General features: G+C 65.0%; 50 protein-coding genes and 1 tRNA gene (1 of these 51 running past the window's edge). 35 read left to right on the top strand and 16 right to left on the bottom strand.

The window, feature by feature from the left end:
• On the bottom strand, positions 1–711 hold the 5' portion of the coding sequence (locus ABJO18_RS03110) for an Mrp/NBP35 family ATP-binding protein (RefSeq protein ID WP_348509054.1). It extends 381 nt beyond the left edge of the window; only the first 711 of its 1,092 coding nucleotides appear in the window; its start codon is at positions 709–711; the stop codon falls past the left edge of the window.
• Between the two features lie 121 nt (positions 712–832).
• Positions 833–907: transfer RNA gene (locus tag ABJO18_RS03105), tRNA-Val, on the bottom strand.
• A gap of 301 nt (positions 908–1,208) precedes the next feature.
• Between ABJO18_RS03105 and ABJO18_RS03100 the strand changes: the two genes are divergently transcribed.
• Positions 1,209–4,352: a TonB-dependent receptor gene (locus ABJO18_RS03100; RefSeq protein WP_348509055.1), complete on the top strand. Its 3,144-nt coding sequence runs from the start codon at positions 1,209–1,211 to the stop codon at positions 4,350–4,352.
• Positions 4,353–4,498: 146 nt separating this feature from the next.
• On the opposite strand, the gene ABJO18_RS03095 is transcribed toward ABJO18_RS03100, so the two are convergent.
• Positions 4,499–4,864, bottom strand: a complete 366-nt coding sequence (locus ABJO18_RS03095; RefSeq protein WP_075188630.1) for a response regulator — start codon at positions 4,862–4,864, stop codon at positions 4,499–4,501.
• A gap of 148 nt (positions 4,865–5,012) precedes the next feature.
• Here ABJO18_RS03095 and ABJO18_RS03090 point away from each other — a divergent pair, with 148 nt between their 5' ends.
• The 3 genes from ABJO18_RS03090 (at position 5,013) to hisN (ending at position 7,264) form a co-directional block, all read left to right on the top strand.
• A complete protein-coding gene (locus tag ABJO18_RS03090) occupies positions 5,013–5,876 on the top strand; it encodes an N-formylglutamate amidohydrolase (RefSeq protein ID WP_348509056.1) in 864 nt (287 codons plus the stop codon).
• 120 nt (positions 5,877–5,996) lie between these two features.
• Entirely contained in the window at positions 5,997–6,383 is a 387-nt protein-coding gene (locus ABJO18_RS03085) for a helix-turn-helix transcriptional regulator (RefSeq protein ID WP_348509057.1), read from the top strand.
• Positions 6,384–6,451: 68 nt separating this feature from the next.
• Entirely contained in the window at positions 6,452–7,264 is an 813-nt protein-coding gene (gene hisN / locus ABJO18_RS03080; protein ID WP_348509058.1) for a histidinol-phosphatase, read from the top strand.
• A gap of 146 nt (positions 7,265–7,410) precedes the next feature.
• On the opposite strand, the gene ABJO18_RS03075 is transcribed toward hisN, so the two are convergent.
• Positions 7,411–8,091: a hypothetical protein gene (locus tag ABJO18_RS03075; RefSeq protein WP_348507290.1), complete on the bottom strand. Its 681-nt coding sequence runs from the start codon at positions 8,089–8,091 to the stop codon at positions 7,411–7,413.
• Entirely contained in the window at positions 8,088–9,032 is a 945-nt protein-coding gene (locus ABJO18_RS03070) for a methyltransferase domain-containing protein (RefSeq protein ID WP_348507289.1), read from the bottom strand. The genes ABJO18_RS03075 and ABJO18_RS03070 overlap by 4 nt, the downstream gene beginning before the upstream one ends.
• 222 nt (positions 9,033–9,254) lie before the next feature.
• Here ABJO18_RS03070 and ABJO18_RS03065 point away from each other — a divergent pair, with 222 nt between their 5' ends.
• Positions 9,255–9,731: an Hsp20 family protein gene (locus tag ABJO18_RS03065; RefSeq protein ID WP_348507288.1), complete on the top strand. Its 477-nt coding sequence runs from the start codon at positions 9,255–9,257 to the stop codon at positions 9,729–9,731.
• A 95-nt stretch (positions 9,732–9,826) separates the two neighbouring features.
• Here ABJO18_RS03065 and ABJO18_RS03060 read toward each other — a convergent pair whose 3' ends face one another.
• From ABJO18_RS03060 to gpmA, 3 genes are read right to left on the bottom strand one after another with little or no spacing between them, the layout of a single operon-like run.
• Positions 9,827–11,128 (bottom strand): pentapeptide repeat-containing protein, encoded by a 1,302-nt coding sequence (locus tag ABJO18_RS03060; protein ID WP_348507287.1) that lies wholly within the window; start codon positions 11,126–11,128, stop codon positions 9,827–9,829.
• Between the two features lie 51 nt (positions 11,129–11,179).
• Positions 11,180–11,833, bottom strand: coding sequence for a bifunctional diaminohydroxyphosphoribosylaminopyrimidine deaminase/5-amino-6-(5-phosphoribosylamino)uracil reductase RibD (gene ribD, locus ABJO18_RS03055; RefSeq protein WP_348507286.1), 654 nt, complete (start codon positions 11,831–11,833; stop codon positions 11,180–11,182).
• 2 nt (positions 11,834–11,835) lie between these two features.
• The gene (gene gpmA / locus ABJO18_RS03050) at positions 11,836–12,561 is read right to left on the bottom strand and encodes a 2,3-diphosphoglycerate-dependent phosphoglycerate mutase (protein WP_348507285.1); all 726 of its coding nucleotides are present in this window, start codon (positions 12,559–12,561) and stop codon (positions 11,836–11,838) included.
• A 403-nt stretch (positions 12,562–12,964) separates the two neighbouring features.
• Between gpmA and ABJO18_RS03045 the strand changes: the two genes are divergently transcribed.
• Together ABJO18_RS03045 and ABJO18_RS03040 are read left to right on the top strand one after the other, a co-directional pair.
• Entirely contained in the window at positions 12,965–13,933 is a 969-nt protein-coding gene (locus ABJO18_RS03045) for a KpsF/GutQ family sugar-phosphate isomerase (protein WP_348507284.1), read from the top strand.
• 87 nt (positions 13,934–14,020) lie between these two features.
• Positions 14,021–14,995, top strand: coding sequence for an NAD-dependent epimerase/dehydratase family protein (locus ABJO18_RS03040; protein ID WP_348507283.1), 975 nt, complete (start codon positions 14,021–14,023; stop codon positions 14,993–14,995).
• A gap of 10 nt (positions 14,996–15,005) precedes the next feature.
• Here ABJO18_RS03040 and galU read toward each other — a convergent pair whose 3' ends face one another.
• The gene (gene galU, locus ABJO18_RS03035; RefSeq protein ID WP_348507282.1) at positions 15,006–15,866 is read right to left on the bottom strand and encodes a UTP--glucose-1-phosphate uridylyltransferase GalU; all 861 of its coding nucleotides are present in this window, start codon (positions 15,864–15,866) and stop codon (positions 15,006–15,008) included.
• 139 nt (positions 15,867–16,005) lie between these two features.
• On the opposite strand from galU, the gene glmM reads away from it, so the two are divergent.
• The 3 genes from glmM (at position 16,006) to ABJO18_RS03020 (ending at position 20,304) form a co-directional block, all read left to right on the top strand.
• Entirely contained in the window at positions 16,006–17,352 is a 1,347-nt protein-coding gene (gene glmM / locus ABJO18_RS03030; RefSeq protein WP_348507281.1) for a phosphoglucosamine mutase, read from the top strand.
• A 91-nt stretch (positions 17,353–17,443) separates the two neighbouring features.
• Positions 17,444–18,754, top strand: coding sequence for a UDP-glucose/GDP-mannose dehydrogenase family protein (locus ABJO18_RS03025; RefSeq protein WP_348507280.1), 1,311 nt, complete (start codon positions 17,444–17,446; stop codon positions 18,752–18,754).
• 29 nt (positions 18,755–18,783) lie between these two features.
• Positions 18,784–20,304 carry a phosphomannomutase/phosphoglucomutase gene (locus tag ABJO18_RS03020; protein ID WP_348507279.1) on the top strand — a complete coding sequence of 507 codons (1,521 nt, stop codon included), beginning with the start codon at positions 18,784–18,786 and terminating at the stop codon, positions 20,302–20,304.
• Here ABJO18_RS03020 and rfbD read toward each other — a convergent pair.
• Genes rfbD through ABJO18_RS03000 form a run of 4 tightly spaced genes read right to left on the bottom strand, consistent with a single transcriptional unit; the run spans position 20,301 to position 25,061 of the window.
• Complete coding sequence (gene rfbD / locus ABJO18_RS03015; protein ID WP_348515726.1) at positions 20,301–21,182, bottom strand: dTDP-4-dehydrorhamnose reductase; 882 nt, start codon at positions 21,180–21,182, stop codon at positions 20,301–20,303. The two genes, ABJO18_RS03020 and rfbD, sit on opposite strands and share 4 nt — an antisense overlap.
• On the bottom strand, positions 21,179–22,231 hold the full coding sequence (gene rfbB, locus ABJO18_RS03010; RefSeq protein WP_348507277.1) for a dTDP-glucose 4,6-dehydratase: 1,053 nt from the start codon (positions 22,229–22,231) through the stop codon (positions 21,179–21,181). Before rfbB ends, rfbD begins: the two co-directional genes overlap by 4 nt.
• Positions 22,228–22,809, bottom strand: coding sequence for a dTDP-4-dehydrorhamnose 3,5-epimerase (gene rfbC / locus ABJO18_RS03005; RefSeq protein ID WP_348507276.1), 582 nt, complete (start codon positions 22,807–22,809; stop codon positions 22,228–22,230). Before rfbC ends, rfbB begins: the two co-directional genes overlap by 4 nt.
• 23 nt (positions 22,810–22,832) lie before the next feature.
• Positions 22,833–25,061, bottom strand: coding sequence for a sulfotransferase (locus ABJO18_RS03000; protein ID WP_348507275.1), 2,229 nt, complete (start codon positions 25,059–25,061; stop codon positions 22,833–22,835).
• A 440-nt stretch (positions 25,062–25,501) separates the two neighbouring features.
• On the opposite strand from ABJO18_RS03000, the gene ABJO18_RS02995 reads away from it, so the two are divergent.
• The 6 genes from ABJO18_RS02995 (at position 25,502) to ABJO18_RS02970 (ending at position 32,507) form a co-directional block, all read left to right on the top strand.
• Entirely contained in the window at positions 25,502–26,917 is a 1,416-nt protein-coding gene (locus tag ABJO18_RS02995) for a hypothetical protein (protein WP_348507274.1), read from the top strand.
• 195 nt (positions 26,918–27,112) lie between these two features.
• Positions 27,113–28,957 (top strand): ATPase, T2SS/T4P/T4SS family, encoded by a 1,845-nt coding sequence (locus ABJO18_RS02990; protein ID WP_348507273.1) that lies wholly within the window; start codon positions 27,113–27,115, stop codon positions 28,955–28,957.
• Complete coding sequence (locus ABJO18_RS02985) at positions 28,950–29,678, top strand: sulfotransferase (RefSeq protein ID WP_348507272.1); 729 nt, start codon at positions 28,950–28,952, stop codon at positions 29,676–29,678. The genes ABJO18_RS02990 and ABJO18_RS02985 overlap by 8 nt, the downstream gene beginning before the upstream one ends.
• Positions 29,668–30,597, top strand: a complete 930-nt coding sequence (locus tag ABJO18_RS02980) for a glycosyltransferase (protein WP_348507271.1) — start codon at positions 29,668–29,670, stop codon at positions 30,595–30,597. The genes ABJO18_RS02985 and ABJO18_RS02980 overlap by 11 nt, the downstream gene beginning before the upstream one ends.
• Complete coding sequence (locus ABJO18_RS02975; protein WP_348507270.1) at positions 30,594–31,286, top strand: class I SAM-dependent methyltransferase; 693 nt, start codon at positions 30,594–30,596, stop codon at positions 31,284–31,286. Before ABJO18_RS02980 ends, ABJO18_RS02975 begins: the two co-directional genes overlap by 4 nt.
• A 21-nt stretch (positions 31,287–31,307) precedes the next feature.
• On the top strand, positions 31,308–32,507 hold the full coding sequence (locus tag ABJO18_RS02970; protein WP_348507269.1) for a type II secretion system F family protein: 1,200 nt from the start codon (positions 31,308–31,310) through the stop codon (positions 32,505–32,507).
• A gap of 9 nt (positions 32,508–32,516) precedes the next feature.
• On the opposite strand, the gene ABJO18_RS02965 is transcribed toward ABJO18_RS02970, so the two are convergent.
• A complete protein-coding gene (locus ABJO18_RS02965) occupies positions 32,517–33,233 on the bottom strand; it encodes a class I SAM-dependent methyltransferase (RefSeq protein ID WP_348507268.1) in 717 nt (238 codons plus the stop codon).
• Positions 33,234–33,301: 68 nt separating this feature from the next.
• Here ABJO18_RS02965 and gspG point away from each other — a divergent pair, with 68 nt between their 5' ends.
• The 11 genes from gspG to ABJO18_RS02910 all read left to right on the top strand — a co-directional run bounded on the left by gspG (position 33,302) and on the right by ABJO18_RS02910 (position 42,287).
• Positions 33,302–33,757: a type II secretion system major pseudopilin GspG gene (gene gspG / locus ABJO18_RS02960; RefSeq protein ID WP_348507267.1), complete on the top strand. Its 456-nt coding sequence runs from the start codon at positions 33,302–33,304 to the stop codon at positions 33,755–33,757.
• Positions 33,758–33,769: 12 nt separating this feature from the next.
• On the top strand, positions 33,770–34,162 hold the full coding sequence (locus tag ABJO18_RS02955) for a prepilin-type N-terminal cleavage/methylation domain-containing protein (protein WP_348507266.1): 393 nt from the start codon (positions 33,770–33,772) through the stop codon (positions 34,160–34,162).
• A 133-nt stretch (positions 34,163–34,295) separates the two neighbouring features.
• Positions 34,296–35,240, top strand: coding sequence for a sulfotransferase (locus ABJO18_RS02950; protein WP_348507265.1), 945 nt, complete (start codon positions 34,296–34,298; stop codon positions 35,238–35,240).
• A 64-nt stretch (positions 35,241–35,304) separates the two neighbouring features.
• On the top strand, positions 35,305–35,892 hold the full coding sequence (locus ABJO18_RS02945) for a hypothetical protein (RefSeq protein ID WP_348507264.1): 588 nt from the start codon (positions 35,305–35,307) through the stop codon (positions 35,890–35,892).
• 50 nt (positions 35,893–35,942) lie between these two features.
• Positions 35,943–36,932: a hypothetical protein gene (locus tag ABJO18_RS02940; protein WP_348507263.1), complete on the top strand. Its 990-nt coding sequence runs from the start codon at positions 35,943–35,945 to the stop codon at positions 36,930–36,932.
• A complete protein-coding gene (locus tag ABJO18_RS02935; protein ID WP_348507262.1) occupies positions 36,895–37,938 on the top strand; it encodes a hypothetical protein in 1,044 nt (347 codons plus the stop codon). The genes ABJO18_RS02940 and ABJO18_RS02935 overlap by 38 nt, the downstream gene beginning before the upstream one ends.
• A complete protein-coding gene (locus ABJO18_RS02930; RefSeq protein WP_348507261.1) occupies positions 37,938–38,522 on the top strand; it encodes a hypothetical protein in 585 nt (194 codons plus the stop codon). Before ABJO18_RS02935 ends, ABJO18_RS02930 begins: the two co-directional genes overlap by 1 nt.
• Positions 38,519–39,004: a hypothetical protein gene (locus ABJO18_RS02925; RefSeq protein WP_348507260.1), complete on the top strand. Its 486-nt coding sequence runs from the start codon at positions 38,519–38,521 to the stop codon at positions 39,002–39,004. The genes ABJO18_RS02930 and ABJO18_RS02925 overlap by 4 nt, the downstream gene beginning before the upstream one ends.
• 1 nt (position 39,005) lies before the next feature.
• Positions 39,006–41,204, top strand: coding sequence for a hypothetical protein (locus ABJO18_RS02920; RefSeq protein ID WP_348507259.1), 2,199 nt, complete (start codon positions 39,006–39,008; stop codon positions 41,202–41,204).
• A gap of 7 nt (positions 41,205–41,211) precedes the next feature.
• On the top strand, positions 41,212–41,829 hold the full coding sequence (locus ABJO18_RS02915) for a prepilin peptidase (protein ID WP_348507258.1): 618 nt from the start codon (positions 41,212–41,214) through the stop codon (positions 41,827–41,829).
• Complete coding sequence (locus ABJO18_RS02910; RefSeq protein WP_348507257.1) at positions 41,826–42,287, top strand: prepilin-type N-terminal cleavage/methylation domain-containing protein; 462 nt, start codon at positions 41,826–41,828, stop codon at positions 42,285–42,287. Before ABJO18_RS02915 ends, ABJO18_RS02910 begins: the two co-directional genes overlap by 4 nt.
• Here ABJO18_RS02910 and ABJO18_RS02905 read toward each other — a convergent pair.
• On the bottom strand, positions 42,244–43,437 hold the full coding sequence (locus tag ABJO18_RS02905) for a glycosyltransferase (RefSeq protein WP_348507256.1): 1,194 nt from the start codon (positions 43,435–43,437) through the stop codon (positions 42,244–42,246). The genes ABJO18_RS02910 and ABJO18_RS02905 overlap by 44 nt on opposite strands.
• 81 nt (positions 43,438–43,518) lie before the next feature.
• Between ABJO18_RS02905 and ABJO18_RS02900 the strand changes: the two genes are divergently transcribed.
• The 8 genes from ABJO18_RS02900 to cysN all read left to right on the top strand — a co-directional run bounded on the left by ABJO18_RS02900 (position 43,519) and on the right by cysN (position 56,591).
• Positions 43,519–45,027 (top strand): glycosyltransferase, encoded by a 1,509-nt coding sequence (locus tag ABJO18_RS02900; protein ID WP_348515725.1) that lies wholly within the window; start codon positions 43,519–43,521, stop codon positions 45,025–45,027.
• A gap of 153 nt (positions 45,028–45,180) precedes the next feature.
• Entirely contained in the window at positions 45,181–45,975 is a 795-nt protein-coding gene (locus tag ABJO18_RS02895; protein ID WP_348507254.1) for an ABC transporter permease, read from the top strand.
• Positions 45,976–45,987: 12 nt separating this feature from the next.
• Positions 45,988–46,671, top strand: a complete 684-nt coding sequence (locus tag ABJO18_RS02890; RefSeq protein WP_348507253.1) for an ATP-binding cassette domain-containing protein — start codon at positions 45,988–45,990, stop codon at positions 46,669–46,671.
• 66 nt (positions 46,672–46,737) lie between these two features.
• Positions 46,738–50,463: a glycosyltransferase gene (locus ABJO18_RS02885; protein WP_348507252.1), complete on the top strand. Its 3,726-nt coding sequence runs from the start codon at positions 46,738–46,740 to the stop codon at positions 50,461–50,463.
• A 63-nt stretch (positions 50,464–50,526) separates the two neighbouring features.
• Complete coding sequence (gene glmS, locus ABJO18_RS02880) at positions 50,527–52,350, top strand: glutamine--fructose-6-phosphate transaminase (isomerizing) (protein ID WP_348507251.1); 1,824 nt, start codon at positions 50,527–50,529, stop codon at positions 52,348–52,350.
• Between the two features lie 102 nt (positions 52,351–52,452).
• The gene (locus ABJO18_RS02875; RefSeq protein ID WP_348515724.1) at positions 52,453–53,580 is read left to right on the top strand and encodes a DegT/DnrJ/EryC1/StrS family aminotransferase; all 1,128 of its coding nucleotides are present in this window, start codon (positions 52,453–52,455) and stop codon (positions 53,578–53,580) included.
• Positions 53,581–53,727: 147 nt separating this feature from the next.
• Positions 53,728–54,696: a sulfate adenylyltransferase subunit CysD gene (gene cysD / locus ABJO18_RS02870; RefSeq protein ID WP_348508585.1), complete on the top strand. Its 969-nt coding sequence runs from the start codon at positions 53,728–53,730 to the stop codon at positions 54,694–54,696.
• Positions 54,696–56,591 (top strand): sulfate adenylyltransferase subunit CysN, encoded by a 1,896-nt coding sequence (cysN, locus tag ABJO18_RS02865; protein WP_348508584.1) that lies wholly within the window; start codon positions 54,696–54,698, stop codon positions 56,589–56,591. The genes cysD and cysN overlap by 1 nt, the downstream gene beginning before the upstream one ends.
• Before the next feature lie 84 nt (positions 56,592–56,675).
• On the opposite strand, the gene ABJO18_RS02860 is transcribed toward cysN, so the two are convergent.
• On the bottom strand, positions 56,676–57,071 hold the full coding sequence (locus tag ABJO18_RS02860) for a hypothetical protein (protein ID WP_348508583.1): 396 nt from the start codon (positions 57,069–57,071) through the stop codon (positions 56,676–56,678).
• Between the last annotated feature and the right edge of the window lie 252 nt (positions 57,072–57,323).

Below are 57,323 nucleotides of genomic sequence, written 5' to 3'. Positions count from 1 at the left end.
AATGTCCTGGGCGATGGCGAGCTGGGCATCGCCGGTACCCGGCGGCATGTCGAGGATCAGCACATCGGGCTGGCCCCAATCGGTGTCGGCGAGAAATTGCCGGATGGCGCCCTGGACCATTGGTCCGCGCCAGACGACGGCGGCGCCGGGTTTCACGACAAAGCCCATCGACACGATCTTCACGCCGTGGGCCATGAGGGGCTGGACACCGGCATCGGTCTTTTGGAGTCCCGGCACATCCGTGAGCCCAAAAAGGCGCGGCGCGGACGGGCCGTAGATGTCGGCGTCCAGCAGGCCGACCTTGAGGCCTTCCCGGGCCAGGGCCACGGCCAGATTGGCGGCGATGGTGGATTTGCCCACACCGCCCTTGCCGGAGGCGACGGCGATGATGCGTTTTGCGGGTTTGGGGGCGGAGGCGGTCCGGTCCTGCTGACGCTTTTTCGGCTTTTGACGGCCCTGGGCGCCGGCATTGTCGCGATGCGCCGTCATTACGGTGCGCACGCGCCCGATCCCCTCAAGCGCGGAAACGGCCTGTTCGATTTCGGGGCGCAGGCGATCCAGATCCGGTTCGCCGGCGACGGGCGGCGACAGGATGATCGTGGCCGTATCGCCCATGATCGAAGCGGCCTCGACGCGGCCCGCATCCACGAGGTTCCGGCCCGACTGGCGTTCGGTCACCGATTGAAGGGCTGTGCGAAGGCGGTCGTCCATGATGCTGTCCTGCTGCGCAATGATCGAGGCCCTGACTTAGGCGCTTCGCGGCAGAACGCAAAGACATGGCAGCTGCGACCGATTCAGCCGCGCGGCATGTTCAGGGAAATTGTGAGGTGGATGGTGGGCGATACTGGGATTGAACCAGTGACCCCTTCGATGTCAACGAAGTGCTCTCCCGCTGAGCTAATCGCCCATCCGACGCGAGGAGCCGGGTTTCTAGCGTCAGCTCGCCGCAAGCGCAAGCCAGATGTGTGCAGGAAATCACAGCTCTTTGCAGCTTGCTGCCGGGATGTTCGGATTTCCGTCACAGCTTCATCAAGACTGTATGACTTTTCTGCAACAACTGCGGCACGAAACGCCGCGATGTTGTGACTGGCGCTTTCAAGCGCTTGCGAGTTTCGACATAGTGCCCGGCAGGTAGGGGTGACCCTCCATGCGTGTTTCACAAGCCCATAAAGGGCAAGCGCGCAACTCGACTAACAAGGGGTACAATCGTGAGCAATATTTGGGATCGGGAGCGCTTGCTGCGCTCCACAATTCTTGCTGGCCTTGCCGCTGCGGGACTTTCCGTTTCGCCGGTTTACGCCCAGCAGGTCGCTCAGGTCGAAGAGCCTGAAGAAGAAGAGGAAGTGGCTGCGGAAGACCGCATCGTCGTCACAGGTTCGCGCATCCGTCGTGACGCCTTCACGTCGACGTCGCCGCTTCAGGTGATCGACAACGAAACCATTGCCGAAGCCGGCTTGGTCGATGTTGGCGATATCCTTCGCAATACAACCGTCGTGCAGGGGCTCCAGCTGGACTCCACTGTGAACGCGACGAGCGTTACATCTGCTGGCCCGGGCGGCCAAACGGTGTCGCTGCGCGGTCTTTCCGACGCTCGTACACTGGTGATGGTCAACAGCCGTCGTCTGGCTCCGGCCGGTGTGGAAGGCGCTCCGACCTCGCCGGACATCTCGCTGATTCCGTCCACCATGATCCAGCGCGTCGACATCCTGCTCGACGGTGCATCGTCGGTGTACGGTGCTGACGCCGTCGCTGGCGTGGTCAACGTGATCTTGCGCGACAGCTATGAAGGCTTCCAGGTTGATGCGTTCCGCACCTTCACCGACGGTGGTGGTGAGCAGAGCCAGGTTGGCTTCCTGATGGGGTCCAGCACGGACCGGGCCGAGTTCATCTTCGGTGTCGAATACAGCCAGACCGAAGAAATGCTCGGCAATAGCCGTGACTGGATGTACACCGGGACCCGCTACGGCCCGATCGACATCATCGAAGACGAGAATCAGCCGGGTACGAACATTCCGGTTCGTACGGAAGGCAACAGCCACGGTTGGCAGGCCTTCGGTGCGTGGGTTGGCGTCTCGTGCGGTGGTTGTGCGTTCGTCGCCGACCCGAACGGCGGCGGTTCCTACTCCTTCCCGGGTACGCCCGGTGTGTCGCTGCCGGGCTTCATTGCTTGGGACTTCACGACGGATCCGCTTTACGTCACCTCGCTTAACCTGAATCAGGATGCTTGGCTGACGCCGTCGCGTGAATCGACCACGGCCTATTTCCGCGGCACCTACGACATCGGCGATACGCTTCCGGGTACGCAGGCATTCATGGAATTCAACCTGGCCAATCGCCAGACGTTCATGCTGCGCGACACGACGACGATGGATGTCACGATGCCGGCGGACAACGCCTACAATCCGTGGAACTCCAGCTTCGTCGGCACGCCGTACGAAGGTGCGTTCGTCGGTACGCCGTGGGAAGGCGACGCCTTCACCACCCGTCCGACCCAGCCGTGGCGCGATATTCTTGATGTCGACCTGACGCAGTACCGTTTCATCGGCGGCCTGGAAGGCGATCTCGGCTTCCTCGGCCTGAACTCGTGGGACTACGAAACGTTCGTTGCCTACACCCGTTCGCAGGGTCATTCCCGCCGTACGGGCGTGCGCGAGAACGCACTGTGGCAGTCGATCCACCACGATATCGACCCGGTTTCGGGTGAAGTCATCTGTGCCCAAGGCATCGACTTCGACCAGCAGGGCGATTTCCAGGGCACGCCGTCTCCGGAAGCTTGTATTCCGTTCAACCCGCTCGACACGGGTCTGTGGCGTACCGATGGTGGTGCCCCGACCTACTCGACGGGCGGCTACACCACCGAAGACATCACCAACTATCTGCGTGGTGTTCGCGATGTGACCACGTTTGTCGACGAGCGGATGCTCGGCGGCTTCGTGACCGGTCCGGTGTTCGAACTGCCGGCTGGTGAAGTCCGTGCGGTGCTGGGTATGGAATGGCGCGAAACCGCCATCGAAACCAAGGCTGACGATACCGCTGCCCGCGGTCTGCTTGACGGCTTCTTCGCCGACCAGCCGACCGTCGGTTCCGTGGAATCCTGGGATGCCTACGGCGAAGTCTCCATCCCGCTGGTCAGCGGCGCTGCCCTGGCGGAAGAGATTTCCGTCGACCTCGCGGCACGCTTCGTGAACAACGAGTTCTACGGCGAAAACTCCGTGTACTCGGCGAAGTTCCGCTATATGCCGACGGATTGGCTGACGCTGCGTGCGACGGCGGGTACCTCTTTCCGCGCTCCGAACCTGCGAGAGCTGTTCCTGGCCGGTCAGACCTTCTTCGCTGGCGACCCTGATCCGTGCCGCGTGCCGGCCCTGGCCCAGAACGACCTGGATGGTGACCAGCAGTTCGACTACGATCCGTCGGGTGAGACCCGTTCCGCGACCGTTCTGGCGAACTGTCAGGCCGAAGGCATTGATCCGTTCAGCTTCTCGCTGGGTGTGTTCGGTGGCTCGATCGAAGGTGCCAACCGCGGCAACACCGGTCTCGATCCGGAAACCTCCACGTCCTACACGGCTGGTTTCGTGGTCGAGCAGCCCTGGTTCGACAGCTTCGACGCCACGTTCGGCATGTCCTACTACGAAATCACGATCGAGGACGCTGTTGAGAATCCGACCACCGGTCAGATTGTCAGCTCGTGCTATTCGTCGAGCAACTTCCCGAACGACCCGTACTGCGCTCGTATCGGCCCGCGTGATCCGCTGACCAACTTCCTGGTCAATGTTGACGTGACGCCGTTCAACATCGCAGAGCAGGTCTCCTCGGGTGTCGACATCAATGCCCGCTTCGGCAAGGATTTCGACGCGTTCAGCCGCTCCTTCCGTGCTGAACTGGATGTGGTGTCCACCTGGACCGACGAAGTCTCCCAGACGACGTCTGTCGCAGGCAATACCTCGGTTGAAACCTACGATACCGAGATCGGCTATCCGGAGTGGCGTGCCACCGGTACCTTCCGTCTGATGACGGGTAACTGGACCGGCTTCTGGCAGACCCGCTACATCGGTGAGCAGACGGCTGATACCGATACGGTTCCGACCAACTGCCTGAGCGCTGATGGTACGCTGAACGTTGTCCGTTGCTACACGGCCGGCGAGACGCTCTACCACGACGCTTCGGTCAGCTATGAAGCGGATACCTGGACCGTCCGCGTCGGTGTGAACAACGTGTTCGACACCGCTCCGGTTCAGATCGATGAAGACGTTTCGAGCCGTTACGGTCTCGATGCCCGCTCCGTCCCGCGGGGTGCTGGTTACGACCTGGTCGGTCGTCGCGCCTTCATTCGCGTCAGCAAGGCTTTCTAAGAGAGCTTCGCCGAACCGAAAAGTTGGGGCCCGCTCGCAAGAGCGGGCCCTTTCTTTTTGTGTTTCAGCAAGCGAACGCCAAAAAAAAGACCGCGCCCCGGAGAGGGCGCGGCCTTCGCTTTGCGTGTTGTCCGGGTTGCCTGCTGTCAGGCAGCCATCACCCGGGCGACCTCGTCGACCAGTTCACGCAGGTGGAAGGGCTTGGAGAGCACCTTGGCGTTGGTCGGGGCGCCGGAGCCGGGGTTCAGGGCCACGGCGGCGAAGCCGGTAATGAACATGATCTTGAGCGCCGGATCGATCTCTGCGGCACGCCGTGCCAGCTCGATCCCGTCGACACCGGGCATCACGATGTCGGTCAGCAGAAGGTCGAACTGCGCCGGCTGTTCGCCGATCGCATCCAGTCCTTCCTCCCCGTCGGAACACACGAGAACCTCGTGCCCGGCCCGTTTCAGGGCCTTGGCGAGGAAGTCCCGCATCGAATCATCGTCTTCTGCCAGAAGTATCTTTGCCATCTCAGGTCCCACCCTTGCGAAAACTCGAATTGACGGCAACCTACACGCGCTTGGTAAAAACCCGCTGAACGCGCTGTAGCGCTTGACCGGCGGAGTGCAGCTGCCCACTCTTTGACCCATGGACGCTGCAAACCCATCATCGCTCGCCTTGGATGTTTCGGCAAATCCAAATGCGTCTACCGATGCGGTCCGGGTCGCGCGGCCGTCCGGCCCGGCCCGGCCGGTCGTGTTCGCCTCGCCGCATTCGGGGCGGCACTACACCTCGGAAATGCAGTCGCTGACCTGCCTGACCCTCGACCAGCTGCGCCGGTCCGAGGATGCCTATGTGGACACGCTGATTGCTTCCGCGCCGGAGTTCGGCGCCCATCTCGTGACGGCGCAGTTTCCGCGCGTTTTCGTGGATCCGAACCGGGGGCCGTGGGAACTCGATCCGGGGATGTTCTCGGACCGCCTGCCGGATCAGACGGCACCCGTCTCCCGGCGTGCCGCATCCGGGCTGGGCGTGGTCCCGCGAATCGGTTTCGAGGGCCGCGCCCTCTATCGCCGCCGCCTGCGCTATGCCGAAGCGCGCAGCCGGATCGAGCGCTTCTACGAGCCCTATCACGCGACCCTTGAGGGGCTGCTGTCGGATCTGCGGGACACGCACGGCTTCGTGCTGGCGATCGACATGCACTCCATGCCGGACGCCAGTGCGCGCGGTGTCGATTTTGTCCTGGGTGACCGGTTCGGCTCCTCCTGCGACCCGCGTATCACGGACCGGGTCGAGGCCGTGCTGCGCGATCGCGGCTACGTCACAGTTCGGAACATTCCCTATGCCGGCGGCTATACGACGGAACACTATGGGCGGCCTGCCGACGGGGTGCATGTGATCCAGATCGAGATCAATCGCAGCCTCTATCTCGACGAGGAAAGGGTCGTCATGGCACCGGGCTTCGCCGGCTTCGAAGCCGAAATGCGCAAGATTGTCAGGGAATTGACCTACACCGACTGGTCCGGCTGTGTGCCGGCCTGACAATACCCATCCTACGCGAAATCACTGATCCGCCCTCGCCCGGCACGCGCTTTGCTCCCCTGTGAGGTGTGCGTCCCAATGCGGCGCATTTCGAGACGCGAAGAACAGGCGGCGAGTAGTATGACGAACGATATCGACCTTCATGTGGGCAAGCGCCTGCGCCGCCGGCGCCGGCTCCTGGGGCTGACACAGCAGCAGCTGGCGGAATCCGTCGGTATCCGCTTCCAGCAGATCCAGAAGTATGAGTGCGGTGCCAATCGCGTAAGCGCCAGCCGGCTGTTCGAGCTGGCCGAGTCGCTCGATGTGCCGGTGCAGTATTTCTATGAGGGCCTGTCCCAGCGCGATCAGGTCGACAGCGACACGCGCCTGTCGGCGGACATTCTCTCGCAGAAAGAGACGATGGATCTGATCCGCGCCTATTACCGGCTGGGCGAGCGTCCGCGCAAACGCCTGCTGGAACTGGCCAAGTCGCTTGAGCCGGGCGAGCCGGCAAACGACGCCGCCTGATACGAGGTCCGGGGGGACAACGACAAGGCGTCTGGCGTGGCGGCGAGGGCCATGCTAGGCGCCTTTTCATGTCTGGCTACGACCCGTCATACGACTTGGAGACCGCACACCGGATGGCCGATGCCGCCCGGGCGGCGATCCGGCCCTATTTCCGCTCCGGGCTGGCCGTGGAAAACAAGCTGACGGCGGGTTTCGACCCGGTGACGGCGGCAGACCGGGCCTCCGAAGAAGCCATGCGCGCTGTTCTGGCGGAGCGGGCGCCCGATGACGGCATTCTCGGAGAGGAATTCGGCGAAACGGTGCGCGATGGCGCACGGCGCTGGATCCTCGATCCGATCGACGGGACACGGGCCTTTATCGCCGGGCTTCCGACCTGGACCGTGCTGATCGCGCTCGAACAGGGCGGACGGCCCGAAGTCGGTGTCATCGACCAGCCTCATATCGGTGAACGGTTTGCAGGCTGGCCCGGCGGTGCAGCGCTGTGGCATGACGGCGCGAAGCGGGAATTGCGCACCAGCGGGCGGACGAGCCTCGACGAGGCGATCCTCGCGACAACCGATGCTTATCTGTTCAGCGGCGATGAAGCGGCGGCGTTCGAACAGGTGCGCCGGACAGCCCGGCTGTGCCGTTTCGGGTATGACGCCTATGCCTATGCCATGCTTGCAGCTGGCGGCGTCGACCTGGTGATCGAGAGCGGGCTTCAGATCTATGATGTCCAGGCATTCATGCCGGTCGTCCAGGGTGCGGGCGGGGTCGTGACCGACTGGCGCGGCGGCGATCCCAGCGGCGGCGGCCAGGTGGTGGCGGCGGCTTCGGAGGCTCTGCTTGAAAGCGTCCTGCCGCTGCTCGCCGCCGCGGCACGCCAGAGCGTGATCAGGTGAAGTGGGCACCGGTTCACCGGTTCGATCACGCGACCGCTCAGGATTCTGAAGCGTGATCAGGTGAAGTGGAAACCGGTTCACCGGTTCGATCACGCGATCACCCAGGATTCTGAAGCAGGGGCGGTTCCGCAGGAAACGATCCTGATCTAGCTGTCGAGCAGGATTCTCACCGGTTCGCGGCCGAACTCGATGCACTCGATCGAGCGGCTGCGCCGGTCTGCCGGTCTGAAGAATGCCCGGTTCTCCTGAACCGTCAGCGGTGAACGCTCTCCGTCCTGGTCGACGGCCCAGGCCTCGGGGGCAGCGCCGTCGAAAACAAAGACAACGGATTCCATCCGCGGGGCAAACAGTGCGGCGACGCCCGCAGCCGACCGGATCGCCCGGTTGGCCTGTTCCACACTCATGGCAAGCGCGTCGCGGGAAAACTCAGTCGCGCCGGGGCCGGAATACTCGAACTGCATCGACAGGGAGAACCCGCCGCCGGCCGGCTGGTTGATCCACACATCCGGTTCGGCATCCAGCGCGGGCAGGCCGGGAAGCCGGGTAATGCGGCCCGTGGCATCCAGTGCGAACTGATGCGTCTCGCCGTCATGATCGTACCACATCCGGATATCCTCGGGCGGGATGCCGTCGGCCGAGCTCACCACATAGGCCATCCGGAAATGGCTGCGTTCGGCGTCCGGAATGTCGAGATAGCTTTCCAGATGTGGGAAGAAACGCGGCAAGGGGCCAGCGATGCGTTCAACTTCGCTGGCGGTATCGTCCGCCATGGCTGGCGCCACGCTCAGGAGCGCGGCGCCAGCCATGGCAAGGATGCTGCGTATCATTCCCCGCTGCCTTCCGAGCCGGCAACCGGCTTGCGGAACAGAAGGGTCATGCGATCGCTTTCACCGATCGCGTCAAAATGGTCGCGATCGAAATCCTCGTAGCCTTCATCGCCTTCCTGGGGTGAGCGGCGCACCGGCGGCAGGGTCCAGACACCCAGCGGGTGATCGGCCGTGTCGGCGGGGTTGGCGTTGATCTCCGAGGTGTCGACCAGTTCGAACCCGGCTTCCTCGGCCATGGCGATGACATAGGCCTGCTGCACATAGCCGTTGGCCGACATCGGATCCTGTTCGCGCGAGGAGGGCAGGCGGTGTTCCACAACACCCAGCACGCCGCCCGGGCGAAGGGCATCGTAGAATTCCGCAAAAGCGCGTTCGGCAAAGCCGTTATTCATCCAGTTATGGACATTGCGGAAGGTCAGCACGGCGTCGGCGCTGCCGTCTTCCATGTCCAGACCGCCATCGGCACTGAAGTCCACCAGCTGCGGCTCGCCGTACAGGGCGTTGTTCTCGATGCGCGTTTCGAACGCGGCGCGCGAACGCTGCTGGTAGTTGCTCGCGGCATCTGCCGGGAAGTGTGCGGCGACATAGGTGCCGCCATTGGCCGCGATCCAGGGGCCCAGAACATCGCTGTACCAGCCGCCGCCCGGCCAGATCTCGACGATGGTGGAGCCGGGGTCGATCTGGAAGAATTCCAGCGTTTCGCGCGGGTGCCGCCATTCGTCGCGTTCGGCCGCCTCGCCCCGCCAGTCACCGGCGAGGACGGTCTCGATGTCGGAATAATCCGGGGCCGGTGCGGTTTCCGCTTCCGGGGCGGCAGCCGTTTCGGCGGCGGTCTCCGGTGCAGCCGCTTCCGTATCCGTGTCCGTATCGGTCTGCGAATTTCCGCAGGATGCCAGCAACATCGAGCCGCCAAGAAGGGCGGCGAGGGCCTTGGTGCGCATATGGAAGTCTCCCTGTCTCCGTTGTCCTGTCCTAGCCAAGCCCGGGCGGCGGCGCAATTGCTTCGCTCGGGGCTTGCGAAATCGTGATCGCCTCCCCAACTAGTTCGCGCAGGTTGCCGCAACGGGACCTGCGGACCGGCCACGGCCAGTGTGCGTGGCGGTCCCCGTCAACCGTCCGGCCCGTCCGGACCTGTTTATCGCTCTGAAGGAGGATGGACTGTTATGCGTACTGTCGATTTTACCCCGCTCTACCGTTCGATCGTCGGTTTTGACCGCCTGGCCGACATGATGGACTCGGCCACCAAGATCGAATCCCAGGGCTACCCCCCCTACAACATCCAGCACGTTGCCGATGACGAGTATCTGATCGAGCTCGCCGTCGCCGGTTTCGGTGAGGAAGACCTCACCGTGGAAGTCCAGGAAAACGTGCTGACCGTGTCCGGCCGGATTGCCGAGAAGACCGACGCCGACGAACGCCGCTTCGTGCATCGTGGTATCGCCGAGCGCGCCTTCGAGCGCCGCTTCCATCTGGCTGACCATGTCGAAGTGACCGATGCCGGGCTGAAGAACGGCCTGCTGACGATCCGTCTGGTCCGCGAAATCCCCGAGGCCGCAAAGCCGAAGCGGATCGAGATCAAGGCCGGGTCCGGCAAGACCAAGGCGAAGCTGATCGAGGGCGGCAAGACGAAAGCTGCCTGATCGCTTCTGCACTCACGATTATCCCCCCCAATGACTGGGCGGCGGACATCTGTCCGCCGCCCTTTTTATTGTCGGGATGGAATGGCGCGGGAAGGTCAGGCCGCGTTGAGATCGACGGCACCCTCGATCGAGGCCACCTGCTCCAGGAAACGTTCGTCGAACGATGTTCCGGTGAAACAGGATCCGCCGAACAGGGCGCGGCGCACATCGGATCCGTCCAGATGCGCGTAGGAGAAGTCGGCACCGGTGGCTTTCACCTGCCGCAGGTCGGCGCCGCGAAAATCGGTATAGCGTGCCCGGGTGCCCGCCAGGGAAGCCGGCAGGATGCGGTTGCCTTCCAGCAGCAGCGGTCCCAGCTGGCAATCGCGCAGGTCGGCATTGGAGAGGTTTGCGCCGGTCAGGTCGGCGCCGCGCAGGTCGGCGCCGCGCAGCGAGACCATGCGCAGGTCGGCCTTTTCAAGCCGTGCGCCCTGCAGCTGCGCGCCTTCCAGATCGAGCCCGTACAGCGTCGCGCCCCGGGCGTGGAAGGCGGTCAGTGTCTTGCCGGCCAGCGAGGTCAGGCCGCGCAGATCGGTGCCGTCGAACAGGGAGGGCTTGCCCTCGCGCCCGTTCGTCTCGCACCACTTCATGTGTTCGGCGATCTGGTTGGCGACCGGGTTGTCGAGCGTGTTCGCATCGATACCGACCGGCGCCTCGGTCAGCGCACCATCCGTGCGCATCCGGTCCTTCTTGGCCATGACGGTCTTGGTGCCGATCAGGACGGCATTGGTGAAATCGGTATCTGTCAGGTCTGCACCGGACAGGTCGGCGCCTTCCAGGTTTGCGCCCTGGAAAGACGAACCGCGCAGATTGGCGCGGATCATCCGCGTGCCCAGCAGCATCGCGTCGGTGAAGTCGGATTTCTGTGCCGTGATGCCGGCCATTTTCGAACGGGACAGGTTTGCGCCCGTGAAGTTGGCCTTGTCGGAATCATTGCCCTGGGTCTTGTGGGTGAGAACCGCGAGACCCTTTTCCTTGTCGATCTGGGCGATCGCACCTTCGCGCAGGTCGGCCTCGGTGAGGTCGGCACCGGTCAGGTTCGCACCGCGCATGATCGCGCCGCGCAGATCGGCCCGGCGCAGGCAGGCGCCTTCCAGGCTGGCGCGACGCAGGTCTGCGGCAAAGAAGATCGCGCTGTTCAGCGTGGCGCCGGAGAGATTTGCACCCCGCAACACGGCGCCGGAGAAATCGGCATCGGACAGGTCGCGGTTCGACAGGTCGAGATTCTCGACGATGCTGTAGGCAAAGCTTGCACGGGCGCCGCCGGCCTTGCCGGACCACAGACGCTCATGCCGTTCGCAGATCATGTCGACCTGCGCCTGGTTCAGCATCTTGAATTCGATTTTCCGCCCTTGCATTCGCAGGTCCTGTCGGTGGAGACACCAGAGAACCACGCTAGCGCGGGAGAGTTAATACACGGTGTCGCGGCTGTGTTCGGCCTGGCGTGCAAGCCCCCGGGCGACCAGGTCACGGGCGAATTTTGTATCCGGTGCGATCCGGACCCGGGAAAAGCCCTGCTCTCCCAGTTGCTTGAGCGTGGTATCGCGTTCGGAGACCGGGACCGGATCCAGCGCGGTTTCATAACCGGCGGTCCGGCTGTCGGCGAAGAGCAGGGGGGTGCCGGTCTCCAGGCGGTGGAAAAAGGCCTCGTAGAGCGCTTGCGCGTCCGCCTCGCCCAGGCCGGTGACGACCTCGATGCCGGCGGCTTCCAGCATGGCGATGCCGCGCCCGGCGACTTCGTGATAGCGATCGAGGCAGGCGATGACGACGCGGGCGATACCGGCCTCGATCAGGCCGAGGGCGCACGGGGGTGTGCGGCCGTAATGCGCGCAGGGCTCGAGCGTGACATAGGCGGTACAGCCGCGCGCCATGGCTTCCGCATGGGTCAGCGCGACGCGCTCCGCATGGGGGCGTCCGCCATCGGCCGTGGCACCGTTCGCGACGATCTGGCCGTCCTTCACCAGGACACAGCCGACCGCCGGGTTCGGCGCGGTGCGTCCCAGCTGACCGCGGGCCAGTGCCAGGGCCAGGCCCATGAATCGGCGGTCGGCGACGCTGGCCATGATCAGGGCAGGGGCGGCAGGGGCTGGGCGCGGCTCTCGTCGAGATAGCGCGCGCCGAGAATGGTGGTGCCGTCCTCATCAAGATCGATCAGCAGCGGATTTCCGGTCGGGATCTCGACCTCCATGATCTCGGCATCGCCCACCTGGAACAGGAGTTTCACCAGGGCGCGCAGGCTGTTGCCGTGCGCGGCGACGGCCAGGGTCTCGCCCTTCTTCAGGTGCGGCAGGATTTCCGAGGTCCAGTAGGGCTCGACGCGGTCGAGGGTCAGCTTGAGGCTCTCCGCGGCCGGCAGGAGTTCGCGCGGCACGTCGGCATAGCGTTCGTCATTGGCCGGGTGGAATTCGTGATCCTCGGCAACCGGCGGCGGCGGTGTGTCGAAGGAGCGGCGCCAGATCTTCACCTGCTCGGCACCGTGTTTCGCGCGCGTCTCGTCCTTGTCGAGACCGGCGAGAGCGCCATAGTGCCGCTCGTTGAGACGCCAGGATTTCTCGACGGGAATCCACAGCCGGTCGAGGCCTTCCAGGGTGAGGTTCAGCGTCTTGATCGCCCGTTTGAGCACCGAGACATAGGCGCGTTGCGGCTTGAAGCCCGCCTTCGCCAGAAGCTCGCCGGAGCGGCGGGCCTGGGCGACGCCTTCATCGGTGAGATCGACATCGACCCATCCGGTGAAGCGGTTCTGCAGATTCCATTCGCTCTGGCCGTGCCGGATGAGGGCGAGTTGCGGCATGTCAGTCTCCTCTTGCAGCGTCTGCGGGCGGTGCCGGCGCAGCGATAGCCCGCCTGCCGCGCCCGGGCAAGGCGCGGCGCCCGCGGCAGGCGTCATGGACAAAGTCGGGCATGGGCAAGCCCTGCGCCTTGTGGTATAAAGCTTCCAGTAGTTCCGGGTTTGCGTTTCAGGGATCGTCCCTGCCGGGCCGTTTCCTGTCATTGCAGTCCTGCAGAGCCCCGTCTTGGAGCCCTGCCGACCCGGCGGATATCGCGGCGTCACGAATGCCTGGTCCCTCTCCGTCCCCCTTATGGACCACGCGACAACGCCGCTCTGGCCGCGCACGTCTCTTCCCCGGACGTGCGCGGTTCTGGTATGGGAGCGCTCCTGTCCTGTCTGCCCAGCGCTCGCCCGAGGAAATCCCATGCCCGAGTTCGACCCCGCCGTATCGGCCCGCCGTGTCATCGAAACCGAGCGGGACGGGCTGGACCTGCTGGCCGGATCGATCGGCGAGACCTTCGTCGCGACGGTAAACCGGATCGCCGAGATGAAGGGGCGGGTTATCTGCGCCGGGGTGGGCAAGTCAGGCCACGTCGCGCGCAAGATCGCGGCGACAATGGCGTCCACCGGCACGCCCGCCTACTACGTCCACCCCACCGAGGCGAGCCATGGTGATCTCGGCATGATCGGCGAGCAGGATGCCGTGCTGGCGCTGTCGAAATCGGGCGAGACGAAAGAGCTGGGCGATCTGATCGCCTATTGCCGCCGCTTCGGTGTGCCGCTGGTCGCCATGACCACGAAGGCCGACAGCACGCTGGGCCGGGCGGCGGATTATCTGCTGGCGGTTCCCGACGCGCCGGAAGCGTGTGGCGAGACCCGCGCGCCGACCACCTCGACGACGCTGATGATGGCGCTGGGCGATGCCCTGGCCGTTGCCTTGCTCGAAACGCGTGGCTTCACGGCTGCCGACTTCCGGACCTTCCATCCCGGCGGTGCGCTGGGCGCGGCCCTCGCATCGGTCGCCGATGTCATGCATGCCGGCGATGCCGTGCCGCTGGCATCCCAGTTGGCACCGATGAGCGAAGTGCTGATCGAGATGACGGCAAAGAGTTTCGGCTGTGTCGGCCTGCTGGACGATACGGGCCGCCTGGCCGGCATCATCACCGATGGCGACCTGCGCCGTCACATGGGTAATGACCTGGTCGACCGCCCCGCCTGCGAAGTCATGACGCGCAATCCGAAAACCGGGCGCAGCGAGGCGCTGGCCGCCGACGCGCTGCGGGAGATGACGGCCGGTTCGCTGAAAATCACCCAGCTCTTCATTGTCGACGACGCCCACAAGCCGGTCGGCATCCTGCACCTGCACGACCTGCTGCGTGTCGGCCTGAGCTGACACGGCATCGGGCAGCAAGCCCAACAGGACTGTTTCTGTTCGCGAATTGCGCTAGCACTGTCGCCGGACAGGCAGGGGAGAGGTTCATTGACAATCCTGGTGACCGGCGCGGCCGGCTTCATTGGATATCATGCCAGCGAGGCCTTGCTGGCCGCCGGCGAGCGGGTGGTCGGTCTCGACAATCTGAACGCCTATTACGACCCGGCTCTCAAGCAGGCGCGTCTTGCACGCCTTGAAAGGCATGAGGGATTCCGCTTCGAACGGCTCGATCTTGCCGACAACGCGGCCGTGATGGCGCTGGTCGAGCGCGAACAGCCTGACCGTATCCTGCATCTCGCGGCCCAGGCCGGGGTTCGCTACTCGCTGGAAAACCCCTTCGCCTATGCCCGCTCCAACCTGCTCGGCCATCTGGCAATCCTGGAGGCGGCGCGGCGGCTGGGCGATGATCTGACCCATCTTGTCTATGCCTCGTCCAGCTCGGTCTATGGCGAGCGCTCGGCCGTGCCCTTCGCCGAGACCGACGCGTCGGAGACACCGGCCTCGCTCTACGCCGCCACCAAGCGCGCCGACGAGCTGATGAGCGCATCCTATTGTTCGCTCTACGATATTCCGGCGACCGGATTGCGTTTCTTCACGGTCTACGGGCCCTGGGGGCGGCCGGACATGGCCTACTGGCTGTTCGCCGATGCCATGTTGTCGGGCCGTCCGATCAAGGTCTTCAATAATGGCGATATGGAGCGGGACTTCACCTATATCGACGATATCGTCGAGCCGCTCTGCCGCATCCTGGCCGATGCTCCGGCGCGTGGCCGTCATGCCGTCTACAATATCGGCGGTTCGTCGCCGGTGCGGCTGATGGACATGATCGAGACGCTGGAACGCGCGCTGGGGATGACGGCCGAGAAGATCATGCTGCCCATGCAGCCCGGCGACGTCACGCGCACCTTTGCGGACACGAGAAAGCTGGAAGCCGACTATGGCTACAAGGCGACGACCCGTCTGGAAGACGGTCTGCCACGCTTTGCCGACTGGTACCGGAACTGGCGCGAGGGGATAGCCTGAGCGGGTGGGTCTAGCCGAAATCTTTCAGCATGGCGCGGGCGGCTTCGCCATGCTCCGGATCGGATGTGGCGTAAGCAAGGTTGGCGCGGAAATAGCCCAGCTTGCTGCCGCAGTCATAGGACGTGCCGTCATATTCCAGGGCGTGGAAGTCCTGGCTGTCCATCAGGCGCACCATGGCATCGGTCAGCTGGATCTCGCCACCGGCCCCGGCCGCTTGGTCGTCGAGCAGCGGGAAGATTTCCGGCTGCAAGATATAGCGGCCGGTGATGAAGAGGTTCGACGGCGCGCTCTCGCGCGGCGGTTTCTCGACCATGCCCTTCATCTTCATCAGCGGACCGGACCGGTCGACCGGATCGATAACGCCATAGGATGACGGGTCTTCGCAGGGCTCGACGGCGATCACATTCCCGCCAACCCTGTTGTAAGCCTCGACCATCTGCGCCAGACAGCTTTTGGCGGATTTGACCAGCATGTCGGGCAGCAGGATCGCGAAGGGCTCCTGGCCGATGATGTCGCGGGCACAGGCGATGGCGTGGCCCAGGCCCAGCGGGGCCTGCTGGCGCACAAAGCTCATCGAGCCCGGCGCCGGCCGGATGCGCTCGAGTTCCTGCAGGATGGCGGTCTTGTTCTTTTCGCGCAGCGTGTCCTCGAGCTCGTAGGCGCTGTCGAAATAATCCTCGATGGCCGACTTGTTCCGGCCCGTCACGAAGACGAAATGCTCGATCCCGGCGGCGCGCGCTTCATCGACCACATACTGGATCGCCGGCCGGTCGAAGACGGGCAGCATTTCCTTGGGGATGGACTTGGTCGCCGGCAGGACCCGCGTTCCCAGCCCGGCCACGGGCAGAACGGCTTTGCGAATTGGCGACATGTCTTCCCCCGAACGCTGTCAGAACCCTGAGCGAGTTCCAACGCCTAGCCCATGGAAGCTGGACCGTCCAGCGCACCGATTCACTTCGCGTAAGGCACAACCTCCTATATAGGAGGCGGGGCACAGAGAGGGCAGCCTGATGGGCAAGAAGTATTTCGGCACGGATGGCGTCCGCGGCCTGACGAACACATTCCCGATGACGGCGGAAACGGCCCTGCGCCTGGGCATGGCAGCGGGCAAGCATTTCGTGCGCCATTCCGGGCGCCATTCGGTGGTGATTGGCAAGGATACCCGCCTGTCCGGCTACATGATCGAGTCGGCGCTGGTCGCCGGTTTCACCTCGGTCGGGATGGATGTCTTCCTGTTCGGCCCGCTGCCGACGCCGGCCGTGGCGCTGATGACGCGCTCGCTGCGGGCCGATCTCGGCGTGATGATCACCGCATCGCACAACCCCTATCATGACAACGGCATCAAGCTGTTCGGTCCGGACGGCAACAAGCTGGACGACAAGGCCGAGCTGAAGATCGAAAAGCGCATGGATGGCAGCCTGACCGACGATCTGGCCAAGCCGGCGGACCTGGGCCGGGCCAAGCGGATCGATGATGCCCAGGCGCGCTATATCGAGATCGTCAAATCGACCTTCCCGCGGGCCCAGCGCCTGTCCGGCCTTCGCCTGGTGCTCGATTGCGCCAATGGGGCTGCCTACAAGGTGGCACCGGACGTGCTGTGGGAGCTGGGTGCCGACATCATTCCGATCGGGGTCGAGCCGAACGGCTTCAATGTGAACGAGGAATGCGGCTCCACCGCGCCTGCGCGCCTGTCCAAGGAAGTCGTGAAATACCGCGCCGATCTGGGTATCGCACTGGACGGCGATGGCGACCGGCTGATCCTGTGTGACGAGAAGGGCCGTGTGATCGACGGCGACCAGATCCTCGGCCTGCTGGCACGCCACTGGAAAGAACAGGGTGAGCTGAGCCAGGATGCGATCGTCGCCACGGTCATGTCCAATCTGGGTCTGGAACAATACCTGTCCGGGATCGGGCTTTCGCTGGAGCGCACCAAGGTCGGTGACCGCTATGTCACCGAGCGCATGAAGCAAACCGGCATCAATCTGGGCGGCGAGGCGTCCGGCCATATCGTGATGCCCGACCATGCGCCGACCGGTGACGGCCTGATTGCGGCGCTGCAAGTCCTGCGTGTCGTCAACGAGAGCAAGAAACGCGCGAGCGAGCTCCTCAAGGTGTTCGATCCCGCGCCGCAATTGCTCGAGAATGTCCGCGTCAAGAAGGGCATCGCTCCGTTGGAAACAGAGGCGGTCAAAAAGGCGATCGAGGCGGGTGAAAAGCGTCTGGGCAAGGATGGTCGTGTCCTGGTGCGCGCCTCCGGTACCGAGCCGGTTATCCGGGTCATGGCCGAGGGCGATGAAGCGAAGATCCAGCAGGTTGTTGGCGATATTCGCGCCGCGATCGAGGACGCCGTGAACTGACGATCGGAAAATGCTGTACCTCGTCGGCCTTGGGCCTTGCGCCGCCGGATAGGCTCGGCGATACCGGGGCCGACCAGAATAGGAGTGGCGCATGCGCGTGGCGATGATCGGAACGGGCTATGTCGGACTGGTGTCGGGGGCCTGTTTCGCCGACTTCGGACATGAGGTCGTATGTGTCGACAAGGATGCGTCCAAGGTCGAGATGCTCAAATCCGGCGGGATCCCGATCTACGAGCCGGGTCTGGACCTTCTGGTCGAGCGCAATGTGCGCGAAGGACGCCTGAGCTTCACCCAGGATCTCACCGACGCCGTGCGCACGGCCGATGCGGTTTTCATCGCGGTGGGCACACCGTCGCGCCGCGGCGACGGATATGCCGATCTCAGCTATGTCTACGCGGCCGCCAAGGAAGTGGCCGAGGTGATGGACGGCTATACGGTCGTGGTCACCAAATCGACGGTGCCGGTGGGCACCGGTGACGAGGTTGAACGGATCATCCGTGAAACCCGTCCGGATGCCGATTTTGCCGTCGTCTCCAATCCGGAATTCCTGCGCGAAGGTGCGGCGATCGATGATTTCAAACGGCCGGACCGTGTTGTCGTCGGCACGGATGACGACCGCGCCCGCACCTTGATGCGCGAGCTGTACCGTCCGCTCTTCCTCAACGAGACGCCGATCGTGTTTACCGCACGGCGTACGTCGGAACTGATCAAGTATGCCGCCAACGCCTTCCTGGCGATGAAGATCACCTTCATCAACGAGATCGCGGACCTGTGCGAGCATGTGGGCGCCAATGTCCAGGAAGTCGCCAAGGGCGTGGGTCTGGACAACCGGATCGGCGGCAAATTCCTGCATGCCGGTCCCGGTTATGGCGGGTCCTGTTTCCCGAAAGATACGCTGGCCCTGACCCGCACGGCCCAGGATGCCGGCTCGCCGCTGCGCCTGATCGAGACGGTGGTCGAGGTCAATGATGCGCGCAAGCGGGCGATGGCCGACAAGGTGATCGCGGCCTGCGGTGGCGATGTGAAAGGCAAGACGATCGCCGTGCTGGGCGTGACCTTCAAGCCGAATACCGACGATATGCGCGAGGCGCCCAGCCTGGAGATCATCCCGGCCCTGCAGAAGGCCGGCGCGACGATCCGCGCCTTCGATCCGGCCGGAACGGTCGAGGCAGAAAAACTCCTGTCGAATGTCGAGTTCGTCTCCGGCCCCTATTTCTGCGCAGAGGGTGCCGATGCGCTGGTGATCATCACCGAATGGAACGAGTTCCGCGCACTGGACCTGCCGCGGCTGAAGGCGACCATGAAGGCGCCGGTCCTGGTCGATCTGCGCAATATCTACACGCATGACCAGGCCGGGAATGCGGGCTTCGAATACACCAGCGTGGGCCGGCCGCACGGCTAGCCGCCTCAAACCTGTTCCGGGGAGATATCATGACCGCCAAGCCGCACGCCGCGCTGACGCCCAATAGCTGGGCGTTCGAGAATGAAGCCCTGATCAAGCCGACGGGCTTTCGCGAATATGATGCGCGCTGGTGGTTCGGTCATCCCGGTTCCGACCAGGCGCCGGATCTCAACCTCTATGGCGTGCAGGCGCTGGGGATGGGGCTGGGCACGCTGATCCACGAGCTGGGCGTGGAGCCGAAGATCGTTGTCGGCCATGATTTCCGCTCCTATTCGCTGAGCGTGAAGCAGGCGCTGGAAGTCGGCCTGATGGCGGCCGGGATCGAGGTGCACGATATCGGCCTGGCGCTGTCGCCGGTGGCCTATTTCGCCCAGTTCGACCTGGACATTCCGTGCGTCGCAATGGTCACGGCAAGCCATAATTCCAACGGCTGGACCGGTGTGAAGATGGGCGCCCAGCGTCCGCTGACCTTCGGGCCGGACGAGATGAGCCGGCTCAAGGAAATCGTGCTCAACGGGGATGCGAAGACGCGCGATGGCGGTGGCTATGTCCGCCAGGCGGGCGTTGCCGAGCGCTATCTCGCCGATGTTGCCGAAGGCGTCTCGCTGAGCCGTCCGATCAAGGTGGTTGCCGCCTGCGGCAATGGCACGGCCGGCGCCTTTGCGCCGCAGGCCCTGCGCGCCATGGGCGCCGAGGTGATCGAGATGGATTGCGAACTCGATCATACCTTCCCGCGCTACAATCCCAATCCGGAAGACATGAAGATGCTGCACGCCATGCGCGATGCGGTGCTCGAGCATGGCGCCGATGTCGGTCTGGGGTTTGATGGCGATGGCGACCGCTGCGGCGTGATCGACAATGAGGGCGAGGAGATTTTCGCCGACAAGATCGGCCTGATGCTGGCACGTGACCTCGCGCCGCTGCATCCCGGTTCGACCTTTGTGGTGGATGTGAAATCGACGGGCCTGTTCACCATCGATCCGGTGCTCAAGGAACACGGCTGCAAGACCGACTATTTCAAGACCGGCCACTCCTACATCAAGCGCCGCTCGAAGGAGCTGGGTGCACTGGCCGGGTTCGAGAAGTCCGGGCACTTCTTCCTGCAGCCGCCGATCGGCCGCGGTTATGATGATGGCCTGGTCGCAGCGCGCGCCGTGTTGCAGATGCTCGACCGCAATCCGGACAGATCGATGGCCGATCTGCGCCGCGCGCTGCCGGTCAGCTATGGCTCGCCGACCATGTCGCCGGCTTGCGATGACGAGAAGAAATACGATGTCGTCGAACGCATCGTGAAAGTCTTCGAGAGCAAGAAGGCAGACGGCGACCAGGTGGCCGGCAGGGCGATTGCCGACATCAACACCGTCAATGGCGTGCGCTTCTCGCTGGCCGATGGTGCCTGGGGCCTGGTGCGCGCGTCGTCGAACACGCCGAACCTGGTGGTGGTGATCGAAAGCCCGAACTCGAAAGAGGATGTGGCGGCGATCTTCGCGGAGATCGAAGGCGTGCTGGCGAAATTCCCGGAAGTCGGCGCCTTCGACCAGAAGCTCTAGCTGTAGCGGGTTTCGATCACGGCACGCAGGCCGGCCTGCCAGTCGCCCGGTCCGATATGCCAGACGCGCTGGAGACGCGAGGCGTCGAGCCGGGTGTCGAGCGGACGTTCGGCCGGTTGCGGCCAGTCGCTCGAGGCGATTTCCGTGATGTCGGCGGTCGCGGGCAGGCGGTCGCCGGCGAGGGAAGCTGCGGCGCGGGCGAAGTCGGCCCAGTTGACGTGACGGCCGCCGCAATAATGGAACACGCCCGCCGTGCCTTCATGCGCCGACGGATGCTCGTGCGACATTTTGAGAAGATCGCGCGCCAGATCGCCGGCCCAGGTGGGGGCGGAATACTGGTCGGCGACGACCTTCACCGGCTGGCCCTGTTCGAGCCGGCCGAGAATCGCCTTCAGGAAAGATCCGCCTTCCGCGTCGAACAGCCAGGCAACGCGCAGCGTCACCGCGTCCGGATGAGCCTCGGCCAGGGCCTGTTCGCCGGCCAGCTTGCTTTCGCCATAGACGTTGAGCGGCCGGGTGGTTGCGGTCTCGTCGAGCGGGGCGGGTGCCTTGCCGTCGAAGACATAGTCGGTGGAGATGTGGAAGAAGGGCAGTTCGCGTTCGGCTGCGGCGGCGCCCAAGCGGGCGACAGCCTCGCAATTGAGTGCCATGGCGCCGTCGCGCGCGGTCTCCGCACCGTTCACATCGGTCCAGGCCGAGGCATTGATCACGGCCCGCGGGCCGACCGCGTCGAACAGGGCGCCGGCATCGCCGGTCAGCGCGTCGAACCGGTCGCGCCCCGCTGTCACGACATCGTCGCCGCCACCGGTCCCTGCCAGGGCGCGGGCCAGCTGGCCGCTGGCGCCGATCACCAGGACAGGGCGCGGCGCCTGTGTCATGCCGGCAGGCCGAGGCGTTCCTGGCGGTAGACCCCTTCCTGGATCGGCCGCCACCAGGCTTCATGATCCAGATACCAGTCGACGGTCTGTGCCAGCCCGGTCTCGAAATCGAGCGAGGGCGACCAGCCCAGCTCGTCCTGCAGTCTGGAACTATCGATCGCGTAGCGGGCGTCATGGCCCGGGCGGTCGGTGACAAAGCGGATCAGCTCGCGGCGCGCCACACCACCGGGGCGGCGGTCGTCGACAATGTCGCAGATCGCCTGCACCACATCCAGATTGGTGCGTTCGGCATTGCCGCCGATGCAATAGGTCTCGCCGGCGCGGCCGCGCTCGACAATGTCGATCAGGGCGCGGGCGTGGTCGTCAACGAACAGCCAGTCGCGCACATTCGACCCGTCGCCATAGACCGGCAGGTCCTTGCCGGCGAGCGCATTGAGGATCATCAGCGGGATCAGCTTCTCCGGGAATTGCCGCGGCCCGTAATTGTTCGAGCAGTTCGACACCAGGATGTTCAGCCCGTAGGTGCGGCCCCAGGCGCGGGCGAGGTGGTCGGACGCGGCCTTGGACGCCGAATAGGGAGAAGACGGGTCGTAGGCGGTCGTCTCGGAGAACAGGCCTTCGGCGCCAAGCGAGCCGAACACCTCGTCGGTCGAGACATGCAGGAAGCGGAACGCGCCGGCCCGGTCCGCCGGCAGGCTGTCGCGCCAGGCGCGGGCGGCGTCCAGCAGGGTGAACGTGCCCATCACATTCGTGTCGACGAAGATCCCGGCGCCGGTGATCGAGCGGTCGACATGGCTTTCCGCCGCCAGGTGCATCACGGCATCCGGGCGCGCCGTCTCGAAGGCGGCCTTGACGGCCTCGGCATCGCGGATATCGGCCTTCACCAGCGTATAGCGGTCGTGCCCGTCCAGCGCGGCCAGCGAGGCCGGCGCGGCGGCATAGGTCAGCGCGTCCAGATTGGTCACCGTCCAGCCCTGATCCACCAGGCGCAGGCACAGGGCCGATCCGATGAAACCGGCGCCGCCGGTGACGAGTACGCGTTTGCTCATGTCCTGTCCCATCCCTGCGGGAAAATACTGCCATTGCGGGCCTGATGCTCGGCCAGGCGCGGCGCTTGCGCGTCCTTACCAGACAGCACCGGGTCTTGCACGCCCCAGTCGATGCCCAGATCCGGGTCGTCCCAGGCGATCGAGCCGTCGTGTTCGGCGGAATAGTATTCGGTCACCTTGTAGAGCATGTGCACATCCGGCGTGCGGGTGACGAAACCGTGCAGGAAGCCCGGCGGCACCCACAGCTGAACCCCCGTCTCGCGGGAGAGTTCCACGGCGGCATGCTGTCCGTATGTGGCTGAGCCTTCGCGGATATCGACGATGATATCGGTCACCGCGCCTGTCACCACCGAGACCAGCTTGCCCTGCGCCATGGGCGGGGCCTGGTAGTGCAGGCCGCGCAGCGTGCCGGGCCGCGCGGTGAAGGAGAGATTGTCCTGCACGAAGCGCACATCCAGCCCGGCCTCATCGGCCAGCCGCCGGGCATTCCAGTGCTCGCAGAACCAGCCGCGATCGTCGCCGAAGCGGGGCGGGGTGAACAGGAGCGGGCCGTCAATGGCGAAGCGTTCGATCTGCATGATGTTCCGGTGGCTGGAGGGTGTCAGTCGGCATCGATCGGTCCATAGCCCAGCTTCTCGCGCCAGGGCTGCAGGATCGGGATGATCGGCTCGAGATGTTCGCGATACCGGCGCCAGCGCGCCCGGGACGTGGTATAGAGCGGCTGTATGACCTGTGTCGCACTCGGCGTGTTGATCCGGCCCCGGCTGCGGGCGGTCTCGATATAGTTCGTGACGCGCTCGTCCCACGGAATGCCGAGACGGTCGAGCACAGGGCGGACCTGGCTTTCATGATCCTCGATCAGGCGTTCGTACTGCACGACGACCGGGTCGATGCCGAGAATGTCCACGGCCTTGAACCAGAGCCGCATGACACGGTCATAGAGCCGCGCCGCCATGACGATATCCGTGAAGTGCATCATGGGCGCGTTGAGGTCGAAGTCCTGCATGAAGCAAGACAGGACCGAATCCAGCGGATCGCGCTGGGCGAAGATGAATTTGCCGTTCGGGAACATGTATTTCAGGTGGTTGGCATAGGCGAGATTGAGCGGCAGCTTGTCGATATTCACCCGCTTCTCGCCGGGTGCATACTCGGACAGGGATTCCATCTGCTTGAAATAGATGTCGCGAAGCGGCTGGCGGTTTGTCGCAAAGAAGCTCGCGGCGACATCGCGCCGGTTGGTCTGCTGCGGCAGCCCGTTAAAGCGGCCCTGCTCGACAATGACATGGCTGAGCAGCGGCTTTTCCTCGAACACTTCCACATCGGGGTGTGAGCGCAGGATGGTGTCGAGCAGGGTCGTGCCGGATCGCGGAAAGCCGACGATAAAGCCCATCACCGGTGCATCGGCGGGTTCATCCCAGGACGCACCGTGAATCGACTCGTCTTCAGCGACCTTGTCGAGCCAGGCGTCGCAGATATCGAGGCGATGCGTGTATTCCTCAGCGCGTATGATGCCCCGGCCGCGTTCGAAGTCGGCCGCCAGCCTGTTGCCTCGCGTAAATGCGTGGAAGGCCTCGTCATGCCGTTCCAGCTTGTCGCAGATCCGGCCGATGGTCATGGCGATGTGCCGATTGACATTGTCGGTTGCCTGCGGGTCGTAGTGCGGGATCAACCGGTCATAGGCGTCCTGATGGCGGTTCCTGCGTGCCTCTAGGCGTGCGATGACATGTGCCGTGCGGCGGTTGGACAGGGAAACGCCCCGCGCTTCCGCCCGGGCGACAAGGGCCTCCATGGCGTCTGAATCGTTGAGCGTGTCGAAGAAGGACATGGCGGCCTGGTAAGGGTGCTCATCGTCCGGCGCCAGTTCGAGCGCTTTCAGGAACGCCTCACGAGCCTCATCGTCGCGGCGGCTCGCCGAGAGGGCGCCGCCGAGCCCGGTATAGGCTTCCGGCTGGTCGGGGAAGGCTTTCACCCCGTCGCGGCCAAACTGGATGGCGTCGGCAAATGCGCCACCGAGTACGGCTATCTCGGCACCCCGGCGATACAGGCGGACATCCGGGCCGAGACGGCGCAGCGTGGCGCGGATGAGTTCCAGCGCTGCATCGCTATCGCCCATCGAGCGGTAGGTATTGGCCTGGGTCGACGGCATATCGACCGACTTCGGCTCCAGCGCCAGTACGTGATGCATGCAGGCTTCCGCCTCGTGCAGACGCGATTGCATCATCATCAGATTATAGAGATGCAGCCAAGGGCGCGTAACAGCAGGCGCTTGCTGGGCGAGCAGGCTGGCCCGCTGCTCCAGCTCGGCCATCTCATGCCGTTCGGCAAGCCTGTCAAGCTGGTGCAACCTCTCCCTGGGCACGACCTTCAACATGGAAATCGCGCGTGCGGGCTCGATCTTGTCGCGCCGGAAGCGGGCAATCGCGTCTTTCAGCTTCGGCGTCTGTCCCAGCGCCTGGGCCGCATCCAGTGCGGCCCGATGAGCTTCTGCCTTGCGGCCCAGGCGGTGGAGTGCCGTGATCCGGCTGATCCGGAACTGCTCGTTCTTCGGCTGGAACAGTATGGCGCTCTGGAACAGGATCGCCGCAGCCATGACGGCCCGGGGCTGGTTGGTGTGCAGGTAGGCCACGCCCAGATTGTGCAGGGCGAAGGCATTGCGCGGCGACAGGCCGAGTGCCGTGCGGAACGAGGCGATGGCGCCCTTCAGATTATTGCCGCTGAGGTGCTGCAGGCCGGCCTTGATGTGGCCGACGGCTTCCTCGTCGGGAGAGGCCTGTTTGAGCAGGGGTGTCAGGGCAGGCTTCTGCGGCCTGCCGGGGATGTCGAACACCATCGGGAAAACTCCACTGGGACACAGGTTCGATACCCATCCCCCGGGGAGGCGTCAAACCTGACCGGCTGCAGCAGGGCATTTCGGGCCCTTCCTGCCGGATGTGGCAGTGCGCCGCGGCTCTGCGGCAGTTAACCATGCGGCATCCTTGACAGCTGCATTTCACCATTATCGGTCAAACCGTTGCAGGAAGGTGACAATGTGGCGCTTTTGGGGCGTCATCCCCATGCAGGCGGCGTGCCGGGGCCCACTTTTTGGCTTGACCTGCGCTTGCCGACTGACTTAACTCCACCCTGTTCGGCGCTCTAGTGACTGAGGGGGCGTCTCCGCGGGTGCGTCTGGGGCTGCGTTTCTAGGCTCATACGTGTTCGCAATTCCTGGCAGCCATAGGCGCTGAACAGCCATGGCTAGAAATTTGTAGATGGGGGAACCCAGAAATGAAAATGACTAAGCTTCTTGTAGGTGCCGCTACGGCTGCTCTGCTCGCCGGCTCGGCGAGCGCCTACGACCTGGTCGCCGCGAACACCGGCATTGCTTCGACGTCCACCTCGGGCTTCGAAGTTGAAGCCGCTGTTTCGCTCGCTGCCGAGCTGGACTTTGCGGCCGGCGCCCACAACGGTGACTTCGAGTTCTATATCGAACAGGACACCGCCGGCGTCTTCACGACCGACGACGTTCTGCTGACGGTCACCCTGACCAACGGTACGTTCGATCAGGCCATCACCGTCGCCAACATTGACGCGTCCTGCGCGTCGAGCGCGTCGGTCTCCACGGGCGGTACCGCCGGTTCGTCCACGGTGACCTTCCTGGTTTCCGGCATCGACGGCTGCGATGATGTCCTCACCTCCGGCGGCAGCTTCGCTTCCGGCGATGACATCGGCTTCTCCCTGCCGATCGATCTGACCGGCGCTGGCGATCTGGGCGTCTCCACCAACATCATCACCGACTCCGGTTCCACGCCGGTTGACGGCGGCACGGCCACGCTCGGCTTCGTGTCCCTGGACGACGCCTTCAGCGTTTCCATCGTTGCGAACCCGACCGACACGATTGCCGATCTGGACGCCAACCCGATCTACACCCAGTTCGATGGTGCAGGCGGTAACGGCCTCATCGGCACGGTCGAGCTCGACTGTAATGTCGGTATCGATGTCGACCTCAACGGCAATGCCGTCGATTGCACCAATGACGTCGATGACATCACGGCCACCCTGTCTGGTGACGTGTCTGCGTTTGATGGTGCAGGCGAAGTCGCGATCGCCGGTCAAAACGGCGTCAACAATGTGGCCGACGATGAGTCGACCGCTGACCTGGGTCCGGCGCTCGGCGCTGGTGGCTTCGGCCCGTCCAACATTGTTCTGGATGACGCCGCTGCCGACGATGTGATCAACCCGTCCGACTACACGCTGGCCGTGTCTGTCGATCTGGGCGCTGCCTTTATCGACGAAGCTGACGTCACCGGCACGCTCGCTTCGGTCGTTCGCGAAGGCACCACCGTTGTGGTTCCGTGGTTCGCGTCCTCGGCCATTGCTGCGGCCAACGGTTCGACCAACGTCTTCCGCATCAGCAACATCTCCGCCGCCGACGCTCGCGTCTTCGTCGAAGTGCTGACGGCTTCGGACGGCACCTTCGTCGATCCGGGCATCACGGAAACGGCTTCTCCGCTGGCTGCCGGTGGCGAAATGGTCATGACCTCCGGTTCCATCACCACCCTGCTGGCTGATGATCCGGGCCGCGCCGACCTGCGCATCACGATCGAGCAGACGGAAGACAACCTGACCTTCCGCCGCTTCGTGACGGCTCCGGACGGTTCGCTGACCGAAATGACGGTCGGTACCATCGACCAGGACCTGGACGGCTAATCCGTCTCGGTTTCGAGAACTGGGGAAGGGCGGCTTCGGCCGCCCTTTCTTTTTGTCCGGATGCCGGCGGCTGCGTCAGCCGCCTGGACGGAACTGCCGACCCTGCTGACGCGGAACACTGTTTCTTTGCAACGTTCTCGTCTAGGCTCGCCGCCCTGAGGCGAGGGCGTAGCCGGCAACAAGGGCAGGGCGTTCATGGACAATCGGCGTATCGGCGAGATCCTGCTTGAGGACAGCCATGTCACGGCAGAGGATGTCGAGGCTGCAGCGCGCTTCCAGGCAAAGGTCGGCGGCCTGTTCGGGCAGGCCCTGCTGCGCGTCGGCGCTCTCTCCGAAGACGTGCTTCTGGCAGCCCTGTCGCGCCAGCTCGATTTTCCCGTTCTTGATGCGACGGCCCTGCCGGAAGAACCGTCTGCCTATCGCGCCGCGGCTGACCGTCTCGGCCTCGCGCCGGACTGGTTGCTGCAGCACGACACCGTGCTGTGGTTCGAAGCCAAAGATGAGCAAGCGGCTGAAAACGCTCCCTCTCCCTCGGGAGAGGGTCGGGGAGAGGGGGGAGACACGTCCGACAATGGGCTTTTGGGACATGCCGATCCCTATGCCGCAGAGCAATTTTCGCCTGAAGCCGAGCTGCCGCAGCTGAACGTGTTCGCCCGTGCACCGCTTCATCCGCCGGTGCTCGAGGCGCTCGAGCGGGTCTGGCGCGGACCGGCCACTATGTGGCTGGGTCCGACCCGCCTGCTCGATGGCGCCCTCGCCTCGCTGCGCTCGTCCGGACGTGTCGCCAGCGCCGACGATGCCGACGATCTTCACCGGCTGCGCGAGATGGCCGAGGAAGCCCCGGTCATCGATCTGGTCAATGGCATGTTCGAGGACGCATTGCGCCAGGGCGCGTCGGACATTCACATCGAGCCCTTCGAAACCCATGTGCAGATCCGCTTCCGGATCGACGGCGTACTGCGCACGGTGAACACATTGCCGCGCAGCCGGTTCGATGCCGTCGCCTCGCGGGTGAAGCTCCTGTCCGGAATGGATATCGCCGAACGCCGCCTGCCGCAGGATGGCCGCCAGTCGGTGCGCTTCGCCGGCCAGGATATTGACCTGCGGGTCTCCAGCCTGCCGGGCGCCTGGGGCGAGAGCATCGTGCTGCGTCTCCTGCGCAAGCAGCAGAGCCTGCCCAGCCTTGAGGGGCTGGGACTGGAAGGCCGGTCGATGGAGGCGTTCCAGGCGTTGCTGGAAGAACGCAATGGCGTGATCCTGGTGACCGGGCCGACCGGGTCGGGCAAGTCGACGACGCTTTATCGCGGTCTGGAAGGCGTCAATGACGGCCAGCGCAAGATCATCACGATCGAGGATCCGGTCGAATACGACATGGACGGGATTACCCAGGTCCAGGCGCGCGCCGATATCGGCTACACCTTTGCCCGCGGCTTGCGCGCCATCCTGCGCCAGGACCCGGACGTGATCATGATCGGCGAGATCCGCGACGGCGAGACCGCCGGCATCGCCGTGCAGGCCGCGCTGACCGGTCACCTGGTCTTCTCCACCCTGCACACCAATACGGCCCTGTCGGCGGTGGAACGTCTGGTTGATCTCGGCGTCGAGCCCTTCCTGGTCTCCGCCTCGCTGCGCGGCCTGATGGGCCAGCGCCTGGTCCGCCGCCTGTGCGGCCATTGCAGCGTGCCCGCAGGCCCGGCGGCGATTGCCCAGGGCGAGGCGCGGCTGGACGAGGCGCGCCGTGGCGGGGCCGATCTGCCGGACAGCGTCAACCAGCCGCACTGGCGCGAAGCGCGCGGTTGCGCGCATTGCTCCGGCACCGGTTATTCCGGCCGGGTTGCGGTGTTCGAGGTCGCCCGCTTCACCAATGCCGTGCGCCAGGCAATCAACGAAGCGCGGCCGGAAAGCGATCTCATCGCCGCGGCCCGCCAGGACGGCTTCCTGACCATGTATGAGGACGGGCTGGTGAAGGCCGCGCAGGGCTATACCTCGACCGAGGAGATCCTGCGTGTGCTCGGCCAGGCCTCGGCTGCCCATGCCTGAGACCGCCGGCAAGCACAGTGGCCATGACGACCGGCCCGTACTGGTCGTCGGCATGCACCGCTCCGGCACATCCTGCCTTGCGGGCTGCCTGGAAGCGGCCGGCCTCCATCTGGGCGAGGTCAATACGCAGGCGCCGCACAATCAGCGCGGCAATCGCGAGAATCTCGCCGTCATGCAGCTGCACGATGCCCTGCTGGACCGCCATGGTGCCGCCTGGGACCGGCCGCCTGCCTCGCCCGTCGTCTGGACGGATGCCGATCTGGACGCCTTGTCCGATGCCACGGCCACGGCGGCGGCCCACACACCCTGGGGCGGCAAGGATCCGCGCTCCCTCATGTTGATGGAAGGCTGGCTGAAGCGCTTCAGCCCCCGCTTCGTCGGCACCTACCGCCATCCCGAAGCCGTGATTGCCTCGCTGTGTACCCGCGCCAAGGCCTGGGGCGAGCCGATGGATCCGGATGCCGCGCTGGATATCTGGGCGGCCTATAACCACGCGCTTTGCGCGCTGCGGCGGCAGCATGATTTTCCGATCGTGCGCTATGATATCGATGGCGGCCTCTATGTGGACAAGGTCACGGCGATCGCCCGCGATCTGGGCCTGCCGCACCCGGAAGCCGCCGGTCAGTTCTTCGACCGGGCGCTGAAACACCAGGCGGCGTCGCGCCCCGTGCCTGAACGGGTGGAGGCCATCTGGCAGGAGCTCGAGCGCCATGCTGTCTAGGCCCCGCATCTCCGTCATCATCGTCGCCTACGACATGCCGCGCGAAGTGCCGCGCACGGTGCAGTCCTTCCTCGCGCCCTACCAGCAGGAGATGGCGCCGGGCGATATCGAGATCCTGGTGATGGAGAACGGGTCGAGCCGGCCCGTTCCCGAGGCCGTGCGCGCCGGATGGCCGGCCAATGTGCGCTATTTCAACATCGAGAATGCGCCGGGCTCGCCAGCCCATGCCCTCAATCTCGGGGTGGCCAAGGCACGCGGCAAATGGGTCTGCCCGGTGATCGATGGAGCCCGTATCGCCACCCCCGGCATCCTGCGCAAGGCGATGCTGGCGGCGCGTCTGTCGGACTGCCCGGTGATCGCAACGATGGGCTATCATCTCGGCCATATCGTGCAGCAGGAAGCGGTGAAGCAGGGCTATGATGCGGCCACCGAGGACGCGCTGCTCGACTCGATCGGCTGGCCGGACGACGGGCATCGCCTGTTCGAGATCGGCTGTCTGGGCCTGTCGGCGCGCAAGGGCTGGCTGGCTCCGATCGCCGAGAGCAATGCGATCATCGTCTCGAAAGCCTTCTACAAGGCGATCGGCGGCTATGACGAGCGGTTCGACATTCCCGGCGGCGGCATCGTCAATCACGACTTCTTCCGCCGCGCCGTCGAGCATCCCGACGCCCTCTATGTCCTGCTGGTCGGCGAGGGGACGTTCCACCAGCATCATGGCGGTGTGACAACGGCAAAGGGTGTCGAGAAGCCCACCGCGCCGGACGGGCGCACCACCTGGGACATCTATGCGGACCAGTACCGACAGATCCGGCAAATGGACTATGCTGTGCCCCAGCGTGCGCCATTGCTGTTCGGGGATCTCGGCCCGTCCGCCGTGGCCGACGTGCAGACTTTCGCCGGGGGAGAAGGGCCGGAATGACCCGCGAGACCGACTTCATCACCAAATATCACAATCTCGACCTCGTGCGCCGGCGCGTCGAGGTCGGCGAGCATCGCGATGTGATAGGCGGCATGTGGGACGAGCTGGGCGCGCTGCAGCACGATTTTCTCGTGGCGCAGGGGCTGAAGCCGCATCACCGGCTGGTCGATATCGGTTGCGGATCGCTGCGGGCCGGTGTGCCGCTGACCCGCTATCTCGACGCCGACCGTTATTACGGCATCGATATCAGCCGCGATCTCCTCGAAGCCGGTTATGAACGCGAGATCCTGCCCGCGGGCCTCGGCTCGAAACTGCCGCCCAACCATCTGCACGCGACGGCCGACTGGGATGTCGCACCCTTCGGCGTGCGCTTCGATTTTGGCCTGGCGCAGTCGGTCTTCACCCACCTGCCGCTGTCACAGCTGACTGATTGTCTCGCTGCCGTCGCGCCGCACTTCGTGCCGGGCGGGCGGGTCTATATCACCTATTTCCACCGGCCCGACGATTGTCCCGACGGCGATCCGGTGATCCACGAGCCGGGCGGTATCGTGACTTGGCACGACCGTGACCCGTTCGATATCCGCCATGGCACGCTGGCTGCAGCGACACCGGAGGGCTGGGACCTCACCATTGTCGGCGAATGGGGCCATCCGCGCGACCAGCGCATGGCCCGGTTCACACGGTGCTAGGTCCTCAAGGAGCGGCGGTTCATGGCAACCTTCATCTATAAGGGACTGAAAGCCGGCAGCGGGGAAGTGGAGGGCCGTATCTCCGCGGCCGATGAGGTCGACGCGCTGCGCCAGCTCGAGGCCCAGTCGATCTCCGCCTTCCAGATCCGCGAGGCGCGGCTGACCGACCGGCGCTACGACCGAAACAAGGCGCGGCCGCAGGACCGCTTCCGCTTCATGCGCCAGCTCGCCATGCTGCTGCGCGCGGGCAGTCCGCTTCTGTCAGCCTTCGAGACGATCGGCGGCGACGAGCCCTGCCGCGAGCTGGCCGAGACCGCCGACGAGATCCGCCGCGCCCTGCGCTCGGGGACGCGGCTTTCAGTGGCGATGAAGCAGTCACTGCGCGGCTTTCCCGATTATGTGCCGCGCCTGGTCGAGCTGGGCGAGGCGACCGGCGATCTGCCGCGCGCGCTCAACGACATCGCCGGCCAGATGGAGCAGGACTTGCGTGCGGCGGCCGAGGTGCGCAATGCGCTGGCCTACCCGTCCTTCCTGGCGGTGATGGGCGTTGTCGCCGTGCTGTTCATCTTCCTGTTCGTGGTGCCGCGCTTCGCCACGCTGCTGGGCGATGACCGGTCTCAACTGCCCGGTTTCTCGCGCGTGGTGATCGAGACCGGCGTCTGGCTTCGCGCCCATATGGTCGAGGCCGGGATCGGCCTGGCCGGGCTGATCGGCGGCGGCTACATGCTTTCGCAGAATGCCGGCTTCCGCTCCGGGCTGCGCGAATTCCTGTTCCGCATGCCGGTGATCGGCTCTTTCCTGAAGGCCAGCGAGATTGCGCGCTGGGCGCGGATTTCCGGGACGGCGCTGTCAGGCGGTGCGCCGCTACTGGAAGCGCTGGCGCTGGCGGAGGCTTCGCTGACGTCGGTGCGCTGGCAGCAGGCCCTGGCCGAAGTGCGCCGGGCGATCCGCTCGGGCGAGCCGATCGAGGACGCTTTGCGCGCCTATACCGATTTCGACTCGATGACGATCAATCTGGTCAAGACCGGCCGGGCGGCCGCCTCGCTGGACGAAATGCTGCTCTTTGTCGCCGAGATGTACGAGACCGAGACCAAGGACCGGGCCAAGCGGCTGACCTCGCTGGCCGAGCCGCTGGCCGTCCTGTTCATTGCCTCGGTGGTCGGCGCGATCGTGGTCAGCCTGGTGATGGCAATGACCAGCCTCTACGACATCGCGCTCTAGCGACGGTGCCTATCCGGCCCGCCAGCGCGGTGCGGCCACACCGCGATAGCCCAGTCTGCGATCGTCCAGCGGCAGCCGGCGTTCATCACGCACGACAGCAGCCCAGGTCGCACCGGCATGGTGCCAGTCCAGCTCGCGCCAGATCAGGCCGGCATCCGCGCATGTCTGCTGCAGCCAGCTTTCCGGATAGGGCACGTTGAACGGATAGGTCCAGGGCTCCTCCGGCAGCGGCGTGCCCGCCTCGCCCTTGAGATAGGAGAGCATGAGTATGCCATCCTGTTTCATCGCCCGGCCGGCGCTCTCGATCAGCTTGCGGGTATTGTCGGCGCCGGCATGGGTGATGATCGATTGGGCCATGATGAAGTCGAACTCGCGTTCGAAGACGGTGCAGTCGAAAGCGTCGGAACCGGAGAATTGCGGCGATTTGAGCGCCTTGAGATCCTCGCCCGTCTCGTATTTGAAGCCGTCATCGATCAGCCAGAGATTGGGGTCGACGCCGAAATAGCGGCCTTCGCGCAGGAAGGGGATGAGCGAGCGCCCCAGGCGCAGCGAGCCGCAGCCGAAGTCGAGCACATAATCGGTTTCTTCCAGGCCCAGCGCTGCGAGCAGCGACATCTGTGACAGGGTGAGCAGGCCGAAGCGGCGGGGCGGACCGACATAGGCGCGGTAATTGTCCGAGCCCGGCTTGAGCTCCTCGGCTTCTTCCGGCGACAGGTGACGTGGCATGGAATCTCGCTTGTCAAAAACGGGCGTGCTAGACTTGAAGGCCGAGTTTGAAAACGGAATGTGCGTTGATGTCCAGACTTAAAGCTGTCCTCAAAGCGGTCGGCGAGCGGTTTTCGGTTGCCCGGCCCGGCTACTCCCTGATGGAAATCCTGGTCGCCGTGGCGATCATTGCAGTGCTCGCCACCCTGGTGGCGCCGCGCCTGTTCGGCCAGCTCGATCGCGCCCGCGTCACCTCGGCCGAGACCCAGATCGACATGCTGGAAACCGCGCTGGATTCCATGCGTCTCGATATCGGCCGGTATCCGACCAACGAGGAAGGCCTCGCTCTTCTCAGCACGCCGAACCCGTCGGTCTCGGCGATGTGGCAGGGCCCGTATCTGGACGAGGATCTTCCGAACGATCCCTGGGGCAACCCCTATCGCTATCGCGCCGCTGAAGGTCAGTCCGACCGTGGCCAGGTCTACAGCCTGGGGGCCGACAATGCCGAAGGCGGCAGCGGTCTCGACGCCGATATCGGCATCTAGCGGAGCCTGGCCATGCCCGGACCTCTCCGCGCTGGCTATACCATGCTCGAAGTGGTCGTGGTGGTCGCGATTGTTGCGGTCGCACTGACCGTCTCCACCCCGGCCCTTATCCGCATGATCGAGCAGCAGCGCGTGCAGAGTGTGTTGCGCGGTATCGATATCGGCCTCACCGATCTGCGTGCCGCCAGCCAGATCGATGCCCGTGTCATCGATGCCGGCGAGGCCGAAGCGGCGCTGGCGGCCGATCTGCCGGTCGGCTGGTATATCCTTGTCGACGAGGCGGTGACATTTTCGCCCGCGGGCGTCTGCAATGGCGGGCGTCTGCAGGTGACCACGCCGCGCGGTCGTGAATACGTGTTTTCGCTCGCCCGGCGCACCTGCTCGCTCGATCAGCGGATCGCCTGAGACGTGCCAGAGGCAAGCTTGGGGCTGCTGAACGACGTCCGGAACCTGTTGCGTCCTTTTCTCATTGCTGCAATTGCGCGTGCCCGGCGATCCCCCTAGAAAGCCGGTCTGAATTTATGAGGATACACAACCCATGGGTCATGAGGGTTCACCGTCCGACGCTGTCCGGCCAATCTTCATCATCGGTGCGCCCCGGTCCGGCACGTCGGTCATGACCTGGGCCCTGGGGCAGCATCCCAACGTCCAGCCCATGCCGGAAACGGCTTGGATCGCGGCGTCGTGTGTCGGGGCCTATCAGGCCTTCAAATCCGGGTCGGACCGCGGCAAGCGCTCGCACCTGTCCAATGTCGACTACCCGGTCGAGGACTTCTTCGCGCACCATGGCCGGTTCATCGATACTGTCGTGCAGGATGCCTTCCGCCGCCGTTGTCTTGACCTCTATGGCCATTCGGGTGTCCCCAAGGCGAGTCAGCTCGACAAGCACGCGCTGTTCATCAAGCGCCGGAAGACGGACACCAAGCAGCACTGGGTCGACGGCACGCCGCTGAACACCTTCTATGTCTGGGCGCTCGCGCCGATGTTTCCTGGAGCCCGTTTCCTGCATCATTTGCGCGCACCGCACGCCGTTGTGGCTTCACTCGCCAAGTTCGACCGCGTCGGGGCCGAGCCGGTTGAAGCGGCTGCCGAAGCGCTGACGGTCTGGCTGCACCATACGCGCACGGCCTGGGCGGCCGAGCGGGCGCTGGGATCGGCGCGCGTGAAACTGGTCGATTTTGCCCGCTTGGAAGCTGAACCGCAGGCGCTTCTCGACGATATCGCTGATTTCCTGGGCGAACCGCACTGCACCGACTGCATGGCGCCGCTGGCCGACCGGCTGAATTCCTCGCGCACGCATGCCGAGGCCGACACGATTCTGCCCGAGCTTGAGGCCGAGCCGCTTTATGCGGAGGCGCGTGCCCTCTATGATGAGATCCAGGCTGCACAGCGGCCGCTCCCGGGAGGCGATGAGGCCGCCTGGGAAGAGCTGCACAGCATGTTCATGAGTCTCGCGGATGATCGGACGCTTATCGGGGGTTAGTCGGCTGACAGGGGGGCGTGGCAATAAGCAGGACGCAGGCTACAGCCTGATGGAAGTCCTGGTCATGCTGGCTATCACTGCCATCGTGTCCGCCCTCGTTCTTCAGACCGTCCGGTCGGCCTCTGCGACGGGACTGCGCATCGAGCGCCATGTCCGTTCGACCCTGCATGATCGCCTGGACGTCAACGCGCTGCGCCATGCCGTTTCCGCCACGCTCGTAACCTACTCCGATATGGATGGTGGATTTGCGGGTGACGACCGCCAGGCCAGCGGCCTGACGGCCCGGACAATCGGGCTCGATGGTGAGGGCGTGCAGCCCTACAGGCTGACGGTCGAGGATGAGGGGCGGGGCTCTGTTCTCTACTATGAGGAGGGCGGTGAGCGGTTCGAAGTGGTGCGTTTGCCGGAAGGGCGGCTGCAGCTGAGTTATTTCGCGGGCAGGCAGTCGAGCGACGGATGGAGCGCCGACTGGCCCCCGGCCGCCGGATTCGTGGCGCTCGGTCATGGGCAGGCGCCTTACTACCGGCCCATCCCCCGTGTCCTGCGCGTTTCCGGTCCCGGTACCGAGCCGGCGGTGGACCTGTTTCTAGGTTTGCCGCAGACGCAGCCGCCGCGTCCCCGCGTCTCGGACTATGTCGAGATGGTGCAATGAGGGGGCGGTCCGCGAAACACGCCGGTTTGCGCGGGGGTTACGCCTTCCCAATGGCGCTGGCTGCGATCGTGGTCATAACCCTGATCGTCGGTGTTGCGGCATCCCAGGTCCAGCGGGGTATTGAAAGCTATGCCCGGCAGGAAGTGGACTTCGAGCGCGAAATAGGGGCGCTGTCAGCCGACCAGACCTTTCTCTATCACGCGCTGACCAGTCCGATGTCGGCAAACGGGATCGAAATTGGTGGCCTTAGCGCGACCGATCGCCTCGTCGGCCGGACAATCGAGGACCCGAGCCAGGTGACCCTGCTGCGTGCCAACGGCGAACCGCGTCTATACGCCGACGAATTCGTCGTGCGTTATCTCGATCAGCAGGCCTTTTTCAACGCCGGACTACTGGGCGTCGATGGACGGGATGCGCGGATGACGGCGCTGGGCATTCCGGACCTGCGCCAGGCCGGATTGGCCGCAGCGCTGGCCGACTACCAGGACGAGGATGATCTGAGGCGTCCGGGTGGCGCGGAGCAGGCAGCCTATTCCGGGAGTGACATGCCACCCAACCGGCCGATCGTCAGTCCGCTGGAAATCTGCCAGGTCGCCGGTTGGGCGCGCGAAGACATTTGTGCGGACCACGACCGGCTTTTGCTTTTGACCATGAATCGCGGCACGCGCCAGATCAATGCGCGTCTCGCCGGCATGTCCATGCTCCGGCTGCTCACCGATTCGGTGGATGATGCGCAGGAGGCCTATGAAGACTATCAGGACGGATATCTGGTCGATTTCGCGGGAATTGACTGGCCGCAACTCGATCCGGCGGCCGACATTCTGTCGGCCCCGACTTCGGCAACAGGCCAGTTCGCCGTGATTGTCCATGATCGTCCGGCACGGCATGCATGGATTTCGGTCTACACGCTGACACCGGAAAGTGTTCGGGCGCCCTTTTCGCTTGCCTATAGATACCGTATTGGAGGCGAGTATGTGCGTGACGTGTTGGGGATGACCGCGGATGAGTCAATCCAGCCGCTTCCTGAAGCCGGTCGATAGCCGGGTGACTGCCGCCGGTTCGATCGACCGGTGTGGTACGCCCTTGCGCCGTCTTGTCGTTGGCGAGCGTGTGGTCCTGAGCCGGCGTCACTGTCACTTCGAGTCCATTCCTGCACCGGCCGGCCAGCGCGACATGCGTGCCATACAGGCGGCGAAACTGGCGGCGCGGGCGCGGTCCCCGTTCAAGGATCCCGATATCCGGCTGGTCTGGTCCGGTGGACGGGTGGGAATCTGGAGCTGGCCGAAAAACATCCTGGAGCCGCTCGCAGGAGCGGAAGCCGATATCGTTCCGGAATCGCTGCTGGACCCTGTCGCCGTCGGTGAAGTCCTGCGGCGTCGTGACGGCGGTTTCGAGGGGCAGGTCTGGCAGGGCGGCCAGCTCGTCGCCAGCCGCTGGTGGGATCATGAGCCGGACGACGCGCAGTGGCGCCGGTTCGTGCGGGCCGTTCCCGCCTTTGGCGACACATCCGAGCGCACGGATGCCAAGGGCGATGTCGATATCGCCGCTTTGGTGAACCGTGCCGGCGCCGCCGTTTCCCGCATTCGGGCACGCGATTACCTCGCGCTGGCCATTCTGTTGCTTTTGGTCCCGGCGTTGTATCTGGGCGGACAGTGGCTGCGCGCCACGATGACGGCGGACGCGCTCGAGCGCGAACTGGCGACGCTTGCCGAAAGCTCCTCGGAAGTGGTCGCGGCCCGCGCCGAGTCCATGGCGCTGGCCGGCACGCTCCAGACCTATGCGGAACTGCTTGAAGCACCGCACCCTGCGGCGGCCCTGGCCGTGTTCGCGGAGGCTGCCGCCGGGTTCGATGCCACACTGGAAACCTTCGCGGTCCGCGATGGCAGGATGGAGATCGAGCTCACCGGCAATTCCGATTTGCCGCTGGCGAGTCTGGTTGAAGCGCTTGAAGACACGTCCGTGTTGCGCGATGTGCGCCTGGAGCCCGGTGGCCGGCCTGATCGCTGGCGGATCTTCGCGACCTTCGAGAACGGAGGGCGCAGCTGATGCCGGACAGTCTTCGCAAGCTGGTCGATACCCTTCGCGAGCAGGCAACACCACGGGCGCTGGCCGGTGTCGGGATACTGGTTGTCCTGCTGGCCGCGGTCGGGCTGAGCAATCTGGCGACCTCGGTCGCCGCGCGGCAGCAGGACGTGCGCGAACTCGATCGCTCCCTTGCGATCCAGCGCAGCCTGGCGAATGGTCAACAATGGCTGGACGCGGCGGGGGAATTGGCTGCCCAGAAAGAACGGGTCGAGGCGCGCTTCTGGCGCGGCGCGACGACGGGTATCGTTTCGGCGCGGCTGCAGAGCGCTATCGAGAGTGCTGCCACCCAGGCCGGTCTTGATCGTGTACGGGTCGAGGTGCAGGCGCGGCCGGACGCGCTCGCGGCGGACGGGCGGCTGGAGTTCGAGATCACGCTGACAGCCCGGGACCGGGCCGGCCAGTTCCTGAATTTCTTCCAGCGCCTGCAGACCCTGGACGGTGCCGTCGTGCCATCCGACTTCCAGTGGGTGCGCGGCAACACGATCGTTCAGGCGACGCTGCGGGCGCCGGCCATTGTCGAGACGGCAACCGGGGAGGCATCATGACCTCGGGCTTCCGCTTGCTTCTGGCGCTGTTTCTGGCAGCCGGCGCACTGGCGGTCGGACTGACGGGCAGTGAACGCCGTCAAACCGCGTCGGTCGACCGCGATGCGCGCATCGCCCAGCCGGTCGACCCGTGGACGGCAGATGAGGTGGACGCGCTTGTGGGGCGGATCGTCGCCAGCGGCCTCTACCCGGATGCCGAACCACTGGGCGATATGGCCCTTGCCGTCGATACAGACACCGAAGCACTGGGCATTGACGCGGTTGAAGCGGCATTTGCCGATCCGGCACTTGCGGCTTTTCTCAACCGCGGCGATGGCTGGACGATCTGCATTGCACGCGAAGACGGAAGCTGCCGGATGCTGCAGATCGGCGACGTCTTGGCCGATGATTGGCAAGTGGCTGCGATTTCGGCAACATCTGTTACGTTCGAGCGAGAGGGACGGACACGCACGCTCGATGCGTACCCCTCCAGGGAAGGCTAGTATGAAGTTGCGGTTTTTGAGCATGCCGGTGGTGCTGGCGAGCGTTCTTTCGGCCTGTGCCAGCACGGGCGGGGAAGAGCGGTTCGACTGGCTCAGCGGATCGGGTCCGCTGGGGATTGAACTGTCCGGCGGCGATGCACGCGAAGGCCGCGGCGCTCCGGGTGAGGGCCCGGTCGATCTGCAGGAGCCGGGTGCCGAAACGGGCACGGAGCAAACCGCTTCCCGTACCGTGCCCTCTCTCGGTCGCGGCACCTCGGGAACAGGACGCTATGACCCGGTAACCGAAACGCTCGACGGTCCGGCGATCAATGTCACCCTGCCGCCGCAACCGCTGCCGAGCTTCGTCAACACGGTCTTCGGCGAAGTGCTGAACCAGCCCTTCTCCATCGGTCCGGACGTGGCGCAGCGCTCCGACATCATTTCCCTGCGCAGCGTGCACGACATGCCGCCGAGCACTTTCCTCGCCCTCGTCGAGGAAGCACTGAAGGATTACGGGCTTGCCGTCACCTATGAGAACGGGCTGTTCCGTATTGTCGGCATGGATGAGCTGCGCGCCCAGATTCCGCAATTCGTCCGGTCGCGTGCCCGGCCCAGCGTGCCGAGCGACCTGCGTCCGATCGTGCAGTTCGTGGAGCTGACGGCAATCGATGCAGCGGACATGGAAGTCATCCTCGAACAGGCTTTCCCGGAAGACGACCAGCTGACCATCCGGACCAACCGCGGCAGCAATTCGATGGTGCTCAGCGGACTGTCCGACACGGTCGATGCTGCGCTGGCGATTGTCGAGCAGATGGACGAGCTGCGCTTTGCAGGGACACAGGTCATCACCTTCACGCCGCGCAACTGGGCCGTCCAGGATCTCGCGCGGGATCTGCAATCCATCCTGACGGTCGAGGGCTACTATGTCGCACTGGGCAGCAGTCAGCCGCGGGCGATCACGCTTCTGCCGCTGAACTACACCAATCAGCTGATGGTATTTGCGCGGGAGCGCTCGCTGGCCAACCATGTCGTCGCCACGGCGCGCCGTCTGGATGCGGACGCCTATGAGGCCGAGGCGCGGATCGCGCATGTCTACAATGTGCAGAATACAAGCGCGGAGATTCTCGCCCAGGTCGTCAATGTTGCGATGGGTCATGCCGCGCCGGGCACGGCCGGCAGCGCGCCCGAGACCTCGCAGACCGCGCCGACCAACGAGGACGGCCAGCGCAATCAGCGCAGCCAGCGGGACAACTCACCCCGCGTGATCGGCGGCGGCGACGGCCTGACCGTCGACCCGATGGGCAACCGCATTATCTTCTTTGGAACCCGCGCGGAGTATTCGGAGATCGAGTCGCTGCTGCGCCAGCTCGATACCCCGCTGCCGGAAGTGATGATCGAAGTGACCATCGCCGAAGTGACCCTCACCGATGATGTCAATTTCGGTCTGGACGCCGTTTTCGACACCGATACAGCCGCGCAGTTCTCCGCCAACATCAACACCGAAAGCGGAATCTCTGCTGTCGTTGATACCGGCCAGGTGACGCTGACGGGTACGGCCGGTTCGTCCAGCAACCAGATCAATGTGCTCTCGACGCCACGTATTATCACGCGATCCGGCTCCGAAGGCTTCGTGCAGGTGGGCACCGACGTGCCGATCATCACCTCGCAGCGCGCTGCGGATACCCAGAATCAGGGTTCGTCCGACATTCTCCAGACGGTGCAGTACCGCTCGACCGGTGTGATCCTGACCGTGGCGCCGCTGGTCTACAGCGGCAACCGCATCGACCTGGCAATCAGCCAGGAAGTTTCCTCGGCCGAGACCAATGAGAACGAGGCGATCGCCAGCCCGATCATTTCCAACCGCAGCATGACCTCTGAACTGTCGCTGCAGGACGGTCAGACGGCGGTTCTGGGCGGGCTGATCGAGAACCGCTTCACGCGCGGCAATGGGGGCGTCCCCCTGTTGAAGGACGTGCCTTTTATCGGCAATGCCTTCGGCAATGAAACCCTGTCGAGCCGCCGCACCATGCTGGTTGTTCTCGTAACGCCCTACATCCTCAACACCCGCAGCGACCGCCAGCGTATCGTCGATACGCTCGTCGGTGCGATCAATACGGGTTTTCAGAACCAGACCCGGGCCGCATCGACGCTTTGGGAACCGTCCGAGCCGATGCAGATCCGCGCCTGGCACGGTGCCGACAACGGCGAAGACGGGAACTAGATCCGGTGTGACCGACACCCTGCTCATCCTTGCCGGAACAGGGACCGTACTCCTCGCGGGCGGGCTGGGCGGATACACCGCCGGCTTCGGCTCCTCCCCGGCCGGCTGGCCCGTACGGATCGCGCTTTTCATCTCCGCCCCGGTCGCTGGCGGAGCCGCCCTGGCAGCCGGCACGCATGCCCTGCTTGCGGTTGCCATCGCCGTTGCCGTTCCGCTGGCCCTGGCCGCGGCATGGCTTGACTGGCAGTCGGGCGTCATCGCGGACCTGCAGTCGGCCGGGCTTTTTCTCTCGGGACTTCTCGCGGCGCCCGTCCTGCATCCCTACGCCACATGGGGCATTGCGCTGGGCGGTGCCGGCGTCGCACTGGCGGTGCTTTTGTGCGGCAGTCTCGCGGTCTGGCTTCGGAGCCGGAAACAGGGTCTGGGAACCGGCGATTACGGCCTCGCCGCGGCCGGTGGATTGTGGTGCGGACTGGGTTGGGTCGGTCCGGCGCTTCTTGTCGCTGTTGCCGTTACGGTATTGCTTGCACTGCTGCGCGGGCAGGCCGGAGCGGCGCGCTATGCGTTCGGGCCTGGCCTTGTCGCCGGGTTCTCCGCGGCTGTTGTGGCGGGGAGGTTGGTGTGAAACACCGGGTTCCCAAAACGCGCGCCGGCTTTTCCGTCGTTGAGGTTCTGGCGGCGATTGCACTGATCGCTGTGGCGATGATCCCGCTCTACCAGCTGCAGCGAGCGCTGGCAGACGCTGCCTTCCGCCTCGAGCAGTCTGCCGCGGCGCTTGAAGCGAAAGAAAATGCGCTCGCCTGGCTGGAGACCGTCAATCCGCAGCTCCAGCCGGACGGCGAGATCATGATCGGCGGCTGGGTTGTGCACTGGCAGGCGCGCCCCGTCGCGACCGTCCCGATCGCGCGCGGTTATCTGGGGGAGTCGATCCACTCGGTCGGCCTCTACGACGTCGAGGTCCGGATGGAGCGCAATGGCCGCAGCGACAGTTTCACGGTGCGCAAGATCGGCTGGGAACAGGTGCGCGATCCCTACGGCTTCACAGATCCCGATGCGCCCGGGCCAGCCCGTCGAGACGGCTAGCCAGGCAGGCCTGCCAGGCTGCCGGACCGAGGCGTGCATCGGCGTGCCTGCGGGCGATCTCCCCCATGCGGCTGCGCAGCTCCGGCTTGTCAATCAGCCTGACGAGCCAGTCGGCGGCATGGTCGATGTCCGGCTCCGCCCAGCTTTGCCCATCGGGATAAATGCCCTGCGCGTCCTCGACCGGGACCAGGCGGTAATTGACCAGGCCGGCGCCTTCGGCGGTCAGGAATTCGGTCGGGGCCGACCAGTTTGTCGCGATTACCGCCTTCCCGCGATAGGCCGCATGGGCCGCGAGCAGGCCGAAGCCCTCCGAGCGATGCAGGCTCAACGCGATCGGGCAAGCCTCTATCAGTCCGAGCATCTGCGCGTCGGTGAGATCCTTCACAAGCAGGGTGACGTCCGGCCGGTCGCCGATTCGCGCCGCAAGCCGGGCCATCTCGCCGGGGCATTGCGCGGAGCCGGTCACTTTCAGGACAAGATGCGCCGGGCGGGACGCCGAGGCCGAGGCAGTCTCGAACGCGGCCAGGGCGCCGAGCGGGTTCTTGCGGGCCGCCGAGGACCGCAGATCGCACAGTGCCAGCACCCGGACGGCCTCTGCCTGTCCGGGAAGCCCGGGCGGAGCTTCAGCCGGTCCGGATGCGAAGATCGGTGGCGGCAGGACTTCGGCCACGCGCCCTTCGGGCAGGATCTGCGTTATGGCATCGGCGGAGAAGCGCGAAGGGGTCCAAACGGCATCGACGAGACCGGCGGCGCGGCGCCAGTGCTTCGGGGCGCGGCCCAGTTCCCACACCCAGTAGCCGGCATGGGGCATGCGCCGCTCCCCGGCGCTGGCGATGCGCATTGAGAATTCCAGCAATTGATCGGGGTTGAGGTGACTCACGCGCAGGGCGGTTTCGGTGCGGTCGGCCGTGGCCGGTCCGGCGGGGCGAAGCCGCGGATCGATGCTCCAGGGTCGTGTATCGTGTCCCGCCTGCATCATGGCGCGGGCGAACTGCCGGGCCGTCTCGCCGATGCCGAGAATTTCGCCATGAAACCCCTCGACCCGGACGGGCATGCCGGGCATGTAGGGCATGCGGCGCGGTGTGAAGCGTGCGCCGATGTGCGTGTAGGTCTTGAGGGCTGCCCGGTAGGCGGTCGATTTCAGGCTCATATGTGATTTCCCGGCCGGAAGGGCTGAGTTCGAGCTGTCTTCCGCCATGTGTTCAATCCGGCCCTTCCGGGAAGAGTGAGGGTGAGACGCTTGCGCCCCGTTATCGTCAGTTTGCCCGACACGCCGGTCAGTTATCAGGAATTCGGCCTGTTCGTGAAGCGTGCCGGCGGAGAATGGCAGGCGTCCGGCCGGCTGCGTCCGGGAACGGCGCTGGTCGGCCTTGGCGCCAGTGATCTCATCGCCGTGCTGGAAAACTGCGCGACCAAAGAGCGGCAGGCTGCGCGGCTTGAACCGGCGCGGCTCCGGCATCTGGCCGCGGCATTCAGCCGGTTGATCCGCCGCTTTGTCCGGCGTCCGCGTTCCACCTGGCAGGCGTTTGCCAGGTCGGCGAACATTGCAGGCTTCAAGCCGGTGCCGGTCCGGATCGTCCATCTCGATGAGTCCGGTCACCGTCTGTCGCAAACCGAGTTCGAGCGCATGCACAGCCTGGGTGACAGTCTGATGCCGGGCGCCCGGCGGCGTATTGCCAATGTGCTCCGGTGTACCGGAGCCGACAGCGTCTCCTGGGATTTTCTCGTCGCAGGCCGGGAGGTTTTGCGGCCGGCAGCGGCGGCAGAGCTTGATCGGTATTCCAGCGCAATGACGCGGCATATCGCCTTCCGCGCTGGTGCCGCCCAGGACATCGCCCAGTCGGAAAACCATGTGCATCTCAGCGAGTGCCTCGGGCGCAGCCAGGTCATCGAGCCCTGGACCCGCCAGGGGGGCGTGCCGGTGGACGATGCCGGTGTCTCGATTGTCATTCCCACGCGGGATGCGCCGGCACTGCTGGCGGCGTGCCTGGAGAGCGTGGAAGCCGGTTTGCGGCCGCAGGACGAGCTGATCCTGGTCGATCACGAGACACGCGATGCCGCAGCGCTTGCGCTGATCGAGGCGGCCCAGGACCGCGGGGCCCGTGTCTGCCGCGAGGCGGGGGCGTTCAATTTCTCCCGGCTGGTCAATGCCGGTGCGGCTTTGGCGGGCTGTCCCAACCTGGTGATGCTGAACAATGATGTACGCGGTCTCGGGGCAAACTGGACGGCGGTGATGTCTGGCTGGCTGGCCCGGCCCGGCATCGGTGCTGTCGGCGTGGATCTGCGTTATCCGGACGGGCGCCGTCAGCATGTCGGTCTGACCCTGTCGCGGGACGGGCTTCCGGCGCATCTGGAACCGGGGCGGCGCACCGACGGCCCACTGGGCCTCTATACCGTCCCGCGTCAGGTGTTCGCTGTGACCGGGGCTTGTCTGGGCATCCGGACCGGGCTGTTCCGCGAGATTGGCGGGCTTGATGAAGGCTGGCCGACGGATTTCAACGACATTGTCCTGTGTCTGGATGTCCGCGATCGTGGATTGTCGGTGGTCTGGACACCGGACGTCTCGGGCATCCATGACGAGTCCGCGAGCCGCGGCCGTGAGCCCGTCGGCGACCGGCATCGCGCCGAATGGCAGCGTGTTCTCGCGCGTCATCCCCGTCTGGGTGCTGCCGATCCCCATGCGCCGCCACGCATGGACCGCGTCCGGATGGAATGGGCGGAGGACTGGCTTGCCTTGTAGTGCGTGCCCGCGGCAACCGGGGATGCTATTGGAAGTATCTGATTCGTACCCGCGACTGCCGTTCGGCAGTTGGCGACAGCTCCGATCTTGTGCCAAGGAAGTCCGGCCCACGGCCGCCGCCTTGTGTCCGGCCAGAACAGGAAGACCACGCGCGTGACCGTCGCTCATCAGACCCAGCCGGAAGTCAAATTGCCCGCCGTTATCCGCCTGTGGCGCTTCTGGCTGATGCTGGCCTGGCACGACTGGCGGCGCCGCTTCCGCCGTTCGCTGCTCGGCGCGGCCTGGCTGTTCGTGTCCTTTGCCTTGTTCGTGGGCGTGAAGATCGTGATCTTCGGCGTACTGTCGGCCGAGGAAATGTCCTTCTTCGCCGTCTGGCTGTCGACGGGCTTCCTGATATGGACATTCGTCCAGGCCAATCTGGTTGAGGGCTGCAATGTGTTCATTGCCAGTTCGCGATGGATCACCGGCACGGATCTGCCTTACGGCATCTACGTCCTTCAAAGCGTCACGCGCAGTGTGATCCAGCTGGCATTGTCCGGCCTGGTCATTCTGATCGTTCTGGCCATCTATCCGGCGCCCGATCCGTGGATTGCGCTGACAAGCCTGTTGTCGATCCCCGTCCTTATCATCAACGGGATCTGGACCCAGCTCCTGCTGGGCGTCATCTGTGCCCGTGTCCGGGACCTTGTTCATCTGACCCAGACCGTCGTGCGCCTGCTCTTTTTCCTGACGCCGATCCTGTGGGTGCCTGCGTCTTTCGGCGAGTATGGCAAGTATGCCGACTACAACCCGTTCACGCATGTGATCGCGATCTTCCGCGAACCGCTCGTTTCCGGCACGGTACCCTATACGAGCTGGGTAATTGTCCTGGCGATAACGGCTGCCGGCTGCGCGATCAGCGCACTGGTTTTCCGCCTCAACAAGAACCGCATCTTCTACTGGGTTTGAACGGGCTGTGACGTGACCAAACTTTCTGCACAAGACATCACGCTCAAATATCCGCTGTTTTCCGCGGTTCGCGGGCAACCGACCCACCAACTCGCGCTGGACTCCGTCTCCTTCGATCTCGCCGAGGGTGACAAGCTGGGCGTGGTCGGCGCCAACGGTGCCGGCAAGACCTCGCTCTTGCGGGTGCTTTCCGGTGTCGTCATTCCCGATGCCGGCAAGGTCCAGTCTGTCGGGGTCGTTCAGTCTCTCATGGAAACCGGCCTCGGTATCAATGGCGATGCGACCGGCTACGAGAACATCCAGCTGCGGCTGCTGGCGGCCGGCTATACCTGGAAACAGGCGCGTGAGCTTTCCGAGCCGATCGCGGCCTATAGCGAGCTGGACGAGTATCTGGAACGACCGGTCGACACCTATTCGCGCGGCATGCAGCTGCGGCTGAGTTTCTCGATCGCGACCACGCTGGATGCCGACATCCTGATCATGGACGAGTGGATCGGCGCCGGTGACGCCGCGTTCCGCGAAAAGGCCGCCCAGCGGATGGAAGAGCTCGTCGCCGCTGCCGGCATCGTGGTGCTGGCATCGCACAATAATCGCCTGCTGGAACGGATCTGCAACAAGGGGATTTTCCTCGAGAAGGGCAAGGTGCGGTATTTCGGCGATATGGGTGAGGCGATCCGCTGTTACGCCGACGCGTAGGTCGCCCGTCGCACAGATCCCGGACCGGGCGGTCCACCGGATAATAAAAAGGCATACAGGCGCGATATGGCAAAATCCTCCGCCCCCCAGAAGACGGCTATTCTGGTTCTCGGCATGCACCGCTCGGGCACGTCGGCCTGTACCCGGATCGCCAACCTGTTCGGTGCGGTTCTGCCCGAAGACGTGCTGCCGGCCAATGCGGGCAACGAGACCGGCTATTGGGAGCCGCGCTCGATTGTCGATTTCAACGAGCGCCTGCTCGAGGCCCAGGATTTCGGCTGGGACGATCCGGTTCCCGAAAGCCGGATCACGGCGTCTTTCGGCAAGTCCGCCACTGCGGAGGCCGCTGCGCTGGTCGGCGAGGTCTATGGCGATGCGCCGCTCATCGTCATCAAGGACCCGCGCTGTGCGCTGATCCCGGGCTTCTGGATCGAGGCCGTCACCAAGGCCGGCTACCGGCCCGTGCTGATCCATTGCCGGCGCGCCGCAGCCGACGTTGCCGCCTCGCTCGACCGGCGCGACGGGATGAGCGCCGACGAGGCGGGTCTGTTGTGGGCCCAGTCCAATACCAGCACGCTGCGGGTTCTCGGCGACGCTCCGCATCTTGTTCTCGACTACGGCGCGGATGTCGTGAACTGGCCGGATCGGATCTTCGGCCTGGCTGATACGGCCGGCTTTGCCTGGCCCCGCAGCCGGCAGGCGGTCGAAAGCGACCTGAAGGCCTTTCTCAAGCCGGCCCGTTCGGGAGCCGATGTGCGCTTCTCGGCGACGGTCGCCGGGATTGTCCGCGCGGTCGATGAGGTGCTTGAGGGCCGGGCGGTGCAGGCCGGACCGGAGGTGCTCGACCGGATCGACGCAGAGATCACAGCGGCGACAAGCATTCTGCTGGCGACCCACAAGCGCTTCCGCCGCCAGCTAGGAGAGGTGAAGTCCGAACTCGCAGCCAAGACCGCAGAGGCCGAACGGGCAGAGGCCGTGATCGCCGATGCGATCGCGGATCTGGAAACCGCCCGGCGCGACCAGACGGATGCCGAGGCCCGGGCGAAGGCTGCGCAAGAAACGATTACCGGTCTCGAAAAGGACCTGGAGACAGCCCGCGGTGACCAGAAGGATGCGGAAGCGCGGGCCGCGTCCGCTCAGACGGTCATTTCCGGTCTTGAGGCCGATCTGGAAAAAGCACGGGTCGATCAGGCTGAAGCCGACGCGCGGGCAAAGGCCGCACAAGGCTATATTCACGAACTGGAGGCGCAACGTGATCGCCTCGTTTCGGAACTCGAGACCCTCGTCTCCGACTTCAAGGCGCTCGAAGCCTCGGTGCAGGCCTATCGCGACCACGCCGATCGTCTGGAAGCGGAGCTGGCCGACACCCAGGTCGCCTACCGCCAGGCCGACAGCGAGCGTATCGCACTGCGGATGGAGCGCGATCACGTCGCCCAGCGACTGGCGCAGATCGAGAACTCGACCATCTGGCGGGCGACCGATCCGTTGCGGCGCATGTTGCGCGGAATGCCCTGGCTGACGCGGTGGACGCGGCGCGGGCTGAAACTTGTCTGGTGGACGGTTACCCTGCAGCTTCCGGCGCGCCTGTCCGCCCGCCATGATCCGTCGGCGTTCCCGCCCGGTGAAGAGGCGGCAGAGGGCGCGGGTCAGGTTCTGCCGCCGCTCGACCGGCTGGCCGGCTTCCTCGGTGAGGAGTTCGGGCCGGGCGCTGCTGCCACGACCACCGGGCTGATCGAGAAATACCAGCTGCCCTTCCAGCGCGAGGGTATGCCGGCCATCGCCACGGTCACGCCGGACGAGACAGCACGCGACTGGGCGCAGTCCCTGGCGGAGATTGCACCGGCCGGAACCGATGCGCCGCGCGTCTCGATCATTGTGCCGGCCTATAACCAGATCGCCTTCACCCTGGCCTGTATCGAAAGCGTGTTCCGTTCTCAGCCATCGGTCTCCTTCGAGATCCTTGTGGGCGACGACAAGTCGAGCGATGGCACGCTAGCCGCGGCCGAGGTCGATATCCCGAATGTGTGCTGGATCCGCCACGACCCCAATCTGGGCTTTGTGCGGAACTGCAATGCCACGGCGGCCGAAGCGCGCGGGTCGATCCTGGTTTTCCTGAACAATGACACGCTGGTCCTGCCGGGCTGGCTGGACGAGCTGGTCGCCACGCTCGACGGCGACGACACGATCGGCATGGCGGGATCCAAGCTGATCTATCCGGACGGCCGCCTGCAGGAAGCCGGCGGGATTTTCTGGCAGGACGGGTCGGCCTGGAATCTGGGCCGGTTCGACGATCCGCGCCGGCCGGAATTCAGCTATGCCCGCGAGGTCGACTACATTTCCGGCGCCGCGATTGCGCTGCCGCGTCCGGTCTGGAACGAGATGGGCGGGTTCGACGAGCTTTTCGTGCCGGCCTATGCCGAGGACGCCGATCTGGCTTTCCGCCTGCGCAAGGCGGGATACCGCACGCTGCTGCAGCCGCGCTCGCAATTGCTGCACTTCGAGGGCGTGTCTTCCGGCACGGATACGGGCAGTGGTATCAAGGCTCACCAGGTGACCAATCTGGAGCGTTTCAAGGAACGCTGGTCCGGCGTTCTCCAGAGCCACCGCCCCAATGGCCAGCTGCCCCAGCTGGAGAAGGAACGGTCGGTCCGCCAGCGCGCGCTCTTCGTCGATATCACCACGCCGGAGCCGGACCATGATGCGGGCTCGGTGGTGGCCGTCGAATGCATGCGCGGCCTGCAGGCCTCGGGCTTCAAGGTCACCTTCGTGCCGCAGGACAATTTCCTGTGGACGCGGGAATTCTCTGCTCCGTTGCAGCGGGCGGGGATCGAGACGATCTACCACCCCTTCTATTCGCGCTTCACACCGTTTGCGGCCGAGCGCGGCGGCGAGTTCGACCTGGTCTTCCTGCACCGCTATCCCACAGCCGAGCGGACGCTGACCGATATCCGCCAGTATGCACCGCAGGCGCGGGTCGTGCTGCTCAATGCCGATCTGCACTATCTGCGCGAGATGCGCGAAGCCGAGCTCAGCGGCGATGCCGATGCGATCCGCGAGGCCGAGCGGACGCGGGAGCGCGAGCTGGCGGTGATGGCGGCCGTTGACCTCGTACTCACCCATTCGACGGTCGAGCTTGAAATCCTCCAGGCCGCGCTCGGCGCCGACAAGGTCATGCTGCTGCCGCTGATCCATGACGCAGAGCCCACACCGGCCGGTTTCGCCGAGCGCCGCAGCATCGGCTTTCTTGGCGGCTTCGGGCATCCGCCGAATGTGGACGCCGTCAACTGGTTCCTCGACGAGGTCTGGCCGCGGGTGCGGGCCGTCGACGACAAGGCCGAGTTCGCGCTGGCGGGCAGCAAGATGCCGGACCGCTACAAGCGTCTGGACGGCCGCGACGGTATCTCCGTCCTCGGCTTCGTGGAGTCGCTGCCCGACTATTTCAATCGCATCCGGTTGAGCGTCGTGCCGCTTCGCGTCGGCGCCGGTGCGAAGGGCAAGGTCGCCGCAAGCCTGGCGGCCGGTGTCCCCTGCGTGTCGACCTCGGTCGGTGTGGAAGGCATGCAGCTGGAGGCCGGGCGCGAGATCGCCGTTGCCGATACGGCCGAGGCGTTGGCGGCGCAAATCCTGCAGGTGTTCGAGGACGAGGCCGAATGGCGTCGCTATCGGGAACAGGGCCTGGCCTATGCCGACCGCATCACCTCGCGGCGGGCGTTGCGGGCCCAGATCCTGGCGATGACAGAACGCCTCGGCATGGCACGGTCTTCGATTGAAACATCGGGGAACGGGAAGTGATTGGCTGGTGATGCTGCGGCGCACTACAGCCGGAGCGTGAGTTGAGGGCCAGGAGGCAAGGGCATGTGCGGAATCGTCGGCGTCGTGAATCACGAGGATGCGTCGCGCTGCATCCTCGAAGGGCTGCAGCGGCTCGAATATCGCGGCTATGACTCCGCCGGCATTGCCATTGTCGGGGCGCAGGGCAAGGTGTCGATCGCCCGCGCCGAGGGCAAGCTGAGCAATCTGACCGGCAAGCTGGCCGATGCGCCCCTGGCCGGCAGCACCGGGGTCGGGCATACGCGCTGGGCCACCCATGGCGCCCCGACCGAAGGCAATGCCCACCCGCACCGGGCAGGCCGTGTCAGCCTGGTGCACAACGGCATCATCGAGAACTACAAGGCCCTGCGCACGGAGTTGTCTGCTGCGGGCCGAACCTTCGCCAGCGAGACCGATACCGAAGTCGTGGCGCAATTGCTGGACCGGTATCTGGAAACAGGGCTCGACCCGCGTACCGCCTGGCTTGAAACGCTGGGGCGGCTTGAGGGTGCCTTCGCGCTGGCGGCCATCATCGAGGGCGAGGACGGTCTGCTGCTCGGGGCCCGCCGCGGTGCGCCGCTGGTCGCGGCCTCTAGCGAGACCTCCGGCTTCCTCGCCTCCGATATCATGGCGATCACGGGTGAAGCCCGAACGGTGATCTATCTGGAAGACGGTGACACGGTTTTCGTGCGTCCCGAAGGTATCGAGATCTGCGCGCCGGGCGGTGAGCCGGTCGCGCGGCCGGTCAACCTCGCGCCGGCTTCCATGGCGATGGCGGAGAAGGGCAATCACCGCCATTTCATGCAGAAGGAAATCTACGAGCAGCCGGAAGTCGTCGGACGGACGCTGAGCGCCTATGTCGATGCCGAGGCCGGCCGGATCCGTCCCATTGAGGACATTGATTTTGCCAGCATGTCGCGGCTTCTGGTCGTCGGCTGCGGCACCGCCTCCTATGCCGGACTGATTGCCGAATACTGGTTCGAGGCTATGGCAGGCCTGCCGGTCGACAATGATATCGCGTCGGAATTCCGCTATCGCGACCCGGCCTTCCTGCCGGGGGATGCGGCGCTCTTCATCTCCCAGTCCGGCGAAACCGCTGACACGCTGGAAGCATTGCGCCTGTGCAAGGCGGCCGGTCTGAAGACCATCGCCCTGGTCAACACGCCGCATTCCTCGATGGCCCGCGAAGCCGATGTCGTGGTGCCGACACTGGCCGGACCGGAAGTCGGCGTCGCCTCGACAAAGGCCTTCACCTGTCAGCTCTCCGCCCTGGCCTCGCTCGCCGTGCTGGCTGCCAGCCAGCGTGGCAAGCTGGCGCCGGAAGCCGTGGAAGCCGAGGTCGCGTCGCTGATGGCCATCCCGGCCCAGATGAATGCTGCGCTCGCCATCGAGCAGGAGATCGACCAGCTCGCGACCGAGCTCGCCCACGCTTCCATCGTGCTCTATCTCGGACGCAATGTGTTCTTCCCGCTGGCTCTTGAGGGCGCGCTCAAGCTGAAGGAAATCAGCTATATTCACGCCGAGGGCTATGCCGCCGGCGAGCTCAAGCACGGCCCGATCGCGCTGATCGAGGACGATGTGGCCGTGGTGGCGATCGCGCCGCACGACGCCCTGTTCGCCAAGACGCGCTCCTCCATCCAGGAGGTGCGGGCCCGTGGTGCCCGGGTGATCGCGATTACCGACAAGGCCGGTGCGGACGAGCTGGACAGCGAGGCGAGCGCCATCCTGAAACTTCCCGATGTGAAGGGGCTGGCCGCGCCGATCGTGGCCGCCACGGCGGTGCAGCTGCTGGCCTATTACGTGGCTGTTCACAAGGGAACGGATGTCGACCAGCCGCGCAATCTCGCCAAGTCGGTGACGGTAGAATAGCGAAATGTTTCGTGACTTTGCGGGGCAGGGGGGCGCCTTTATAGCGCACCGGTATACCGCAGCGACAAGGCCCGCCGGCGCGGTGCCGAAAGGTGTTCCCTCATGACCGACATGATCCCCTTCATCGACCTTCAGGCCCAGCGGGCGCGTATCAAGGACCGCATGGATGCGGCGGTGATGAAAGTGCTCGACGAAGGGCGCTACATCCTGGGACCGGAAGTCGGGGAGCTGGAAACGAAGCTGGCGGAGTTCGCCGGCATGGGCCGCGCGCTGAGCTGCGCCAATGGTACCGATGCGATCCTGATTCCGCTGATGGCCTGGGGGATCGGCCGCGGCGATGCGGTCTTCGTGCCGTCCTTCACCTTCGCCGCCTCGGCCGAAGTTGTGGTGCTCGCCGGCGCCTCGCCGGTCTTTGTCGATATCGATCCGGACACCTACAACATGTCGCCGGAAAGCCTGGCGGCGGCGATTGCCGATGTGAAGGCGAAGGGCGAGCTGACGCCGAAGGCCGTGATCGCCGTCGACCTGTTCGGTCAGCCGGCCGACTATCCGGCGCTGGAACCGATTGCCCGCGAGCACGGTCTGAAACTTGTCTCCGACTGCGCCCAGGCTTATGGCTCGACGCTGGGCGGCAAGGCCTCGCTGAACTGGGCCGACGCTCTGACCGTGTCCTTCTACCCGGCCAAGCCGCTGGGCGCCTATGGCGATGCCGGCGCGGTGCTGTGCAAGGATGACGCCCTGTTCGATACGATGAAATCGGTCCGCGTCCACGGCGAGGGCGCATCGCGCTATGAATATGCCCGCATCGGGATCAATTCGCGTCTCGACACGATCCAGGCTGCGATCCTGCTGGCCAAGCTGGAAGTCTTCGCCGAGGAGATCCAGATGCGCCAGCGCGTGGCGGACGCCTATAACAGCCGGCTCGGCAATGCGGTGAAGACGCCGAAGGTCATCGACGGCGCCCAGTCGACCTGGGCGCAGTACACGATCGAGGTCGACGACCGCGACGCCTTCCGGGCGCACCTGGCCGAACAGGGCGTGCCGACGGCGATCTACTACCCGATCCCGCTGCACCTGCATGCGCCGTATGCGTCCTATCCGGTGGCGCCCGGCGGCCTGCCGGTGACCGAGGCGGCGGCCGGCCGGGTCGTCTCCCTGCCGATGCACCCGGACATGCCCGGGGGCGATATCGACCGGGTCGTGGCGGCGGTGACCGGCTTTCGCGGCTGACGCGGTTCCGGCGCGGCTGCTGACACCGAACGCGGTGCAGCCGAAAACCCCTTCTGCGGGTGGCAATCCGCGCTGAGCTGTCCTACATCGGCCTGACGCGAGGCTGGCCGGAATATCGACGTGCCATCCGCGAAGGTTGAGGGTGACATGAGCGATATTACGGCCACGGTCCGGGCGTATGCCGACCGCTTCAAGTCGGCGAAGACGCGCGAGCGTCCGCTGTCGGCGCATCTCAAGGCGCTGGAAGCGGAATCGATCCACATCATGCGGGAAGTGGCGGCCGAGTTTGCCAATCCCGTCATGCTGTACTCGATCGGCAAGGACAGCGCGGTGATGCTGCATCTGGCGCTGAAGGCCTTTTATCCCTCGCGCCTGCCCTTTCCGCTGCAACACGTGGATACGACGTTCAAGTTCCGCGAAATGATCACCTATCGCGATGCGCTCGCCGAGGCGCTCGGACTGGAGATGCGCGTCGAGATCAACCAGGAGGCCGTGGACCGGGGCGTAAACCCCTGGGACAGCGGCTCGCAACTGCATACGCAGCTGCTCAAGACCGAGGCGCTGCGGGCGGCGATGAACCGTTACAAATACGATGCGGCCTTCGGCGGAGCCCGGCGCGACGAGGAAAAATCCCGCGCCAAGGAGCGCATCTTCTCCTTCCGCGACGGCAATCACGGCTGGGATCCGAAGAACCAGCGCCCGGAACTCTGGCGCAACTACAACACCAAGATCCGCCAGGGCGAGTCGATCCGCGTCTTCCCGCTGTCCAACTGGACCGAGCTGGATATCTGGCAATACATCCTGGAAGACGACATCCCGATCGTGCCGCTCTACTACGCGGCCGAGCGTCCGGTGGTCGAGCGCGATGGCCAGACCATCATGGTCGACGACGAGCGCCTGCCGCTGAAGGCGGGCGAAAAGCCCGAGCTCAAAATGGTCCGCTTCCGCACGCTGGGCTGCTATCCGCTGACCGGCGCGATCCTGTCGAACGCCACGACCCTTGAAGAGATCGTGCTGGAGATGCTGACAGCACGCACCTCGGAACGCTCCGGCCGGCTGATCGATCATGACGAGGCCGGCTCGATGGAGAAGAAGAAGCGCGAGGGATATTTCTGATGACCGTCCAGACTTCGCGCGCCGACGTGATCGCGCGTCTCACCCAGTCCGGCCAGCGCGGCGTGCTGCGCTTTCTGACCTGCGGCTCCGTGGATGACGGCAAGTCGACCCTGATCGGCCGTCTTCTGTTCGACAGCAAGCTGTTGTTCGAGGACCAGATCAACGTTCTGGAAAAGGACAGCCGCAAGCACGGCACGGCCGGTGACGAGATCGATTTCGCCCTCCTGCTCGACGGGCTCGAAGCCGAGCGCGAGCAGGGCATCACGATCGACGTCGCCTACCGCTTCTTTGCGACGGAGAAGCGCAAATTCGTCGTCGCCGACACGCCGGGCCACGAACAGTACACGCGCAATATGGCGACCGGTGCCTCGACCGCCGATGTCGCCGTGATGATGATCGATGCGCGCAAGGGCGTGCTCGTGCAGACGCTGCGACACACCTATATCGCCCGCATGATGGGCATCCGCCATATCGTGCTGGCGGTGAACAAGATGGACCTGGTCGACCATGCCCGCGGCCGCTTCCACGAGATCGTCGCCGACTATCTCAAGAGCGCCGACGATCTGGGCTTCGAGACCATCACGCCGATCCCGATGTCGGCGCGCTATGGCGATAATGTCACCCATCGCTCCGAAAGCATGTCCTGGCACCAGGGTCCGACCCTGCTGGAACATCTCGAGGCGCTGGACATCGACAGCGATGTGCAGAACGAGCCCTTCCGCATGCCGGTGCAGTGGGTGAACCGGCCCAATCTGAATTTCCGCGGCTATTCCGGCACCGTCGTCTCCGGCACGGTGCAGCCCGGCGACGCCATTGCTGTCGCCCAGTCCGGCCTGACAGCGACGGTCGCGCGCATCGTCACGGCCGATGGCGATCTGGACAAGGCGGTGGCTGGCGAGGCGGTGACGCTGGTGCTCGACCGCGAGATCGATATATCCCGCGGCGATGTCATCGCGGCGGCTGAGGCCCGTCCGGAAGTGACCGACCAATTCGCGGCCGAAGTGCTGTGGATGTCCGGTGACGACCTGCTGCCGGGACGCTCCTACCTCCTGAAGATCGGCACGGCGACGACGCCGGCGACGGTCTCGTCGCTGAAATACCGCGTCGACATCAACACCTATGAGAAGAAGCCCAGCCGCAAGCTGGAGATGAACGGCATCGGCCAGTGCAATCTGTCGACCGCCCGTCCCATCGCCTTCGATCCGTATCACAAGATCCGCGATATGGGCGCCTTCATCCTGATCGACCGTTTCACCAACCAGACGGTGGGTGCGGGGATGATCGAGTTCGGCCTGCGCCGCGCCTCGAACATCCATCATCACGCGATGGATGTGTCCAAGTCCGACCGGGCCCAGATCAAGGGCCAGAAGCCGGCCATCCTGTGGTTCACCGGCCTGTCCGGCGCCGGCAAGTCGACGGTTGCCAATATCGTCGAGCGCAAGCTGGCGGCGGCCGGTCACCACACCTATTCGCTCGACGGCGATAATGTGCGTCACGGGCTGAACCGCGATCTGGGCTTCACCGACGAGGACCGGGTGGAGAATATCCGCCGTATCGGCGAGGTCGGGAAACTCTTCGTCGATGCCGGGCTTCTGGTGACCTGTTCCTTCATCTCGCCCTTCCGGTCCGAGCGCCGCATGGTGCGCGAACTGGTGGAGGGCGACGAGTTCGTCGAGGTCTTCATCGACACCCCGCTGGAAGTCTGCATGCAGCGCGACCCGAAGGGGCTCTACAAGAAGGCCCAGGCCGGCGAGATCAAGAATTTCACCGGTTTCGACAGCCCTTACGAGGCGCCGGAAAACCCGGAGATCCGTGTCGACACCTCGCAGATCTCCGCCGAAGAGGCCGCCGACCAGGTGATCGCCAAGCTCAGGGAAATGGGCCGGCTCGGCTAGCCGTACCGGATCACCGGAACGTACAGACGCCGCCGCGGGCTGACTTGCGGCGGCGTTTTGCTGTTCGCGCCGGCCTGATGCGCATCAGCCGGGCGTTTCGCCGCCCGGGCCGGCATTGGCCTCTTCCTCGGCCCGCCGCAGGACGGCGTCGATATCGATCCCGCACTCGCGGGCCGCTTCTTCCAGATTGGTCTCGCCGAACGCGCGGAGCTCCGCGAGATATTGGGCGTCATCGTCTGCCTTGTTGAGGGCGTGGAAGCGCTGACCGAGCAGGACGAAACGGTGGGACAGGCCGAGCCAGCGTTCGGCCCGCCCCATCTCCTGGTCCATCAAGGCCATTTTTGCACTGTCGAAGGATATCTCTGCCGCGCGGCCCGGTGTGATGCCCTCGACGATCTTCATCAGGACTTCGGGCGGCCGCTCTTCCGGAGGGCTGCTGCGGCGGGCGCGACGGTGCGGGGAGGGGCGTTTTCTCGACATGTCGGTGTCCTTCAGGTCTGCGGCTGGATGATCCGGCGCGCGTGCGCCTTTATCGCCACGGCGTGTCCGCCTGGCGGTATGAGGGAGTGCGGGATGCCGGCCGGAGCCGGGGTTTTATGTGTTTGTGTGAGTGGCGCCGGAGGCATCCCGCACACGGAGATTTACCCGGGTCCCTTGCGGGCCCCGTCTCGAAACCGGCGGGGACGGTCCGGTCGAGCTTTTTGCCGGTCGTCCCTGCCGATGGCCTCGCCG

It is taken from the genome of Maricaulis sp. (assembly GCF_039978735.1).
Classification (GTDB): Bacteria; Pseudomonadota; Alphaproteobacteria; order Caulobacterales; family Maricaulaceae; genus Maricaulis.
This window is presented reverse-complemented; position numbering and strand designations above follow the sequence as displayed.

Coding starts and splice junctions, on each gene's coding strand:
- ABJO18_RS02950 (WP_348507265.1), top strand. CDS start 34,296: ATGGGTCATGAGGGTTCACCGTCCGACGCTGTCCGGCCAATCTTCATC.
- hisN (WP_348509058.1), top strand. CDS start 6,452: ATGTCTGGCTACGACCCGTCATACGACTTGGAGACCGCACACCGGATG.
- ABJO18_RS02955 (WP_348507266.1), top strand. CDS start 33,770: ATGCCCGGACCTCTCCGCGCTGGCTATACCATGCTCGAAGTGGTCGTG.
- ABJO18_RS02935 (WP_348507262.1), top strand. CDS start 36,895: ATGAGTCAATCCAGCCGCTTCCTGAAGCCGGTCGATAGCCGGGTGACT.
- ABJO18_RS02965 (WP_348507268.1), bottom strand. CDS start 33,233: ATGCCACGTCACCTGTCGCCGGAAGAAGCCGAGGAGCTCAAGCCGGGC.
- ABJO18_RS02875 (WP_348515724.1), top strand. CDS start 52,453: ATGACCGACATGATCCCCTTCATCGACCTTCAGGCCCAGCGGGCGCGT.
- ABJO18_RS02975 (WP_348507270.1), top strand. CDS start 30,594: ATGACCCGCGAGACCGACTTCATCACCAAATATCACAATCTCGACCTC.
- ABJO18_RS03085 (WP_348509057.1), top strand. CDS start 5,997: ATGACGAACGATATCGACCTTCATGTGGGCAAGCGCCTGCGCCGCCGG.
- ABJO18_RS03095 (WP_075188630.1), bottom strand. CDS start 4,864: ATGGCAAAGATACTTCTGGCAGAAGACGATGATTCGATGCGGGACTTC.
- ABJO18_RS02860 (WP_348508583.1), bottom strand. CDS start 57,071: ATGTCGAGAAAACGCCCCTCCCCGCACCGTCGCGCCCGCCGCAGCAGC.
- ABJO18_RS03070 (WP_348507289.1), bottom strand. CDS start 9,032: ATGCGCACCAAGGCCCTCGCCGCCCTTCTTGGCGGCTCGATGTTGCTG.
- galU (WP_348507282.1), bottom strand. CDS start 15,866: ATGTCGCCAATTCGCAAAGCCGTTCTGCCCGTGGCCGGGCTGGGAACG.
- rfbC (WP_348507276.1), bottom strand. CDS start 22,809: ATGCAGATCGAACGCTTCGCCATTGACGGCCCGCTCCTGTTCACCCCG.
- glmM (WP_348507281.1), top strand. CDS start 16,006: ATGGGCAAGAAGTATTTCGGCACGGATGGCGTCCGCGGCCTGACGAAC.
- rfbD (WP_348515726.1), bottom strand. CDS start 21,182: ATGACACAGGCGCCGCGCCCTGTCCTGGTGATCGGCGCCAGCGGCCAG.
- gspG (WP_348507267.1), top strand. CDS start 33,302: ATGTCCAGACTTAAAGCTGTCCTCAAAGCGGTCGGCGAGCGGTTTTCG.
- ABJO18_RS02940 (WP_348507263.1), top strand. CDS start 35,943: ATGGCGCTGGCTGCGATCGTGGTCATAACCCTGATCGTCGGTGTTGCG.
- ABJO18_RS02930 (WP_348507261.1), top strand. CDS start 37,938: ATGCCGGACAGTCTTCGCAAGCTGGTCGATACCCTTCGCGAGCAGGCA.
- gpmA (WP_348507285.1), bottom strand. CDS start 12,561: ATGCCGCAACTCGCCCTCATCCGGCACGGCCAGAGCGAATGGAATCTG.
- ABJO18_RS03045 (WP_348507284.1), top strand. CDS start 12,965: ATGCCCGAGTTCGACCCCGCCGTATCGGCCCGCCGTGTCATCGAAACC.
- ABJO18_RS02885 (WP_348507252.1), top strand. CDS start 46,738: ATGGCAAAATCCTCCGCCCCCCAGAAGACGGCTATTCTGGTTCTCGGC.
- cysN (WP_348508584.1), top strand. CDS start 54,696: ATGACCGTCCAGACTTCGCGCGCCGACGTGATCGCGCGTCTCACCCAG.
- cysD (WP_348508585.1), top strand. CDS start 53,728: ATGAGCGATATTACGGCCACGGTCCGGGCGTATGCCGACCGCTTCAAG.
- ABJO18_RS02990 (WP_348507273.1), top strand. CDS start 27,113: ATGGACAATCGGCGTATCGGCGAGATCCTGCTTGAGGACAGCCATGTC.
- ABJO18_RS03020 (WP_348507279.1), top strand. CDS start 18,784: ATGACCGCCAAGCCGCACGCCGCGCTGACGCCCAATAGCTGGGCGTTC.
- ABJO18_RS02945 (WP_348507264.1), top strand. CDS start 35,305: ATGCTGGCTATCACTGCCATCGTGTCCGCCCTCGTTCTTCAGACCGTC.
- ABJO18_RS02905 (WP_348507256.1), bottom strand. CDS start 43,437: ATGAGCCTGAAATCGACCGCCTACCGGGCAGCCCTCAAGACCTACACG.
- ABJO18_RS02925 (WP_348507260.1), top strand. CDS start 38,519: ATGACCTCGGGCTTCCGCTTGCTTCTGGCGCTGTTTCTGGCAGCCGGC.
- ABJO18_RS02995 (WP_348507274.1), top strand. CDS start 25,502: ATGACTAAGCTTCTTGTAGGTGCCGCTACGGCTGCTCTGCTCGCCGGC.
- ABJO18_RS02980 (WP_348507271.1), top strand. CDS start 29,668: ATGCTGTCTAGGCCCCGCATCTCCGTCATCATCGTCGCCTACGACATG.
- ABJO18_RS03060 (WP_348507287.1), bottom strand. CDS start 11,128: ATGCAAGGGCGGAAAATCGAATTCAAGATGCTGAACCAGGCGCAGGTC.
- ABJO18_RS03025 (WP_348507280.1), top strand. CDS start 17,444: ATGCGCGTGGCGATGATCGGAACGGGCTATGTCGGACTGGTGTCGGGG.
- glmS (WP_348507251.1), top strand. CDS start 50,527: ATGTGCGGAATCGTCGGCGTCGTGAATCACGAGGATGCGTCGCGCTGC.
- ABJO18_RS03075 (WP_348507290.1), bottom strand. CDS start 8,091: ATGATACGCAGCATCCTTGCCATGGCTGGCGCCGCGCTCCTGAGCGTG.
- ribD (WP_348507286.1), bottom strand. CDS start 11,833: ATGGCCAGCGTCGCCGACCGCCGATTCATGGGCCTGGCCCTGGCACTG.
- ABJO18_RS02970 (WP_348507269.1), top strand. CDS start 31,308: ATGGCAACCTTCATCTATAAGGGACTGAAAGCCGGCAGCGGGGAAGTG.
- rfbB (WP_348507277.1), bottom strand. CDS start 22,231: ATGAGCAAACGCGTACTCGTCACCGGCGGCGCCGGTTTCATCGGATCG.
- ABJO18_RS02920 (WP_348507259.1), top strand. CDS start 39,006: ATGAAGTTGCGGTTTTTGAGCATGCCGGTGGTGCTGGCGAGCGTTCTT.
- ABJO18_RS03065 (WP_348507288.1), top strand. CDS start 9,255: ATGCGTACTGTCGATTTTACCCCGCTCTACCGTTCGATCGTCGGTTTT.
- ABJO18_RS03000 (WP_348507275.1), bottom strand. CDS start 25,061: ATGGTGTTCGACATCCCCGGCAGGCCGCAGAAGCCTGCCCTGACACCC.
- ABJO18_RS02985 (WP_348507272.1), top strand. CDS start 28,950: ATGCCTGAGACCGCCGGCAAGCACAGTGGCCATGACGACCGGCCCGTA.